This is a genomic window from Streptomyces phaeolivaceus, from assembly GCF_009184865.1.
Taxonomy (GTDB): domain Bacteria; phylum Actinomycetota; class Actinomycetes; order Streptomycetales; family Streptomycetaceae; genus Streptomyces; species Streptomyces phaeolivaceus.
Genome location: NZ_CP045096.1, coordinates 7,051,347 through 7,107,089, shown reverse-complemented (window position 1 = coordinate 7,107,089; position 55,743 = coordinate 7,051,347). Strand labels below are relative to the sequence as shown.

At 71.9% G+C, this 55,743-nt stretch carries 54 protein-coding genes (1 of these 54 cut by a window edge); 21 read left to right on the top strand and 33 right to left on the bottom strand.

Features of this window, described 5'->3' with window-relative positions:
- Positions 1 to 42: 42 nt before the first annotated feature.
- The 7 genes from moeZ to F9278_RS32920 form a co-directional block, all read right to left on the bottom strand.
- On the bottom strand, positions 43 to 1,221 hold the full coding sequence (gene moeZ / locus F9278_RS32950) for an adenylyltransferase/sulfurtransferase MoeZ (RefSeq protein WP_152171553.1): 1,179 nt from the start codon (positions 1,219 to 1,221) through the stop codon (positions 43 to 45).
- Between the two features lie 63 nt (positions 1,222 to 1,284).
- Positions 1,285 to 2,034 carry a spherulation-specific family 4 protein gene (locus F9278_RS32945; RefSeq protein WP_152171552.1) on the bottom strand — a complete coding sequence of 250 codons (750 nt, stop codon included), beginning with the start codon at positions 2,032 to 2,034 and terminating at the stop codon, positions 1,285 to 1,287.
- Positions 2,022 to 2,981: an NAD-dependent epimerase/dehydratase family protein gene (locus F9278_RS32940; protein ID WP_086752258.1), complete on the bottom strand. Its 960-nt coding sequence runs from the start codon at positions 2,979 to 2,981 to the stop codon at positions 2,022 to 2,024. Before F9278_RS32940 ends, F9278_RS32945 begins: the two co-directional genes overlap by 13 nt.
- Before the next feature lie 194 nt (positions 2,982 to 3,175).
- Positions 3,176 to 4,564, bottom strand: a complete 1,389-nt coding sequence (locus tag F9278_RS32935) for a hypothetical protein (RefSeq protein ID WP_226967063.1) — start codon at positions 4,562 to 4,564, stop codon at positions 3,176 to 3,178.
- Entirely contained in the window at positions 4,561 to 6,717 is a 2,157-nt protein-coding gene (locus F9278_RS32930) for a DUF3492 domain-containing protein (protein WP_152171551.1), read from the bottom strand. The genes F9278_RS32935 and F9278_RS32930 overlap by 4 nt, the downstream gene beginning before the upstream one ends.
- 190 nt (positions 6,718 to 6,907) lie before the next feature.
- Positions 6,908 to 8,635 carry a DUF3152 domain-containing protein gene (locus tag F9278_RS46425; RefSeq protein WP_193241739.1) on the bottom strand — a complete coding sequence of 576 codons (1,728 nt, stop codon included), beginning with the start codon at positions 8,633 to 8,635 and terminating at the stop codon, positions 6,908 to 6,910.
- An 8-nt stretch (positions 8,636 to 8,643) separates the two neighbouring features.
- Complete coding sequence (locus tag F9278_RS32920; protein ID WP_152171549.1) at positions 8,644 to 9,900, bottom strand: alpha/beta fold hydrolase; 1,257 nt, start codon at positions 9,898 to 9,900, stop codon at positions 8,644 to 8,646.
- A gap of 318 nt (positions 9,901 to 10,218) precedes the next feature.
- Between F9278_RS32920 and F9278_RS32915 the strand changes: the two genes are divergently transcribed.
- The 5 genes from F9278_RS32915 (at position 10,219) to F9278_RS32895 (ending at position 13,587) form a co-directional block, all read left to right on the top strand.
- A complete protein-coding gene (locus F9278_RS32915) occupies positions 10,219 to 10,437 on the top strand; it encodes a hypothetical protein (protein WP_152171548.1) in 219 nt (72 codons plus the stop codon).
- A 200-nt stretch (positions 10,438 to 10,637) separates the two neighbouring features.
- Positions 10,638 to 11,279: a TetR/AcrR family transcriptional regulator gene (locus tag F9278_RS32910; protein ID WP_152171547.1), complete on the top strand. Its 642-nt coding sequence runs from the start codon at positions 10,638 to 10,640 to the stop codon at positions 11,277 to 11,279.
- 233 nt (positions 11,280 to 11,512) lie between these two features.
- A complete protein-coding gene (locus F9278_RS32905) occupies positions 11,513 to 11,740 on the top strand; it encodes a DUF3107 domain-containing protein (protein ID WP_005480533.1) in 228 nt (75 codons plus the stop codon).
- A 217-nt stretch (positions 11,741 to 11,957) separates the two neighbouring features.
- Positions 11,958 to 12,230, top strand: a complete 273-nt coding sequence (locus F9278_RS32900; RefSeq protein ID WP_152171545.1) for a hypothetical protein — start codon at positions 11,958 to 11,960, stop codon at positions 12,228 to 12,230.
- Between the two features lie 178 nt (positions 12,231 to 12,408).
- Entirely contained in the window at positions 12,409 to 13,587 is a 1,179-nt protein-coding gene (locus F9278_RS32895; protein WP_152166950.1) for an IS701 family transposase, read from the top strand.
- 343 nt (positions 13,588 to 13,930) lie between these two features.
- Here the strand turns inward: F9278_RS32895 and F9278_RS32890 are convergent, their stop codons facing one another.
- The gene (locus tag F9278_RS32890; RefSeq protein WP_152171544.1) at positions 13,931 to 14,704 is read right to left on the bottom strand and encodes a ferritin-like fold-containing protein; all 774 of its coding nucleotides are present in this window, start codon (positions 14,702 to 14,704) and stop codon (positions 13,931 to 13,933) included.
- 535 nt (positions 14,705 to 15,239) lie between these two features.
- Here F9278_RS32890 and F9278_RS32885 point away from each other — a divergent pair.
- Together F9278_RS32885 and F9278_RS32880 are read left to right on the top strand one after the other, a co-directional pair.
- Entirely contained in the window at positions 15,240 to 17,732 is a 2,493-nt protein-coding gene (locus F9278_RS32885) for a DEAD/DEAH box helicase (RefSeq protein ID WP_226967062.1), read from the top strand.
- 400 nt (positions 17,733 to 18,132) lie between these two features.
- Positions 18,133 to 19,011, top strand: coding sequence for an alpha/beta fold hydrolase (locus tag F9278_RS32880; protein ID WP_152171543.1), 879 nt, complete (start codon positions 18,133 to 18,135; stop codon positions 19,009 to 19,011).
- Positions 19,012 to 19,037: 26 nt separating this feature from the next.
- Here F9278_RS32880 and F9278_RS32875 read toward each other — a convergent pair whose 3' ends face one another.
- Positions 19,038 to 19,943 (bottom strand): NYN domain-containing protein, encoded by a 906-nt coding sequence (locus tag F9278_RS32875; protein ID WP_193241737.1) that lies wholly within the window; start codon positions 19,941 to 19,943, stop codon positions 19,038 to 19,040.
- A gap of 237 nt (positions 19,944 to 20,180) precedes the next feature.
- Here F9278_RS32875 and F9278_RS32870 point away from each other — a divergent pair, with 237 nt between their 5' ends.
- Positions 20,181 to 20,333 (top strand): hypothetical protein, encoded by a 153-nt coding sequence (locus F9278_RS32870; protein WP_086755393.1) that lies wholly within the window; start codon positions 20,181 to 20,183, stop codon positions 20,331 to 20,333.
- A gap of 91 nt (positions 20,334 to 20,424) precedes the next feature.
- Here F9278_RS32870 and F9278_RS32865 read toward each other — a convergent pair whose 3' ends face one another.
- The 4 genes from F9278_RS32865 to F9278_RS32850 form a co-directional block, all read right to left on the bottom strand.
- Positions 20,425 to 21,030 carry a MarC family protein gene (locus tag F9278_RS32865; RefSeq protein WP_152171541.1) on the bottom strand — a complete coding sequence of 202 codons (606 nt, stop codon included), beginning with the start codon at positions 21,028 to 21,030 and terminating at the stop codon, positions 20,425 to 20,427.
- A gap of 138 nt (positions 21,031 to 21,168) precedes the next feature.
- Complete coding sequence (locus F9278_RS32860; RefSeq protein ID WP_152171540.1) at positions 21,169 to 22,029, bottom strand: PHP domain-containing protein; 861 nt, start codon at positions 22,027 to 22,029, stop codon at positions 21,169 to 21,171.
- A 258-nt stretch (positions 22,030 to 22,287) separates the two neighbouring features.
- On the bottom strand, positions 22,288 to 22,929 hold the full coding sequence (locus tag F9278_RS32855; RefSeq protein WP_152171539.1) for a DUF6758 family protein: 642 nt from the start codon (positions 22,927 to 22,929) through the stop codon (positions 22,288 to 22,290).
- A 254-nt stretch (positions 22,930 to 23,183) separates the two neighbouring features.
- Positions 23,184 to 23,768, bottom strand: coding sequence for a suppressor of fused domain protein (locus F9278_RS32850; protein ID WP_152171538.1), 585 nt, complete (start codon positions 23,766 to 23,768; stop codon positions 23,184 to 23,186).
- Between the two features lie 561 nt (positions 23,769 to 24,329).
- Between F9278_RS32850 and F9278_RS32845 the strand changes: the two genes are divergently transcribed.
- Positions 24,330 to 25,454: a magnesium and cobalt transport protein CorA gene (locus tag F9278_RS32845; protein ID WP_152171537.1), complete on the top strand. Its 1,125-nt coding sequence runs from the start codon at positions 24,330 to 24,332 to the stop codon at positions 25,452 to 25,454.
- A 41-nt stretch (positions 25,455 to 25,495) separates the two neighbouring features.
- On the top strand, positions 25,496 to 26,041 hold the full coding sequence (locus F9278_RS32840; RefSeq protein WP_152171536.1) for a hypothetical protein: 546 nt from the start codon (positions 25,496 to 25,498) through the stop codon (positions 26,039 to 26,041).
- A 61-nt stretch (positions 26,042 to 26,102) separates the two neighbouring features.
- Here the strand turns inward: F9278_RS32840 and F9278_RS32835 are convergent, their stop codons facing one another.
- Positions 26,103 to 26,861: a hypothetical protein gene (locus tag F9278_RS32835; RefSeq protein WP_152171535.1), complete on the bottom strand. Its 759-nt coding sequence runs from the start codon at positions 26,859 to 26,861 to the stop codon at positions 26,103 to 26,105.
- A 176-nt stretch (positions 26,862 to 27,037) separates the two neighbouring features.
- Here F9278_RS32835 and F9278_RS32830 point away from each other — a divergent pair, with 176 nt between their 5' ends.
- The 3 genes from F9278_RS32830 to F9278_RS32820 are packed head-to-tail and all read left to right on the top strand — an operon-like array spanning position 27,038 to position 30,197.
- Positions 27,038 to 28,339: a magnesium transporter MgtE N-terminal domain-containing protein gene (locus F9278_RS32830; RefSeq protein ID WP_152171534.1), complete on the top strand. Its 1,302-nt coding sequence runs from the start codon at positions 27,038 to 27,040 to the stop codon at positions 28,337 to 28,339.
- Positions 28,329 to 29,021, top strand: coding sequence for a DUF1003 domain-containing protein (locus tag F9278_RS32825; protein ID WP_226967061.1), 693 nt, complete (start codon positions 28,329 to 28,331; stop codon positions 29,019 to 29,021). The genes F9278_RS32830 and F9278_RS32825 overlap by 11 nt, the downstream gene beginning before the upstream one ends.
- Before the next feature lie 42 nt (positions 29,022 to 29,063).
- Positions 29,064 to 30,197: an Mrp/NBP35 family ATP-binding protein gene (locus F9278_RS32820; RefSeq protein ID WP_152171533.1), complete on the top strand. Its 1,134-nt coding sequence runs from the start codon at positions 29,064 to 29,066 to the stop codon at positions 30,195 to 30,197.
- A 147-nt stretch (positions 30,198 to 30,344) separates the two neighbouring features.
- Here F9278_RS32820 and F9278_RS32815 read toward each other — a convergent pair whose 3' ends face one another.
- The 5 genes from F9278_RS32815 to sigE form a co-directional block, all read right to left on the bottom strand.
- Complete coding sequence (locus F9278_RS32815; protein ID WP_193241736.1) at positions 30,345 to 31,016, bottom strand: hypothetical protein; 672 nt, start codon at positions 31,014 to 31,016, stop codon at positions 30,345 to 30,347.
- Between the two features lie 332 nt (positions 31,017 to 31,348).
- Entirely contained in the window at positions 31,349 to 31,831 is a 483-nt protein-coding gene (locus F9278_RS32810) for a sec-independent translocase (protein ID WP_152171531.1), read from the bottom strand.
- Positions 31,832 to 32,077: 246 nt separating this feature from the next.
- Complete coding sequence (locus F9278_RS32805; protein ID WP_226967349.1) at positions 32,078 to 34,027, bottom strand: S1C family serine protease; 1,950 nt, start codon at positions 34,025 to 34,027, stop codon at positions 32,078 to 32,080.
- A 612-nt stretch (positions 34,028 to 34,639) separates the two neighbouring features.
- Complete coding sequence (locus F9278_RS32800; protein ID WP_152171530.1) at positions 34,640 to 35,863, bottom strand: anti-sigma factor family protein; 1,224 nt, start codon at positions 35,861 to 35,863, stop codon at positions 34,640 to 34,642.
- Entirely contained in the window at positions 35,860 to 36,561 is a 702-nt protein-coding gene (sigE, locus tag F9278_RS32795) for an RNA polymerase sigma factor SigE (RefSeq protein WP_086755380.1), read from the bottom strand. Before sigE ends, F9278_RS32800 begins: the two co-directional genes overlap by 4 nt.
- A 282-nt stretch (positions 36,562 to 36,843) precedes the next feature.
- On the opposite strand from sigE, the gene F9278_RS32790 reads away from it, so the two are divergent.
- Entirely contained in the window at positions 36,844 to 37,545 is a 702-nt protein-coding gene (locus tag F9278_RS32790) for an O-methyltransferase (protein ID WP_319023149.1), read from the top strand.
- Between the two features lie 115 nt (positions 37,546 to 37,660).
- Here F9278_RS32790 and F9278_RS32785 read toward each other — a convergent pair whose 3' ends face one another.
- On the bottom strand, positions 37,661 to 37,828 hold the full coding sequence (locus tag F9278_RS32785) for a DUF3117 domain-containing protein (RefSeq protein ID WP_003966491.1): 168 nt from the start codon (positions 37,826 to 37,828) through the stop codon (positions 37,661 to 37,663).
- A gap of 387 nt (positions 37,829 to 38,215) precedes the next feature.
- Between F9278_RS32785 and chcB the strand changes: the two genes are divergently transcribed.
- Positions 38,216 to 39,007: a 2-cyclohexenylcarbonyl CoA isomerase gene (chcB, locus tag F9278_RS32780; RefSeq protein ID WP_152171528.1), complete on the top strand. Its 792-nt coding sequence runs from the start codon at positions 38,216 to 38,218 to the stop codon at positions 39,005 to 39,007.
- 13 nt (positions 39,008 to 39,020) lie between these two features.
- Here the strand turns inward: chcB and F9278_RS32775 are convergent, their stop codons facing one another.
- Positions 39,021 to 39,611: a DNA-3-methyladenine glycosylase I gene (locus tag F9278_RS32775; protein WP_152171527.1), complete on the bottom strand. Its 591-nt coding sequence runs from the start codon at positions 39,609 to 39,611 to the stop codon at positions 39,021 to 39,023.
- Entirely contained in the window at positions 39,608 to 39,958 is a 351-nt protein-coding gene (locus tag F9278_RS32770) for a DivIVA domain-containing protein (protein WP_152171526.1), read from the bottom strand. Before F9278_RS32770 ends, F9278_RS32775 begins: the two co-directional genes overlap by 4 nt.
- 119 nt (positions 39,959 to 40,077) lie before the next feature.
- Between F9278_RS32770 and folP the strand changes: the two genes are divergently transcribed.
- Positions 40,078 to 40,938: a dihydropteroate synthase gene (gene folP / locus F9278_RS32765; RefSeq protein ID WP_152171525.1), complete on the top strand. Its 861-nt coding sequence runs from the start codon at positions 40,078 to 40,080 to the stop codon at positions 40,936 to 40,938.
- 49 nt (positions 40,939 to 40,987) lie between these two features.
- Here the strand turns inward: folP and F9278_RS32760 are convergent, their stop codons facing one another.
- A complete protein-coding gene (locus F9278_RS32760) occupies positions 40,988 to 41,746 on the bottom strand; it encodes an LOG family protein (RefSeq protein ID WP_152171524.1) in 759 nt (252 codons plus the stop codon).
- A 114-nt stretch (positions 41,747 to 41,860) separates the two neighbouring features.
- Positions 41,861 to 42,940 carry a succinyl-diaminopimelate desuccinylase gene (gene dapE, locus F9278_RS32755; protein WP_152171523.1) on the bottom strand — a complete coding sequence of 360 codons (1,080 nt, stop codon included), beginning with the start codon at positions 42,938 to 42,940 and terminating at the stop codon, positions 41,861 to 41,863.
- A gap of 187 nt (positions 42,941 to 43,127) precedes the next feature.
- Between dapE and F9278_RS32750 the strand changes: the two genes are divergently transcribed.
- A complete protein-coding gene (locus F9278_RS32750) occupies positions 43,128 to 44,057 on the top strand; it encodes a heavy metal transporter (RefSeq protein WP_226967060.1) in 930 nt (309 codons plus the stop codon).
- Between the two features lie 338 nt (positions 44,058 to 44,395).
- On the top strand, positions 44,396 to 44,809 hold the full coding sequence (locus tag F9278_RS32745; protein WP_152171521.1) for an ATP-binding protein: 414 nt from the start codon (positions 44,396 to 44,398) through the stop codon (positions 44,807 to 44,809).
- Positions 44,810 to 44,881: 72 nt separating this feature from the next.
- Here F9278_RS32745 and F9278_RS32740 read toward each other — a convergent pair whose 3' ends face one another.
- Entirely contained in the window at positions 44,882 to 45,982 is a 1,101-nt protein-coding gene (locus tag F9278_RS32740; RefSeq protein ID WP_152171520.1) for a bifunctional succinyldiaminopimelate transaminase/glutamate-prephenate aminotransferase, read from the bottom strand.
- Between the two features lie 147 nt (positions 45,983 to 46,129).
- Positions 46,130 to 46,447, bottom strand: a complete 318-nt coding sequence (gene fdxA / locus F9278_RS32735; RefSeq protein WP_086754973.1) for a ferredoxin — start codon at positions 46,445 to 46,447, stop codon at positions 46,130 to 46,132.
- Between the two features lie 140 nt (positions 46,448 to 46,587).
- Here fdxA and F9278_RS32730 point away from each other — a divergent pair, with 140 nt between their 5' ends.
- Both F9278_RS32730 and F9278_RS32725 read left to right on the top strand, forming a co-directional pair.
- Positions 46,588 to 47,628, top strand: a complete 1,041-nt coding sequence (locus F9278_RS32730; RefSeq protein WP_152171519.1) for a GNAT family N-acetyltransferase — start codon at positions 46,588 to 46,590, stop codon at positions 47,626 to 47,628.
- Positions 47,625 to 48,497 carry a transglutaminase-like domain-containing protein gene (locus F9278_RS32725; protein ID WP_152171518.1) on the top strand — a complete coding sequence of 291 codons (873 nt, stop codon included), beginning with the start codon at positions 47,625 to 47,627 and terminating at the stop codon, positions 48,495 to 48,497. The genes F9278_RS32730 and F9278_RS32725 overlap by 4 nt, the downstream gene beginning before the upstream one ends.
- A 146-nt stretch (positions 48,498 to 48,643) precedes the next feature.
- On the opposite strand, the gene F9278_RS32720 is transcribed toward F9278_RS32725, so the two are convergent.
- Genes F9278_RS32720 through F9278_RS32705 form a run of 4 tightly spaced genes read right to left on the bottom strand, consistent with a single transcriptional unit; the run spans position 48,644 to position 52,171 of the window.
- The gene (locus F9278_RS32720) at positions 48,644 to 49,258 is read right to left on the bottom strand and encodes a response regulator transcription factor (protein ID WP_152171517.1); all 615 of its coding nucleotides are present in this window, start codon (positions 49,256 to 49,258) and stop codon (positions 48,644 to 48,646) included.
- On the bottom strand, positions 49,255 to 50,466 hold the full coding sequence (locus F9278_RS32715; RefSeq protein ID WP_152171516.1) for a sensor histidine kinase: 1,212 nt from the start codon (positions 50,464 to 50,466) through the stop codon (positions 49,255 to 49,257). The genes F9278_RS32720 and F9278_RS32715 overlap by 4 nt, the downstream gene beginning before the upstream one ends.
- Positions 50,463 to 51,203 (bottom strand): ABC transporter permease, encoded by a 741-nt coding sequence (locus F9278_RS32710; RefSeq protein WP_152171515.1) that lies wholly within the window; start codon positions 51,201 to 51,203, stop codon positions 50,463 to 50,465. Before F9278_RS32710 ends, F9278_RS32715 begins: the two co-directional genes overlap by 4 nt.
- Entirely contained in the window at positions 51,200 to 52,171 is a 972-nt protein-coding gene (locus F9278_RS32705; RefSeq protein WP_152171514.1) for an ABC transporter ATP-binding protein, read from the bottom strand. The genes F9278_RS32710 and F9278_RS32705 overlap by 4 nt, the downstream gene beginning before the upstream one ends.
- Before the next feature lie 209 nt (positions 52,172 to 52,380).
- Between F9278_RS32705 and F9278_RS32700 the strand changes: the two genes are divergently transcribed.
- Entirely contained in the window at positions 52,381 to 52,710 is a 330-nt protein-coding gene (locus tag F9278_RS32700; protein ID WP_152171513.1) for an SH3 domain-containing protein, read from the top strand.
- A gap of 56 nt (positions 52,711 to 52,766) precedes the next feature.
- On the opposite strand, the gene F9278_RS32695 is transcribed toward F9278_RS32700, so the two are convergent.
- The 3 genes from F9278_RS32695 to mshB form a co-directional block, all read right to left on the bottom strand.
- On the bottom strand, positions 52,767 to 54,908 hold the full coding sequence (locus F9278_RS32695; RefSeq protein WP_193241735.1) for a hypothetical protein: 2,142 nt from the start codon (positions 54,906 to 54,908) through the stop codon (positions 52,767 to 52,769).
- 160 nt (positions 54,909 to 55,068) lie between these two features.
- Positions 55,069 to 55,500, bottom strand: a complete 432-nt coding sequence (locus tag F9278_RS32690; RefSeq protein WP_152171511.1) for a DUF6113 family protein — start codon at positions 55,498 to 55,500, stop codon at positions 55,069 to 55,071.
- A 64-nt stretch (positions 55,501 to 55,564) separates the two neighbouring features.
- Positions 55,565 to 55,743, bottom strand: partial view of an N-acetyl-1-D-myo-inositol-2-amino-2-deoxy-alpha-D-glucopyranoside deacetylase gene (gene mshB, locus F9278_RS32685; protein WP_193241734.1) — the 3' portion only. The gene runs 772 nt beyond the window's last position; only the last 179 of its 951 coding nucleotides appear in the window; its start codon lies beyond the right edge, outside the window — the gene reads right to left on this strand; it ends in the stop codon at positions 55,565 to 55,567.

Genomic DNA, 55,743 nt, shown 5'->3' with positions numbered 1-55,743 from the left:
CCGGCACTCGTAGTGCCGAGCCCCTCTCGGGAAGGCGTGTGTCTAGTAGACCGGCTTGTTCGGCTCGATCTGGTTGACCCAGCCGATCACACCGCCGCCGACGTGGACCGCGTCGGCGAAACCGGCCGACTTCAGGACCGCGAGGACTTCCGCACTGCGGACACCCGTCTTGCAGTGCAGGACGATCTTCTTGTCCTGCGGGAGGGACTCCAGGGCGGTGCCCATGAGGAACTCGTTCTTCGGGATCAGCTTGGCGCCCGGGATGGAGACGATCTCGTACTCGTTGATCTCGCGGACGTCGATGATCTCGATGTTCTCGCCGTCGTCGATCCACTCCTTGAGCTGCTTGGGAGTGATGGTCGAGCCGGCGGCGGCCTGCTGGGCCTCCTCGGAGACGACGCCGCAGAAGGCCTCGTAGTCGATGAGCTCGGTCACGGTGGGGTTCTCGCCGCAGACCGCGCAGTTCGGGTCCTTGCGGACCTTGACCTGGCGGTACTGCATCTCCAGGGCGTCGTAGATCATCAGGCGGCCGACCAGCGGCTCGCCCGTGCCGGTGAGGACCTTGATGGCCTCGGTGACCTGGATGGAGCCGATGGAGGCGCACAGCACACCGAGGACGCCGCCCTCGGCGCAGGAGGGGACCATGCCCGGCGGCGGGGGCTCCGGGTAGAGGCAGCGGTAGCACGGGCCGTGCTCGGACCAGAAGACGGAGGCCTGGCCGTCGAAGCGGTAGATCGAGCCCCAGACGTACGGCTTGTTCAGCAGCACGGCCGCGTCGTTGACCAGGTAGCGGGTCGCGAAGTTGTCCGTGCCGTCGACGATCAGGTCGTACTGGCTGAAGATGTCCATCACGTTCTCGGCCTCGAGCCGCTCTTCGTGGAGGATCACGTTCACGTACGGGTTGATGCCGAGGACGGAGTCACGGGCGGACGCGGCCTTGGAGCGGCCGATGTCGGCCTGGCTGTGAATGATCTGGCGCTGCAGGTTCGACTCGTCGACCTCGTCGAACTCCACGATGCCGAGCGTGCCGACACCCGCCGCGGCCAGGTACATCAGCGCCGGCGAGCCCAGGCCGCCGGCGCCCACACAGAGCACCTTGGCGTTCTTCAGCCGCTTCTGCCCGTCCATGCCCACGTCGGGGATGATCAGGTGGCGGGAGTACCTGCGGACCTCGTCTACGGTGAGCTCGGAAGCGGGCTCGACCAGGGGTGGCAGCGACACGGGGACTCCGTTGGTCGGTCAATCACTACAGTTGTTCTCCCCGTAACACTGCCACGCCCTTTTTCATTCCGAGACACCCGTTCCAACCAGCGAGACGATTTCGTCCCAGTAGCCGGGCATCGTCTCCCAGGGGTCGATCCGTCCGCCGCGGTCCGTGCGGTCGGTGAAGTAGATCGTGGCGGCGCCCTGCCAGCGGGCGATGCGCAGCGCTTCGTCGAGGTGGCCGCGCGGGACACCATGGACGAAATGGCAGAAGCGCTCGGGCGGATGGTCTGCGGTCCACTCGGCCACCTGCGACCAACGGTAGTCGCTCCACGGCCCGGAGAAGGTCACCAGCTGGTCGGCGATCTCCACATATCCGGGGTGGGGGTGCGTGCCGTGGCCGAGGACGAGGTGGCCGCCGCCGAGGAGGGTCCGGAGCGCGGTGACCGTGCGGCCGGTCTCGGGGAGGGCGCCGCGCCCGGTGGGACAGCGGTCCAGGACGAAGCCGTCGACCCGATACCAGTCGAGATAGCGGTGTGCGTCGGCGGCGATCTCGGCGAGGGCGCGCGCCCCATAGGTCGTGTCCAGGTGGCCGAGGACCCGGACGCCCCCGTTCCGGAGCCGTCCGGCGGCTTCCAGGCAGTGCGGGTCGGGGCGGGTGCCGGGGCCGTCGGAGACGTTCAGGACGACCCAGTGCAGCGGCGTGCCGGGGCGGGTGAGTTCGCCCCATTCCAGGGGAGCGACGAGGGGGTGGGCATAGCCGGGGATGCCGAAGCGCAGACGTAAGCCGGTACTGGCGACGCCGGACGGGGAGGGGGTCAGATACGGCATGCCGCCTCCATCCAGATGTCGGCGAGGGACTCCTCCAGATTGATGCGGGGCCGCCAGCCGAGGCGGTCGCGGGCGGTGCGCACATCGGCCTGCTGCCAGCTGCCGCAGCCGTCCGGATAGGGGTAGGAGACGGGGCCCGCGTGGTCCGGTTCGGGGCGGGGGTGGCCGATGGTGGGCCTGAGGGGGCCGGGTGGGGCGTCGAGTTCGTGGAGGGCGCCGCCGTATCCGGCGACGCGGGCGAGGACGGCGGCAGCGTCGCGGAGGCGTACGGCTCGGCCCGAGCCGATGTTGATCACACCCTGGGCGGCGGAGAGCGAGGCGGCGTGGACGGCGCGGGCGACGTCGCGGACGTCGACGAAGTCGCGCTGGACGCCGAGGCCGCCGAGTTTCAGCTCGCCGTCGCCGGACTGCATGGCGCGGCGCATGGCTTCGGCGAGGCGGCCGAGCGGGGAGCCGGCGGGGGTGCCGGGTCCGGCGGGCGAGAAGACACGGAGGACCACGGCGTCCAGGCCGGAGCCGAGGACGAGTTCGGTGGCGGCGAGTTTGCTGACGCCATACGGGCCGCCGGGGCGGGGCACGGCGTCCTCGGCGGTGGAGGAGCCGGGCTGGCTGGGCCCGTACTCGGCGCCGCAGCCGAGCTGCACCAGTCGGGCGCCGCAGCCGCTGCGACGCAGGGCCTCACAGACGGTGGCGACGGCGACGGTGTTGTGCCGGGTGAGTTCGCGGGCGCCGCCGCGGGTGGCTCCGGCGCAGTTGACGACGACTCCGGGGTGGACGGCGTCCAGGAAGCGGGTGAGCGCGCCAGGGCTGCCGGTGGCGAGGTCGAACCGTACGTCGGCGTCGTCGCCGCGGCCGAGCGCGGTGAGCTGTACGGCCGGGTCGGCGAGCAGGCGCTCGGCGACGAAGCGGCCGAGGTATCCGTTGGCTCCGATCAGCAGGACCCTCATCGGGCGGCTCCCGGGGCGGGTTCTCCGGTTCGGGAGGTGATCATCTGGCGTTCTCCTTATGGGGTGGTGCCGGGGTGATGAGGTGGGCCCGCGGTGTCGGCCCCGCGGGAGGTGACGCCCGGGACGGATGTCCCGCGCATCGGTCGGACTCGGGCTCGCAGGGCGGTGTTCGGCCGTGCGGGGCCCGAGGTGGGTCAGGTCGCCCCGGAGGGCAGGGCGTGGGCCGAGGCCCGGGTCAGCGTGCGGGTGGCGTGGACGAGCAGGGCGAGCGCGGCGGCGCCGCACACGAGGGCGGGGACGGCCCCGGGGCCCCAGGCCTCGGCGACGGTCTCGACCGGGACGGACAGGAGGGAGCAGCCGGGCAGTCGGCTCGCGAAGACCGTGCCCAGCGCGAGCGCCACGGCCACGGCGGCGGCGCGGAGGGCGACGGCCGGGGCCTGGGGGAACCCGTGGGCGGTGAGGAGACGGGCGAGCAGCAGGAGCGCGCCCAGGGCACCCGCGCCGGCGTACCCGGCGGTCTCGTCCAGGACGGCGCCGCTCAGCGCGAGCAGAGCGCCCAGAGCGCAGAGGTGGAGTGCGAACACGCCGAGGATCAGGGGCTGCACGGAGTCGGCGAACTCGGCGAGGCCCCGGCTGGCGGCCAGTTTGCGGCGGGCGCGTACCGAGAGGAGGTGGGCGCACCAGACGGCGGGGGCGCAGGACAGGGCGAGCGCGAGTACGGGCGCGAGGGCCATGGGCCAGAGGCCGTGGGGGCCGCCGTCGAGACCGGCGGTGAGCAGGCCGTCGCCGAGGAGGGCGTACGCGACCAGCCAGCAGGTCCAGATCCGGGTGCGGCCCGCCATGTCCGGCGGGACACGCAGTGGGCCCCGGTCGAGGGCCACGCGGAGGGAGAGCGCCACCGCGAGGGCGCCGAGGGCGGCGGCCACGAGACGGGGTTGGCCGTCGGTGAGGCGTACTCCGACGACGGCCGCCGCGCACACCGTGCCCGGCAGAACGGCGAGCACGGCCCAGCCACGGCGTGCGCCGGGCGCGCTCGGCACCGGCTCGCGCTCTGTGGATTCCTCCGCGTCGCGCGACACGCGCGCGTACATCTCCTCGGCGAGCGAGAAGACGTCCCGGTGCCGGAAGCGGGCAGCCGTGCGGTCGGTCACCCCGTGCGCCTCCAGCCCGGCGGCGATCTCCAAGGGGTCCACCGCCCGCTCGCACAGCACCCGGTGCCGGTGCATCAGGGCCTTCACCGGATCGACGCCACCGCGGCGCGGAGAAGCCTTGGCCTCGGCCGCGGCGGAGCTGTCGTCGATGAGCCGGGCAGTGGTCTCGGGCGGGGCGACCCCGTCCGAACGGCCCGGCGCTGCCGAGCGGTCCGACGCTGCCGAGCGGTCCGACGCTGCTGATCGGTCCGACGCTGCTGATCGGTCCGACGCTGCCGAGCGGTCCAGGATGTCCGCGCGGTCCAATGCGTCCGTGCGATCCGCCGCCTCCACGGCCGAGCGGTCCGTCCCGTCCACGGCCGAGCGATCCGCCCCGTGGAGTCCGTCGAACCCGTCCAACTCGTCCAGCCCGTCCAAGCGCAGCTCGCTCATCGCGCCCCCTCCCCCGCGGGCACCGGCTCCCCGGCCCCCGTGCCCGAGGCCCTCTCCGTGGCCAGGACCGGATCCCCGGCCGACGCCGAAGCCGAAGCCGTGACCGGGGCGGACACCGAGGGCGAAGCCGTGACCGGGGCGGACACCGAGGGCGGAGCCGTGTCGGGTGCTGTGTCGGGTGTTGTGCCGGATGCCGCCTCCCGAACCGGCCGGGCCACGGGCCCCCGTGCAAGGCCAGGCACAGCGCCCGGTGCCGATGCCGAGCCAGGTGCCAGCGGCGGGGCCGGGGCCGGCGGCGGCACCGTCGCCCGCACGGGCGCCCCCACGGCCCACGGCGGCCTCCCGGCAGCACCCCCACCGGGCCCGGCGGCCCCCACCACACCGGCGACCCCCGCGATCCCCGCCACACCAGCAACTCCTGCCACACCAGCGACCCCCGCAACCCCAAGCCCTCCCGTCGCCACCTGGGAATCGGTCCAGCGGCCGGGGACACGGGCCTCGGCGGGCGCTCCGAAGGGCCGTGGTTCGCCGGAGTCGTCGAGGACGACCTTGCGTACCGGGGCGTGGGAGACGACTTCGAGGTAGATGCCACGAAATGCCTCGACGTTCTGTTCCACCGTGAAGAGTTCGAGGGCTCGTGCGCGGGCGGCGGCGCCAAGGCGCGCGCGGCGCTCGGGTTCTCGCAGGAGTGCCACGCACGCCTCGGCGAGCGCCCGCGGATTGCGCGGCGGTACGACGAGCCCGGTGCCGCCGATGACCTCCACGACCGCGCCCACATCGGTGGAGACCGTCGGCCGGGCGCAGAACATGGCCTCGACCAGGCTGATCGGGAAGCCCTCGACGACGCTGGACAGCACGACCACCGCGCCCGCCGCATAGGCCTCGGCCAGGTCGGGGACGGCCGGGTCGCCGATCCCCTCGAAGGAGACGGGGTTGTCGCCGACCGCGTGGACGCCGTCCGCCTCGTCGGGGAAGAGCTGTGCGGCCAGGGCCTTGCAGTGCCCCAGATAGGCGACGGCCTCGGACCCCGCCGCCGCTCCGACGATCCTGAGCCGCGCCTTGGGTTCCGCCCGGCGGATCTCGGCGAAGGCGTGCAGCAGCGAGATCAGGTCCTTGGCGGGCTCGATACGGCCGACCCAGACCAGCGTGTGCGGATCCGCGCACTCCGCCGACTCGCCGACCTGCGCGAAGCGGGCGGCGTCCATGCCGGGGTAGACCGTCCGGATCCTGGCGCGGTCGGCGCCACAGCGCTCCTGCCAGCGCCGGGCGTGGGTGTTGCCGGGGGTGAGGCAGGCGGCCTCCCGGTAGACCTCGGCGGTCAGCCGCCGGTGGAAGGCCGCGAGCAGGGCGCGCACCGGCGGCTCCCCCGAGGCCCCGAGGTAGTGCGCCCGCAGCGGCACGCCGTACTCGGTGACCAGCAGCGGCACCCCGTGGAAGTGCCGGGCCAGCAGTCCGGGCAGCGCGGCCGAGCCGCCCGCCGCCGCGTGGCACAGGTCGACCGAGCCGAGCCCGTCGTCCTCGTACCAGTCGAGCGAGAGGGGGCGCAGGGCGCGTTCGAGATGTGAGGCGACCGTCAGCAGATCCGGTACGCGAGCCGCACGCGCCCCCCGCAGTGCGCCCGGCGCACGACAGGCGCGCTCCAGCGTGCGCACGGCGACCTCGGAGCGCAGCGCGCCGACCAGCCCACCCTCGTCACGCGCCAACTCGGCGAGCCCGTACAGCGCGTTGCCGAAACGGTCCGCCTCAACGTCGGCCCCACCTCGGGAGGCATCTCCGGCCACACCGGCCGCACCGGCCCCGCCGTCCATGCCAGCCGCAACCCCGGCTGCGACCCCAGCCGCAACCCCGACCCCGCCTCCTCCGCCCGAGCACACGGCCGCCACCAGTTCGCCGTACGCCTCCGCGAAGCGCCTGCGGGTCCGGCGGCCATGGACGACCCCGTCGCCCTCGGCCGTCCAGAGCGGTGCCGTGCGGACCCGGCTGACCTGCCTCGGCAGCGGGATCCAGCCCTCGTCCTCCTGCCGCTCGCTCCGGCTGAGCGCGTAGATGTCGAACTCGTGTCGCTCCAGCCCGCGTACGAGTCGGTCGCACCAGAGCCTGGCGTCACCGCTCACATACGGATAGCCACCCTCCGTAAGCAGTCCGATGCGCACGCGTGCACCCCCGATCTCCCGTTTGAGGAGCCGCCGTTCACCCGGCGGCTCGCAGCGGGACGAACGTATGCGGACAAGGCGGTGGCGCGACGGACGGTTGTCCATCGCGCCACCAAAAGGGGTGAACGGTCGTAACTTTCCCTAGCGGGACGCCTTTTGTCGCGCTAAGGGATCACGTGATCACGGCCCGTCAACTACCAGGGTAGGGCCAAGGGTTGGCCTTGCAGGTGATCCCGTCGTACGTCAGGAACTTGCTCTGCTGCTGCATGACGGGGGCGAGGTCGCCGTCCTTGTCGCAGGTCACATGGTTGTAGCCGAGGCGGTGACCGATCTCGTGGTTGATCAGCATCTGCCGGTACGGATGGATCCGGTCGCCGTACGTCTCGGAACCCTGGGCCCAGCGGTAGGCGTTGATCATCACGCGCTCGGTGGAGGCCGAGTCGCAGGACACGTTGTCGACGGTCGTGTCGAGCCCCGACTTGGCACACCAGAACGCGGTGGTCCCCGGGCTGGCCAGCGTGATCACGAAGTCCGGTGTCCCCGAGGAGATCCGCTCGAACGTACGGCCGCCGCTGTGGGCCCAACTCCGGTCGTCGTTCAGGGTCTTCTGCACCGCCTCGGCGAACAGCGCGGCGTCCAGGCCGAGTCCCTTCTCGACATCGACCCGGTAGCGGAACTTCTCACCCGTCCCCGGCGCCTTGTCGAAGCCCTTGACCGCCTCGAACTTCCCGCCGCCCTTCAGATCGGCGGCGAGCGCGTACTTCTCGCCCATCTTCTGGTCGTACGACAGCGGGGTCGCGCTCGGGCTGGGCGAGCTGGACGGTGTGGGCCGGTCGTCGCTGCGCGAGGTGTCGCGCACATCGCGTTCGCCGGCGTCGGCGGCCTGCGGCTGTGTGACGGTGCCCTCGTCCCCGCCAGTCATCTGCCCGCCCACGACGACCACCAGCACGGTCGTCACCGCGGCGGCGGCGATCCCGGCGAACGCGCGCCCCTTGCCGCCCTTCGCCGTCTCCCCGGACCCGGCCGCGGACCCGTCGTCCGGAGGATCCTCGGACAGCGGTTCCCGCCGCGAAGGAGCCTCCCGCAGCGGCATCTCCTCAAGGGCCACCTCGACCCGGCCGTCCGCGTCGGCGCCCGGCGCGGCACGGTGTGTCCGACCGGGTGTGTGGATGTCGTCGACCTCGTCGAAGGCATCCAGATAGGCCTGGCGGGGGCCTCCGGGGGGCATGGTCTCCTGCCGCTGCCGGGGAATGGGGGTGCGGCGACCGGAACGCTCGGAAGGCTCGCCGTACGGGGCGCCGGGGGGTGACGCCTCGCCCGGCACACCATACGGGGCCCCCTGGGGAGCCCCTTGCGCCACGCCGTGTCCGGCACCCGTACGGCGCCCACCACCACCCAGATGCCCCCAGCCCCCGCCCTCTTCACGCTGCTCGGGGTGCCCACCACGACTCGGCGGATAGCCGCGCGCCGGAGTGCCGTCGGGCAGCCGGGGAAAACCGTGCGCCGGAGTGCCATCGGCAAAACGCGGCACCCCGTGCGCCGGGGTGCCGTCGGGAAAGCGGGGGAATCCGTGCGCGGGCGTGCCGTCGGGGAAGCGCGGCCCCTGCTGCCCTGGCGCGCCCCCGGCGAACCTCGGCGCCCCCTGGCCGGGGGCGCCGTCGTATCCGCGGAGCCGCGGGGTACCGCCCGGCGACCGGGCCCCCGCCGGAGCCGTCGGAGTCGCCGGCACCGAAGCGCCCCTGGCGCCCGGAATCGCCGGTCCGCCCGCGCCCGGGACACCCCGGACGGCCTGGCCCTCCGGCGCTCGCGGCGCCGCAGGTCCGCGGTCGTCCGGCCCGGCGGACGTCGCCGTCCGGGCTGCCCTTGTGTCGTTCGTGTCGCCTTTCGGCGCCCGCCCCTTGCGGCTGTGCCGTCCCACGCCGCGCCTCAGCTCCCCACGCCGGGAGGGCCCGTTGGAGGCCCTTCGGCAGCCGATCCGACACCGTCGGCACCGGCCGAACCACCGCCGCCCACCGGACCACCCTCATTCGAATCGCCGACCGAAGCCGAACCCGAAGCCACCGCACCAACAGTCTTGCCGGCACCCTTACCGGCCGAACTCACCGAAGCCGAAGGCGAAGGCGAATCCGCACCCGAATCCCAGCCCCTCGACCCCGAACCCCTCGGCCCTGAACCCACCGACGCCGAGCCCATCGGCCCCGCGTCCTCCGCACCCGCCTCGTCGCCCGACTTCCCTGTGTCCACGAGCAGTTCACGGAACGCGGCGGCAACCGCCTCCGGATACTCCATCATCGCCACATGTCCCGCCTCCGGCAACGAGACAAGACGGGAGTCGCGGAAGGAGCGGGCCGCGCGCTGGGCCATGCGATAGCCGACGAGTTGGTCGCGGCGGCCGTAGACGAGGAGCGTCGGGGCGAGGACGCGCTCGGCCTGGCGCCAGAGAGAGTGCTGTCCGCCCAGCGTGTACGCGTCCACGAGCCCCCGGGTGGAACGCGTCATCGCGTCCCACATGTACGGCAGTTGGAGGCGCCGCTCCATCTCCTCGACGGCGTTGCGGAACGCCTCGTCCGAGACGCGGCCGGGGTCGCCGTAGCAGAGCGCCATGACGCCCCGTACCCGCTGCTCGGCGCTCCAGCCCTTGGTGAAGCGGGCGAAGAGCCTCGGCACGCCCGGCAGGGCGAACATCGCCGTCGGTACGGCGGTCCGCTGCACGAGGAACTCCGGCAGGGCGGGCGAGACGAGGGTCAGGGTGCGGACGAGATCGGGGCGGAGGGCGGCGACCCGGGTCGTGATCGCGCCGCCGAGGGAGTTGCCGAAGAGGTGCACGGGACCGCGCCCGGACGCGTCGAGGTGACGGATGACCGCGCGCGCGTGTCCGGTGACGGAGTAGTTGCCGTCGTCCGGCGGCGGCGAGTCGCCGAAGCCGGGCAGATCGAGCGCCTCGCCGTCCACGCACGCGTCGAGCAGCGGCATCAGCGCGGACCAGTTCTGCGAGGACCCGCCCAGACCGTGCACGTACAGGGCGGGCGGCAGTCCTTCGCGCGCCGGCGGTCTCGACCGGACCGAGAGGGTGATCCCCGGCAGCCGGACCGTCCTCAGCCGCTCACCGGGCGCCACACGCACGGCACTCGCCTTCGGCGACGCGGTGGCGGTCAGCAGGGACGGCAGCTCGGTCGAAGACATGCGGGCAATGTTACGAGACGATCACGCAGTGGCTCATGTGTTCGCCGTCACAGACCAGACCACTATTCGGCCACTTGCCACGGGTGTCCGGAGCGAGGACCGGAGCGAGCAGTCGCGGCGGCCGGTCCGCGCGGACCGCACAGCGCCGCGATCGCCGTCTCCCAGGCTCGATAGGCTCGTGGGTAGGCTTGCAGACAGGGAAATCCGGGCTCGCGGACAGGGCATCCGGGCTCGCGAAGAGGGAACCCGTACGCGGCCCCACCTGCCGCCGGGGACATACCGGCGGCACCGGGGCAGCACCAGGAAGGGGAACCCACGATGGCCGTCGACCCGACCGATCCCGACACCTTCGCCGAGGAGGACTCCGTACAGTTCGACGACGTCGAGGCCACCGAGGCCGACGCCGCCGAGCAGCACACCGACGTCGCCCGGAACCGGGACGACCCGCTGACCGACGCCGACCCGGACGCCGCCAACGAGGCGGACCTGGCGGAACAGGCCAGGGTGGTCTCCCTGGACGAGGACGACTACCGGTAACCCGACCCTCACCTGGGACGACGACCGGTGACGAGAAAGGGCTTCCGTCTGCCCGCCATGCACCTGTTTGACGTGGTACGCGGCACTTTCCCCGGCGTCCGGTCCGTGAAATTCTGCGCTCGCACCGCGCACACCCGGGTTACCGAAAAGTACGATGGCGGCGCGGCGCTCACCGCATGTGGACGATTTTGGGAGGCGGCGTGACAGCCATCGAGCAGACAGAGGCGGCGCGCCCGCGAGGCACGCGCCTGCCGCGCCGAGCCCGACGGAACCAGTTGCTGGGCGCCGCCCAGGAAGTCTTCGTGGCCCAGGGTTACCACTCGGCCGCGATGGACGACATCGCCGAACGCGCCGGAGTCAGCAAGCCGGTGCTCTACCAGCACTTCCCCGGCAAGCTCGACCTCTATCTGGCCCTGCTGGACCAGCACTGCGAGTCCCTCATCCAGGCCGTACGCGGCGCGCTGGCGTCGACGACCGACAACAAGCAGCGCGTCCGGGCCACGATGGACGCCTATTTCGCGTACGTCGAGGACGAGGGCGGCGCCTTCCGGCTGGTCTTCGAGTCGGACCTGACGAACGAGCCCGCCGTGCGCGAGCGCGTCGACAAGGTGACCAACGAGTGCGCCGAGGCCATCTGCGACGTCATCGCGGAGGACACCGGTCTCTCGCGCGCGGAGTCGATGCTTCTCGCCTCCGGTCTTGGCGGTCTCTCCCAGGTGGTGGCGCGGTCCTGGCTGCACAGCGACCGCAGCGTCCCGCGCGAACAGGCGGTCCAGCTGCTGGCCTCGCTGGCCTGGCGCGGTATCGCCGGCTTCCCCCTGCACGGCATCGACCAGCACTGACCGATTGCACTGACTGACTGCACTGACTGACCGCACTGATCGGCGGCACTGATCAACGGCGTCGCTCGACGGCGTCGCTCGACAGCTCCGTTCGCGGTCGAACGATTTGTTCCCGGCCTCTGTTCGCTCCTGGCGTTCTCGGGCGGAGCGTGCGCGTCCCCTCACCGGGCTAATGTGTGCTGCGTACGGCGCGGAAGCCCGCGCATTTCACTGACCGTCGGAGGGACATAGCCGTGGAGGTCAAGATCGGCGTGCAGCACGCGCCCCGCGAGATCGTTCTGGAGAGCGGTCAGAGTGCCGAGGAGGTCGAGCGTGCCGTTGCCGAGGCGCTGACCGGCAAGTCGGCGCTGCTGAGCCTCACGGACGAGCACGGCCGCAAGGTGCTGATCCCGGCCGACCGTCTCGCTTACGTCGACATCGGCGAGTCGGCCGTCCGCAAGGTGGGCTTCAGCGCGCTGTAGTCAGCTGTGGGCAAGAGGCACAAGAGGTGCACGGAGGGGCCCGGTGGTGTGAAACCACCGGGCCCCTGCGTATGTCCGCCGCTCGTCGCCCCCACGGGGGAAAGCGCACAGAGCCACCACATCTCCCGCACAGACGATGATTGCGTTCCTTGACTCGCGGGTAGTACCGGCTACGACCGATCTGCCCAGGCCAGGCCGTGCGGGAGGGAACCCGATCATGTTCTTGGAAGCACTCGGATCCGCACTGCTCGGCTTCGTCCTTGCCTGCGCCGCGGCCTACCGTCTGCCGCACCGCCTGCCGTCCCGCACCCTGGTCCTCCCGACCGGCACCGCGGGCGGCCTCTTCGGCGCCTTCCTGACCCACACGACGCTGGGCTCCGTGAACTACCTGCTGATCCTCACCGGCGCGCTGATCGTCGCGGCGGCCTCCCTGTCCCTGCTGCTGCGCCCGACGGAACGATTTCGACGCAGCAGCTCCGCGACAGCCTGAGGAAGACCCTCCCACGGCGGCGAAGCCGTCCGTTCAGGGGCGCGGGGAACTGCGCGACCGGCCACGACGAGCGCCGCACCCGCAGAACGACACCGCACCCCACGGCGACTAGTACTGCAACCGCATCTGGCGTGACGGATGGTCGGCGGTCTCGTTGGTATGACTGTGTGCTGATGCGCTGACGGTTGAGCAGGTCGAGTCGTGGTCCGAGGGGGTGGCCGGGCTCCATGCCCGGTTCGCCCACCGTTTCGGCAGGTCGGAGCCCCGCGAGCGGGCGCTGGACTACCTGAACGGACTCGTCGCGCCGCTGGAGAAGAAGAACGGGTGGACGCTGTCCGAGCAGGTCGGGCAGCTCCGCCCGGACGGCGTCCAGCGCCTGCTCAACCACTCCGACTGGGACGAGAACGCGGTCCGCGACGATGTGCGCGACTTCGTCGTGGAGACCATCGGAGCCAAGAACGCGGTCCTGATCTGCGACGACACCGGTTTCCTGAAGAAGGGCACCAAGTCCGCCGGAGTCCAGCGGCAGTACACAGGTACCGCCGGCCGCACGGAGAACTGCCAGATCGGGACCTTCCTGGCCTACGCCTCCGCCAGGGGGCGGGCATTGATCGACCGTGAGCTCTACATCCCCGTTTCCTGGACGGATGACCGTGAGCGCTGCCGCGCAGCCGGGATCGACGACGAGATCCCCTTCGCGACCAAGAATGAGCACTGCAAGTGGATGCTGCAACGTGCCGTCGACGCAGGCATCCCGTTCGCGTGGGTCACCGCTGACGAGGCATACGGGCAGGTCAAGCACCTGCGGGTATGGCTGGAGGAACGCAGGATCGCGCACGTACTGGCCACCAAGGTCAACGACACCGTGACCACGGCGGACGGCGGCGACGCCAGGGTGGACCAGTTGGTCGCCGCCCTGCCCAGGCAAGCGTGGAAGCGGGTTTCCGGGGGCCAGGGCGCGCACGGCGAACGGATCTACGACTGGGCCCGCGTCGCCATCCGCCCGTACTGGGAGAACGGCTTCGGGCACTGGGTTCTGGCCCGCCGCAGCATCAGCGACCCCACCGAGATCGCCTACTACGTCTGCTACGGATCGGTGGCCTCCCGGCTGAAAGACCTGGTCAAGGTAGCCGCCGCGAGGTGGGCGGTGGAGGAGTGCTTCCAGACCGCCAAGGGCGAGTGCGGCCTGGACCACTACCAGGTGAGGCTCTACCGGGCCTGGTACCGCCACATCACCCTGGCCATGGCCGCCCTCGCCTACCTGACCGCCGTCCGCGCCGCAGAAGCCGCAAAAGGGGCGGAGCGGACGACGAGCAAGACCTCATACCCCTCAGCGTCCCGGAGATCCGCCGACTGATCGGCCACATCATCGTCACGCCCCGCCACCACAGCAACGACCATCATCTGCACTGGTCACGCTTCCGACGACGCAGCCAGGCCCGTGCCCGCCGCTCCCACTACAAACGCCGAGGCCACAACCCGCAGATGCGGTTGCAGTACTAGGGCCTGTCGTTTGGCTCACGCCTGGGCCGCGGGGCGTGGCACGCGCATCTGCCGCGTTGTCGTCAGTCGCCGACGCTCCGCGTCGACGCCCTCCTCCGCCTTGCAGCCGCACGCACCAGGCCCCGCTCACCGGCGGTCACCAGGCACCGTGGCCCGAAGCCGGCGTGATCCAAACGACAGGGCATAGGAGCCCCCGCTCACGCCGCGAGGCCCAGCGCGGCCATCCGCTTGGTGTGCGCCTCGGTGATCCGCGAGAACATCCGCCCCACCTCGGCCAGATCGAAGCCGTCGGCGACACCGCCCACGAGCATCGTGGACAGGGCGTCCCGGTCGGCCACCACCCGCTGCGACTGCGACAGCGCCTCCCCCATCAACCGCCGCGCCCACAGCGCCAGTCGGCCGCCCACGCGCGGGTCCTCGTCGATCGCGGCACGCACCTTCTCCACGGCGAACCCGGCGTGCCCCGTGTCGTCGAGCACGGCGAGCACCAGCCCGCGGGTGTCCGAGTCGAGGTGCGCCGCGACCTCTCGGTAGAAGTCGCTGGCGATCGAGTCGCCGACATACGCCTTGACGAGTCCCTCCAACCAGTCCGACGGCGCGGTCTGCTTGTGGAAGCCGTCGAGCGCGTCGACGAACGGCTCCATGGCCCGCGTCGGCTCCTCGCCGATCTCGGTGAGCCGACCGGCGAGCCTCTCGAAGTGGTGGAACTCGGCCGCCGCCATCTTCGCCAGCTCCGCCTTGTCGACGAGGGTCGGCGCCAGCTTCGCGTCCTCCGCGAGCCGTTCGAACGCCGCCAGCTCCCCGTACGCCAGCGCCCCCAGCAGATCCACCACCGCCGCGCGGTACTGCGGGTCGGCGGAGGCCCGGTCCCAGTCCTGGGCGGCGATCCCGGTGACCTCGGCGGTGTCGTCGGCGGCGGACTCGCCGCCGGTGGCGTTCTCAGGCTTGTCAGACGTGGTCATGAAGCGCACAATAGCCCGCTTCGCGCAACGCGGAAGGGCCTGGTCACGCAGTGCGCCCCCGGCGCACGAATCGGCGCGTGATTCGATGTGACGACGACTACGTGACCAAATCGGCCATCGCATATGCGCGATTCCGGGGTATGGTGGTAATGCGCCTGCTGGTACGTCGACATAGTTCGGACGTAGTTCGATCGCTCGACCGTATCTCGACAGGCCGCACGCATGAGGATGCCCGGTCGGTGGCCCGATCGGCTCCGACCCGACAGCCCTCCTTTTCCGTACGGCACTCCGCGTACGGCGTCCGGAGGGAACCCCTCAGCGGTATGAGCGCTAGAGCGTCGGCAGTGGTCCCGTGCCACACGGCCCGCCCGTGAGGCGGCCGACGTCCCCGGCACGGTCCGACACGACCCCCGCGCTCGCCTCACACCGCGTACACAGAAGAGGCAGCACCCTGACTACGACTTTCCGAGATCTCGGGATCTTTCCCGAGACGGCCGAGGCCCTTGAGGCCGTCGGCATCGTCAACCCCTTCCCCATCCAGGAGATGACCCTCCCGGTCGCCCTCACCGGCACCGACGTCATCGGCCAGGCCAAGACCGGTACCGGCAAGACGCTGGGCTTCGGCCTCCCGCTGCTCGAGCGCGTGGTCGTCCCCGCCGATGTCGAGGCCGGGCGTGCCAAGCCAGAGGACCTGGTCGACTCCCCGCAGGCGCTCGTCGTCGTCCCGACCCGAGAGCTGTGCACCCAGGTCACCAACGACCTGCTGACCGCCGGCAAGGTGCGCAACGTCCGCGTCACCGCCATCTACGGCGGCCGTGCCTACGAGCCCCAGGTCGAGGCCCTCAAGAAGGGCGTGGACGTCGTCATCGGCACCCCCGGGCGGCTCCTCGACCTCGCGGGCCAGAAGAAGCTGAACCTGAAGCACGTCAAGTGCCTGGTCCTCGACGAGGCCGACGAGATGCTCGACCTGGGCTTCCTGCCCGACGTCGAGAAGATCATCAACATGCTTCCGGCCCGCCGCCAGACGATGCTGTTCTCGGCGACCATGCCGGGCGCGGTCATCGGTCTCGCCCGCCGTTACATGTCCCAGCCGACGCACATCCGTGCCACGGCCCCGGACGACGAGGGCGCGACGGTCCGCAACACCTCGCAGCACATCTACCGCGCGCACAACATGGACAAGCCCGAGCTGGTCGCGCGCATACTGCAGGCCGACGGCCGGGGACTGGCCATGGTCTTCTGCCGTACCAAGCGCACCGCCGCCGACCTCGCCGACCAGCTCAAGCAGCGGGGCTTCGCCTCCGGCGCGGTCCACGGCGACCTCGGCCAGGGCGCCCGCGAGCAGGCGCTGCGCGCCTTCCGCAACGGCAAGGTGGACGTCCTCGTCTGCACCGACGTCGCCGCCCGAGGCATCGATGTCGAGGGTGTCACCCACGTCATCAACTACCAGTCCCCCGAGGACGAGAAGACGTACCTGCACCGCATCGGCCGTACGGGCCGCGCGGGTGCCAAGGGCATCGCGATCACCCTCGTCGACTGGGACGACATCCCGCGCTGGCAGCTCATCAACAAGGCGCTGGACCTCGGGTTCAACGACCCGCCGGAGACGTACTCCACCTCCCCGCACCTCTTCGAGGAGCTGAGCATCCCGGCGGGCACCAAGGGTGTCCTGCCGCGCTCCGAGCGCACCCGGGCCGGTCTGGAGGCCGAGGAGCTGGAAGACCTCGGCGAGCCGGGCGGGCGCGGTCCGCGCGGTCGTGGCGGCCGTTCCTCCGGCCCGGCGCCCGCCGCCGAGCGCGAGCGTGAGCGTGAGCGCCCGGCGCGTACGCCGCGTCGTCGCCGCCGTACGCGCGGTGGCGCCACGCTCGACGGCGTCGCCCCGGAAGCCGCGACGGTCACCGAGCCGTCGGCGCCCGCGTCCGCGCCGTCCGTGCAGACGCCGGGTGGCGACTCGGTCGAGTCCGAGCCCCGTACGCCTCGCCGTCGTCGTCGCACCCGGGTCGGGGCGAACCCCGCCGCCGAGGCCGCTGTCGAGACGGCCGAGACTGCCGAGACGGTCGAGAGCACGCCGATCGAGCGGGCCGAGGCCGTGGTCGGGACCGTCGCCGGTACGACTGCGGGTACGCCCGTCGAGTCGGCCGAGGAGGCGCCGAAGCCGCGTCGCCGTCGGACCCGCAAGTCCGTGGACGCCGCGGCGGCCGTGGAAGCCGTCGAGGCTGCCGCCGTCGCCGAGGTGGCGCCGAGCGCGGAAGCCTCGCTCGACACCGCCGAGGCTCCGGCCAAGCCGCGTCGTCGTACGCGGAAGGTCGCGGCGCCCGTCGCGGCCGCGCCCGTCGAGACCGTGGTCGAGGAGGCCGTGGCCGAGGAGGCACCGGCCAAGCCCCGGCGCCGGACCCGGAAGGCCGCGGAGAGCGCCGAGGCCGTCGTCGAGACGACGGACGGTGCGGCCGAGGCCGCCGTCGACGCCGTCGAGGCGCCCAAGACGCGCCGTCGGGCTCGCAAGAGTGTGGCGGAGGCCGCCGAGAGCGTGGTGGAGGCTGTCGCCGAGGAGGCCGCGCCCGCGCCGCGTCGTCGGACCCGCAAGACCGCGGAGGCCGCCGTGGCCGCGGTCGACACGGCCGAGGGGGCGACCGCCGAGGTTGCCGCCGCGCCGCGCCGCCGTACGCGTAAGGTCGCGGCGCCCGTCGAGACCGCGCCCGTCGAGACCGTGGTCGAGGAAGCCGTTGCCGAGGAGGCACCGGCCAAGCCCCGGCGTCGTACACGCAAGGTGGCCGAAGCCGCCGTTGCCGTGGACGAGGCCGGCGTCGAGGTCGAGGCTCCTGCGCCGCGTCGTCGTACGCGGAAGGCCGCGGCGACCGTGACCGCGACGGGTGAGGGGGTGGTTCCTGCTCAGCCTACGGAGGAGCAGGCCACTAAGCCTCGTCGTACGCGGAAGGCCGCGGCTCCGGCTGTCGTCGAGGACGGTGGGGCTGAGGCTCCGGCGCCTCGGCGGCGTGTGCGGAAGGCTGTGGCCGCCGTGGAGGGCACGGAGGGCTGAGGCGGTTCTGCCGTAGCTGCCGAGTAGAAGGTCCGGTTTCCCTTCGGGGGGCCGGGCCTTCGGCGTTTCCAGGGCTTCTCGCTTCCGCCGCCCCTACCCGTCCCATCCCATCCCCAGGGGCTGCGCCCTTCGACCCGCTTTCGCGCTCCGCGCGGGGGGTGCGCTTTCGGGTGCGGGTCCGGTGGGGGCTGGTCGCGCAGTTCCCCGCGCCCCTGAAGAGCCGGGGCTGCGCCCCGTGCTCTTCGGGCCGAAGGGCCGGTCTGCGCCCAAGGGCCGGAGGCCCTTGAGGGGCGCGGGGAACTGCGCGAGAAGCCCCACCGGACCCGCACCCGAAAGCGCGCCCCACCCGGACGCAGGGGTGGGACGGTCGTCCGGGGCCGTGGCCGGTTACCCTCCACCCATGAGTCGTCCCCCTACCTTCACACCGCCGCCCGGCGCCCGTGCACATCGTCTGCGTACCCCCCGCGGGGAGTTCGCCGTGATCGAGGCGGGCACGGCGGTGAAGGGGACCGTCCTGCTCGTGCCGGGGTTCACCGGGAGCAAGGAGGACTTCATCGCGTTGCACGAGCCGTTGGCGGAGGCGGGCTATCGGTCGGTGGCGGTGGACGGGCGGGGGCAGTACGAGAGCCCGGGGGCGGAGGACGACGAAGCGCCTTACGCACAGGCCGAGTTGGCAAAGGATCTGCTCGCCCAGGCGGAGGCCGTGAGCGACGGTGGTCCGCTGCATCTCGTCGGTCACTCCCTCGGCGGCCAGATCTCCCGCGCCGCCCTGCTGCTGGACGCCTCCCCCTTCGCCTCGCTCACCCTCATGGCCTCGGGGCCCGCCCAGATCTCGGCCGGCCAGCAGGAGCGCGTGAAGCTGTTGCGGGACGCCCTCGCCGTGATGGACATGGCGCAGGTGTGGGACGCCATCCAGGCGATGGACGCGCCGGAGCCCGAGGAGACCGAGACGGGCGCCCTCGACGAAGGGCTGGACGACCGCGACGACCTGCGCCGCCGCTGGCTCGCCACCAGCCCCGCCCAACTGATCGCCACGGGCCGCCAGCTCTGCTCGGAACCCGACCGCGTCGCCGAACTCGCCGCCGTGGACCTGCCCCAGCACGTCCTGTCCGGCGAACGCGACGACACCTGGCCGATCCCGCTCCTCGACGACATGGCCGTACGGCTGAACGCCCGTCGCACCGTCGTCCGCGACGCCGAGCACTCCCCCAACACCGATCAGCCGAAGGCGACGGCGGACGCCCTCATCGGATTCTGGGACGGGATCACCACCCGCTGAGCCCAGCAGCCGGGCAGGGCGAGCCCCTAGTACTGCGCCCGCAAGTGCTCCCAGAAGCCGTCCCGCAGTGCCCGTCTGAGGTCCGCCTGCCCGCGCAGCGAGTACTGGAGCAGCCCCTCCGCCTCGACGAGCAGGTCCTGGTCGACCGAGCCGGGCAGGTACGGGTGGCCGTGGAGCAGTTCCTGCAAGGTCTCCCGGCCCCGGGAGGCGAGCCACTTCGCGGCGATCTGGGCGCCTACGAAGCGGACGTCCTCGCGGGTGGGGCGGGCGCCGGTGGGGGCGTCGTAGGTGGCGGCGGTCCGCCGTGACACATACGGCTTGAAGAAGTCCAGGTCGAAGGTCCGCTGGCTGTCGACCTCCCACAGCAGCGGCTCCGCCTGGTTGCGGCCCTCGGGCGCCTCGATGCCCCACAGATGGACCCGCGCCCCGTACCCCTGCGCGGCCTCGACCGCCGAGACCAGGTCCTCGTCGCCGCCGATGAGGGCCGCGTCGCTGATCGCGCGATGCCGGGCCAGCGACTCCAGATCGGTGCGGATGAGGGAGTCGACGCCCTTCTGCTGGTTGTTGGCGTTGAGGTTGCCGAGCCGCACCTTCACGTCCGGCAGCTCGGCGATCGACTGCTGCTCCGCCGTGTGGATGCGGCGGCGGGCCCCGTCGTACCAGTAGACCCTCAGCAGCCGGCTGTCCGCGAAGATCGTGCGCGCCTTGTCGATCAGGGCGTCGATCAGTCCCTCCGCGTCCAGGTCGAAGGACCGCCGGTCCTCCGTTCCGGCGACGAGCCGCCCCGCGGCCGCGTACAGATAGCCCGCATCGACGAAGATCGCGTGTGTCGAGGGTGTCTTCGCCACCTCGGCGAGCATGCGGTGCAGCAGCTCGTTCGTACGGTCGATGCGGGCGCCGAGCGCCGTGAGGTCGTCGTTCATTGCTTCCATTGTCCCGGCGGTCACGCTGCGAACACAACCGGTCCCAATCAGTCTTCTTGCCTGCGGGTAGACATACCCCCCACACCACTTACCAGCTAGTAATTAGCTTCTCGAAAATTTTCCTTAGCGTAAGGAATGTTTGTAACACGCATACCGTTGACTCCGTATGGAACACGGGCACCGATGACCCGTGAACCAGCACCAGTAGTTCTCCTCAGGAGGATGACCAGACGAAGGGAGAAGCCCTTGCGCTTCGAAATCCTGCGACTCGACGATGTCAGCGGCACGCCCGTGGACAGCACCGTCGTGGATGCCGCCTCCGTCAACCGGATCGTGCAGCAGGCCGCCGCCATCGGGCAGCGCCTCTGGATCCGCCCGGCCGACGTGACCGCCTCGTAGTACGCGGATCCGTTCACACTTCAGAGCCCCGTACGGCATCGATGCCGTACGGGGCTCTGTTACGTCCGGGTGAGCCGGATGTCCGGGTGAGCTAGGCGGCTCGGACGACCTGGGTGACACCGTTGATGATCTGCTGGACGGCGATCGCGGAGAGCATCATGCCCGCGAGCCGGGTCACCAGGACCACACCGCCGTCCTTGATGACGCGGATGATCAGCAGCGAGTACCGCATGGTCAGCCACAGCACGACGTGGATGGCCAGGATCGCGGCCCACACGGACACCTGACCGGCCACGCCGTCCGCCTTCTGCACCGCGAGGATCACGGACACGATCGCCCCGGGGCCGGCCAGCAGCGGCATGCCCAGCGGGACGAGGGCGACGTTCACGTCCTTCGTCTGCGTGGGCTCGTCCGACTTGCCGGTCAGCAGATCCAGCGCGATCAGCAGAAGCAGCAGCCCGCCCGCGATCATCAGCGCCGGTACGGACACATGCAGATGGGCCAGGATCTGATGCCCGAGCAGCCCGAAGACGGTGATCACACCACCGGCCACGCATACGGCCTGGAAGGCCATCCGCTTCTGGGTGCGCGCGGGCCGCCCGGCGGTGAGCCCGAGGAAGATCGGCGTGATCCCCGGGGGATCCATGATCACGAAGAGGGTGAGAAAGAGGGAACCGAAGACGGCGAGATCGAACACAGGGGTGCCTTGCGGGAGTGAAGAGCGAAAGAGAGTGGGCAGCCCACGGTCCAGAACCACTGTGGGCAATCGTTCCGCGGGCGGAACGGGTGGGCACAGCCGGCAGCCGCCGGGTGCCGTACGAAACCGGGGGATCGGCTAGCGAACCCCGCCCGCCCCCGGGACGGGAAACGCTCCGGTGGCCCGGCGCGTGATCTCCCCGTACACCTCGGGGTCGGTCGTGTACTCGCCGAGCACGCAGGTCTTGCGGCTGCCGTGGTAGTCGGAGGAGCCCGTGGTGAGCAGCCCCAGTTCCTTCGCGAGGCCGCGCAGCCGTGCCCGGGTCGCCGGGTCGTGCTCCATGTGGTCGACCTCGATGCCGTCGAGCCCGGCGGCGGCCAGCTCGGCGATCGCGGACTCCGGCACGGTCCGGCCGCGCTTGGCGGCGGCGGGGTGGGCGAAGACGGCGACACCGCCGGCGCCCTTGATCAGCCGGATCGCCTCGAAGGGGTCGGTCTCGTGCTTCTCGACGTAGGCTCGGCCGCCGTCCGCGAGCCACTGCTCGGTGAAGGCGTCGCCCACGGTCGGTACGACGCCGAGTTCGACGAGGGCGGTGGCCACGTGCGGGCGACCCACGGAACCGTCGCCGGCGATCCGCGCGACCTGGTCCCAGGTCACCGGTACGCCCAGGTCGTTCAGCTTGGCGATCATGCCCCGGGCCCGCGGCACCCGGTCGTCCCGGACCAGTTCGCGCTCGGCGAGCAGGTCGGGCTCCTCGGGGTCGAACAGGTAGGCGAGCATATGCATGCTGACGCCGTCGAGGCGGCACGACAGCTCGGCGCCGGTGACCAGCGTGAGCCCTTCCGGCAGCGCGGCGATCGCCTCGGCGTGCCCGCGCGTGGTGTCGTGGTCGGTCAGCGCGACGACGTCCAGTCCGGCCGCGCCCGCCTTCCGCACCAGCTCCGCGGGAGTGTCCGTACCGTCGGAGGCCGTGGAGTGGCAGTGCAGATCGATACGCACGACTCGGACTCCAGGCGCGCTAGACGAAGAAACGGAAGCGGACGCTCAAGGGTAGCGCCCTTCCGGGCTACTCCTGTCACACTCGAAACCTCAGAGTGCCCCCTACAGGTACCGGGGAGGGGCGCCGCTCAACCTGGCCGGGCGCAGTCACGCCAGGGGCGCGGGGAACCGCGCGACCAGCCACGGCGAACCCGCAGCCGCCCGAGCACGGAACCCCCGCCCCCTCAGGTCAGGCGCCCGCTCTTCAAGCAACGCGCCCTACGGCTCCAGGATTCTCGGTGAGAGCGCCCCGCACGGCAGCAGCTCCACCTCCGCGCCCGCGTCCCGCAGATCCGTCAGCACGAGTTCGTCGTACATCAGCAGCCCCGTCTGCTCGGGCCAGACGATCGCCCAGAGCCAGAGGCCGAGCGCCTCCCCCGCGAAGACCGCGCGGTCGTCCGGTGTGCCGGTGACATGCCAGAGCGGTGTCGGCCGGCCCGCGGCGAGCACCTTCGCCTGGGGCGGTTTCTCCACGCTCAGATACGGCCCGGGGTCGGGTCCGTCGATGCCCGCGTACCGCGAGCCGAGGCCGACGCCGAGCTCCTCCGCGATGAGGACGAGTTCTCCGACGCCGCCGAGCGGGCCGGGTCCGGAGCAGGCGACGGCGGTGGCGCGTCCGCCGCTGCGGTCGTCCCCGGCGAACGCGGCACCCGTGAACAGCCAGCCCACCGGCAGCGGCCACGGCATCCAGACGGGCACCTTGGCGCGGTGCACCACGACGCTGAGGGCCTCGACGCTGGGCGGGATCACGGGCTGCAGCGGGTGCACCGTCCCGTGCGCGGCGCACTGCCAGGAATCGGCAAAGAGGCCGGGAGCCCTGACCCGGCCACCACACTTCGGGCAACTGGGTTCGCCCCTCATAGGGCCCAACGGTCCTCCCCGTGGTTCCTCGCGTCAAGGACGATCACCCGTCCGGCGTGAGCGCGTCACATTCCGCGCACGAACCGCGCACGAACGCCGGTCTCCGGGCGGCGGACGGTCCGTCGGACCGACCAACGGGATCAACTACCCACACGGCCAAGGGAAGCGGTGGTTTTCGGCCACCTGTCGAGCCGCCCCCGGTCACGTACGGCGTGCCGTCCGTCACATGGGGACGTCGGATCGGAGCGGTCCCGTCAGCCCAGGGAAGCCGACCCGCGCACCGGATCGCGAAGGTCGGTCCCCTGGGTGAGCCAGCGCTCCTGGAGGGCCTGGGCGCCGTGCACCCGCTTCCAGGCGGCCTCGTTGGCGGTCATCGGGAGGAGGGGCAGGAACCGTACGGGATCGGCGGGGGCGTCGAGTTCCAGGTCCTCGACCAGGCCGCCGGACTCGGCGACGAGCACGGAGGTGAAGGGGGCGCCGGGCCAGAGCGGGCCGCCCACGTCGAGGGAGGCGCCGGGGGCCACGATCACGCCCTCGACCTGCGGTGACGCGGCGAGCACGGCGAGCGGGCGGAGCACCTTGTCGGTGTCGGCGAGGCCGTGCCGTACGGACAGGACCAGCTCGGCGCGGGGACCCTTGACGGGGTCGGCGAGGACGGCGGTGGGGTCGGCCATCGGCTGGGCGGACATGCCGAGCGTGGCGTAGCGGACGACGTCGCCGTCGGTGAAACGGAGCACCTCGAAGCGGTCCGTGCCGAGGAAGGTGACCGCGGCGCGCGCGTCCGGTTCGCCCAGCGCGGTGCGCAAACGGGCCTCCACCAACGGAAGAACATCAGCCATGAACCGAGCATAGAACTCGTCAGGAACCGGCAAACGGGCGCCTTGACACTTCAGCCGACTGTTAGTCTGGGGCGCCGGTCGGGACAGCACGCGGGCAGCACACAGAAGCCTCGCACTCAAGGCTTCTCAAGTGTTTCTCAAGCCTTCGCGTCCCGGACCGAGAAGACTGACTCCCCTACGGGGAACCCCGGATGGGGTATGGAACGTCCCTCACGGGGGACCGGCCGGAGGAGGTGGGGCTGCGATGGACCGAAGTCGGCCTGGCAGTACCACCCGCTCTTCCGCGCGCCGAGTTCCGTAGCTCTTGTCGTAGCCGTAGTTCTCGCTCCGCTGGCTGCCACCCTCACTCGCGTCGTGCCGCTCGTCGGTCGTCGCGCATCGGAAGAGCACTTCTTTCCCGTCTTGATCTGAATCAAGCGCATCTGAATCACGCGAAGCTGTCACCGCGACGGTGCGGTGCTCCCCGCTTTGTGGACGTGCCAAACATCCGCAGTCAAAACGTCCCCATTCCGGGTAGTTCCAACCGTCGTCGGCGGCCTTTCGTTGCGAAGGAGCCTGCTCATGTCGATGATCCACAACCTGCGTGCCGCCGTTCGCCCGTCCCGTCCCTCGCGTCTTTCGCTGCGCAAGGACGGTGGCGTGTACGACGCCACGCGTCCGGCGGAGGCGGCGACGGCCGTCGTGGACTGCGCCGTCTACCGCGACGGGGCCCGCGTCGAGTTCGAGCGCAATCTGACCCCGCACGAGGCGATCCGTCAGGTGCGCCGGGACGGTGGCTTCGTCTGGATCGGCCTGCACGAGCCGTCGGAGGCCGAATTCGCCGGTATCGCGGCCGAGTTCGGGCTGCACCCGCTGGCCGTGGAGGACGCGGTGCACGCGCACCAGCGGCCGAAGCTGGAGCGTTACGACGACACCCTGTTCACCGTCTTCAAGACCATCCACTACGTCGAGCACGACGAACTCACCGCCACCAGCGAGGTCGTGGAGTCCGGCGAGGTCATGTGCTTCACCGGACGGGACTTCTTCATCACCGTCCGGCACGGCGGGCAGGGCTCGCTCCGGGCGCTGCGTCACCGGCTGCAGGACGACCCGGAGTTGCTCGCCAAGGGCCCCTCGGCCGTGCTGCACGCCATCGCCGACCATGTCGTCGACGGATACGTGGCGGTCGCGGACGCCGTGCAGGACGACATCGACGAGGTGGAGACGGAGGTGTTCTCCCCCGGGCGCAAGGGCACGCCCCGGGGCACCGACGCCGGCCGGATCTACCAACTCAAGCGCGAGGTCATGGAGTTCAAGCGCGCGGTGCTGCCGCTGGTGCGGCCCATGCAGCTGCTGAGCGAGCGGCCGATGCGGCTGATCGACCCGGACATCCAGAAGTACTTCCGTGATGTGGCCGACCACCTCGCCCGCGTCCAGGAGCAGGTCGTCGGCTTCGACGAACTCCTCAACTCGATCCTCCAGGCGAACCTGGCGCAGTCCTCCGTCGCGCAGAACGAGGACATGCGCAAGATCACGTCATGGGCGGCCATCATCGCCGTACCGACGATGGTGTGCGGCGTCTACGGCATGAACTTCGACTACATGCCGGAGACGCACTGGAAGTACGGCTACCCGGTCGTCCTCGGCGTCACGGTCGCGCTCTGCCTCGGCATCCACCGGACGCTGAAGCGCAACGGGTGGCTGTAGGCCGGCGGGGCGGGGCGTGGGGGCGCGGTTAGGCTGCCCCCATGACCGCCGACCCGCCGGGCGCCGACGCGCCGACCGCCGACGCGCTGTTCGATCAGGCCCTCGTCGAGGAGGCCACCAAGAAGTCCGGGCTCGTCTGGGTGCGGGGGCAGGGTGGCGTGTCACGCGCCCTGTGGCACGTCTGGCACGAGGGTGCGGCGTGTGTGGTCGGGGACGGTCCCGGTGAGCAGCCGCTGCCGGGGCTGGTCGACGGGGGATCGGCGGTGGTGACCGTCCGCAGCAAGGACAAGGGCGGTCGGCTGGCCGGCTGGACCGCCGATGTCGTCGAACTGGCCCCCGACTCCCCCGAGTGGGAGGCCGTCGTGGCCGAACTCAAGGGCAAGCGCCTCAACGCCCCCGACGGCGAGGCGATGCCGGCCCGCTGGGCCCGCGAGTGCCGGGTGCTCCGGCTGAAGCCGACGGGGACGACCCTCCCCCTGCCGGACGACGACCTGGCCGAGGCGCCGGTAGCGACGCCCGCGACCACCCGGCTGCCGATCCCGGCGGCGGTGCCGCGTCTGCTCTTCGGCCGCCGCAGGCGTGGCTGACCGCGGCTGCGGGCGTGGCTGACCGTCGCCGCGGTGGAGCGGGCCGAGAGACGCGGACCGGCTACGACGTGGGCAGCTGCTTGCCGTAGTCCACGACCGACTTGTCGTCCGGCTCCTCCAGGGTGAAGTCCTTGCCCCAGTCGGTGAGGAGGATGGTTCCGGCGTCGCCGGCCCGGACCAGGCGCAGGGGGTAGGGGGTGCCTTCGAGGGAGACGTCGAGAGTGCCGCCGGAGCCCTTGTCACCGGTGATGCGGATGGTGCGGGTGCCGGACTGCTCGTGGTGGCCGTCGGTGGACAGCGTGCCGTGCAGGGTGAGCAGGCTGTTGAGGAGGACGTCCTTGTCTGTGAAGCCGCTGAAGCGCTTGTAGGCCGGGTCGCCGGTCGGCACCTTCACATACATGCCGTCCAGCTTGTCCGCGGCGGCTGCCTCGGAGTCCTCGTCCCCCGCCGAGCCCTTGCCCGTGTCCTGATGGTCCCAGAAGTCCTTGTCGGCCTTGAGGAAGAGGTGCTCGCCGACCTTCAGCAGCCGGAAGGTGGACCCCTCGGACGTCACCGAACCGGTGCCGCCGTCCTCCTTCAGGCGCATGTCCAGCTTGTAGGTCCTGCCGTTGCTCACCACGGCCCCGGACAGCCGGACCGTGTCAGCCGCGGTGGCCGCCGCCCTGGTCGTGCTCTGGATCTTCGCCGGTTCCAGCTTGCCGACCCCGTTGGTGCCCTCGTTGGGGTCCTCGCCGCATCCGGTGAGCCCCAGCCCGCTCGCCACGAGGGTGCAGACGGCGCTCACCAGTGCGGCCCTTCGGGTACGGGGAATCACAGTCACAGGCGATGCACCTCTTCGTGGGGAGTCCAGGCGTACCGCAGAGTACCGGGGCCTCCGGCACACCTCGGAGCCAGTCCGTCCGGACCGCTCACCAGGGCATATCCGATCGGGACGGGCTAGCCTGAAGCCCTCCTCGGCGGACAATCCCCTCGCGACGGGAAGGAAAGGGGCGGCTCATGGCGGCGGTGGCGCCCCGGATCTTCGTCTCCCATCTCTCCGGCGTCGCCGTGTTCGACCCGAACGGCGACCAGGTGGGCCGCGTCCGCGATCTGGTGGCCATCCTGCGGGTGGGGCGCAAACCGCCGCGGCTGCTGGGTCTGGTCGTCGAACTCTCCACCCGCCGCCGGATCTTCCTGCCCATGACCCGGGTCACCGGCATCGAGTCCGGCCAGGTCATCACCACCGGTGTCCTCAATGTGCGCCGGTTCGAACAGCGGCCCACCGAGCGCCTCGTGATCGGTGAACTGCTGGACCGGCGCGTGACCCTGGTCGAGACGGGCGAGGAGGTGTCCGTCCGCGACATCTCGGTCCAGCAGCTGCCGGCCCGCCGGGACTGGGAGATCGACCGGGTGTTCGTACGGAAGGGGAAGGCCGGGGCCTTCCGGCGGCACAAGGGCGAGACGCTGACCGTGGAGTGGTCGGCGGTCACCGGGTTCTCCCTGGAGGAGCACGGGCAGGGCGCCGAGAACCTCCTCGCGACCTTCGAGCAGCTCCGCCCGGCCGACCTCGCCAACGTGCTGCACCACCTCTCCCCCAAGCGCCGGGCCGAGGTCGCCGCCGCCCTCGACGACGACCGGCTCGCCGACGTCCTGGAGGAGCTGCCCGAGGACGACCAGATCGAGATCCTCGGCAAGCTCAAGGAGGAGCGGGCCGCCGACGTCCTGGAGGCCATGGACCCGGACGACGCCGCCGACCTCCTCGCCGAGCTGCCGGAGGAGGAGCAGGAGCGCCTGCTGACGCTGATGCAGCCGGACGACGCGGCGGACGTACGCCGGCTCATGGCGTACGAGGAGAAGACCGCCGGCGGTCTGATGACCACCGAGCCGATCGTGCTGCGCCCGGACGCGACCGTCGCCGACGCGCTCGCCCGGGTCCGCAACGCCGACCTGTCCCCCGCGCTCGCCGCCCAGGTGTACGTGTGCCGGCCGCCGGACGAGACCCCGACCGGCAAGTACCTGGGCACGGTCCACTTCCAGCGGCTGCTGCGGGACCCGCCGTACACCCTGGTCGGCTCGATCCTCGACGACGATCTCCAGCCGCTGGACCCGGAGGCCGCGCTGCGCGCCGTCGCCGGGTTCTTCGCGACGTACGACATGGTCGCGGCGCCCGTGGTCGACGAGAGCGGCTCGCTGCTGGGCGCGGTGACCGTGGACGACGTACTGGACCACATGCTGCCCGAGGACTGGCGGGAGACGGAGTTCCATCTGCACGAGGACGACGGTCTCGTCGAGGACGAGGGGGCCCTCGATGGTTCCTGAGCGGGACAGGCGCGAGGGGCGGGACGGGCGGGACGGGAGGAACGCGGGGCGTGAGCGGGCGCACTCCAGCGCGGGCGTGCGCGAGCGCGCGTCGTCGTCCGGAGCGCCGCTGCGGGAACGCACGCCCACCGGCGCAACCGCCCGCCCGCGTACACGGCTCGACCAGCCGCTGCCGCGCCGGACCAGGTTCCTGCCCGAGTGGGACCCGGAGGCCTTCGGACGGCTCTCGGAGCGGATCGCGCGCTTCCTGGGCACCGGCACGTTCCTCGTGTGGATGACCGTCGTCATCATCCTCTGGGTGGTCTGGAACGTCTCCGCCCCGCGCGACCTGCGCTTCGACACCTACCCCTTCATCTTCCTGACCCTGATGCTCTCCCTCCAGGCCTCGTACGCCGCCCCGCTGATCCTGCTCGCGCAGAACCGCCAGGACGACCGCGACCGGGTCAACCTCGAACAGGACCGCAAGCAGAACGAGCGGTCGATCGCCGACACCGAGTATCTGACCAGGGAGATCGCCGCGCTGCGGATCGGGCTCGGCGAGGTCGCCACCCGCGACTGGCTGCGCTCGGAGCTTCATGACCTGGTCAGGGAGTTGCACGAGCACGACGGGGAGGGGCCGCGCGGGACCCGGACCGTATTCCCGCCGGAGCAGCCGCGCGGACGTGACATGGGCGACCGCTGACGGGCCTCCCAGGGGCCCCGCGCGGCGCCGTACCATCGTCCTATGGCTACGGAAGACGCGGTGCGTGAAGCACTGTCGACGGTGAACGACCCCGAGATCAACCGTCCCATCACCGAACTCGGGATGGTCAAGTCGGTGGAGATCGGTGCGGACGGAGCGGTCGCGGTCGCCGTGTACCTGACGGTCTCCGGCTGCCCCATGCGGGACACGATCACCCAGCGCGTGACCGATGCGGTCGCGCGCGTCGAGGGCGTCACCCGCGTCGACGTCGAACTGGACGTCATGAGCGACGAGCAGCGCAAGGAGCTGGCGGGCGCCCTGCGCGGCGGCCAGGCCGAGCGCGAGGTCCCGTTCGCCAAGCCGGGCTCCCTCACGCGCGTGTACGCCGTCGCCTCCGGCAAGGGCGGCGTCGGCAAGTCCTCGGTGACGGTGAACCTGGCGGCGGCGATGGCCGCCGACGGCCTGAAGGTGGGCGTCGTCGACGCCGACATCTACGGCCACTCCGTGCCCCGCATGCTGGGCGCCGACGGCCTTCCCACCCAGGTCGAGAACATGATCATGCCGCCGTCCGCGAACGGCGTGAAGGTCATCTCGATCGGTATGTTCACCCCGGGCAACACCCCGGTGGTCTGGCGCGGCCCGATGCTGCACCGGGCGTTGCAGCAGTTCCTCTCGGACGTCTACTGGGGCGACCTGGACGTGCTGCTCCTCGACCTCCCGCCGGGCACCGGCGACATCGCGATCTCGGTGGCGCAGCTGGTCCCGAACGCCGAGATCCTCGTCGTGACGACCCCTCAGCAGGCGGCGGCCGAGGTCGCCGAGCGCGCCGGTTCCATCGCCGTGCAGACCCACCAGAAGATCGTCGGCGTGGTCGAGAACATGGCGGGCCTGCCCTGCCCGCACTGCGACGAGATGGTGGACGTCTTCGGCACCGGCGGCGGCCAGTCCGTCGCCGACGGCCTCACCCGCACCACCGGCGCCACCGTCCCGGTCCTCGGCTCCATCCCCATCGACGTCCGCCTCCGCGAGGGCGGCGACGACGGCCGCCCGGTCGTCCTCTCCGACCCCGACTCCCCCGCCGGCGCCGCCCTGCGCGCCATCGCGGGCAAGCTGGGCGGCCGTCAGAGGGGCCTGTCGGGCATGAGCCTGGGAATCACCCCGAGGAACAAGTTCTAGGGCCACCTGCCGAAGCCTGGGGCCGCACACAAAGGGGCGCGGGGAACCGCGCGAGCAACCACGACGCACCCGCAGCCCCCAAAACCCACCGAAGCCCTACGGCGCTGAAGGGCACCCCCGCACAACCCGACGGTGCCCTTCAAAGCCCTACGCGTACCCCTCGATGTCCTTGATCACGGCGAAGCCGAGACCGTACGCGCTCATCCCTCTCCCGTACGCCCCCACATGCACCCCCTCCGAGGTCGACCCGGCCAGCACCCAGCCGAACTCGGACTCGCGGTAGTGGAACGGCGTGGGAACCCCGTCCACGGGCAGGGACAGCGTCGACCAGTCCTCCCCGGCGAGATCGTCGGCCAACACCCACGCGGCCTCGGTCTGCTGATCCAGCCAGTCGTCCCGCAGGGAGTGGTCCAACTGACCGGGCCAGGTGAAGGACAGCAGCCCCACGCCGGCGAGCCACGCCGCCGAGGAGACCGACGTGGCTTCCAGCAGCCCCGTACCGTCGGCGCTCCTGCGGGACGGATTCTCCGCGACGGTCACCACGACCGCGAACCGCTCCTTGACCTCGTCGTCCGACCCGGCGGTGTACTCGTTGCGCACCGAGGGCTCGTCGCCGTGTCCGATCGAACCGTGCTCGACGGCCCCTTCCGCCGACGTACCGACCTGCATCAGCCAGCGCGGCCCCGTGAAGGCCTCGTCGAGGCCGTACCAAGGGAAGGACGCCAGCAGATAGCCGTCGACCGTGCGACGGGCGGAGGGGAGCTGTTGTCCACCCTCCGCGGCCGACGCCTGCGCGCCTACCCGACTCGTCGTCTCCATGTGCCCGGACGCCTCCTCGCTCTCGACGGACCGGAGCGGCCGCCCGCCCCCCTCGGGCGTCGTCGCTCGCTCTCCTGCGGTCCGCACAACAACTGGGCAGCATAGCCACAGCTCTCCGAGCAGCAGGGAAAGCGCCCGGCGCGTGGGACGGCGTACGGGCGGCTTCGGGCCGTACGAGGGTGCGTGGCGGTATGAATCGCATCACGTACGGGGGCGCGGCGGCACACGGGCGTACGGCGCGGAAGGGCAGGCCGGAGGCCGTTACGGGCGGTGGACGGACATCCGGCGGCCCGGTGCGCGGCGGGCGGGCGCACGGCGGCCGGGGGTACGCCTCAGGTGGCGTCCATGTCGTACGGCGGACGCTCGACCTGCTCGGGCTTCTTGGTCATGTCGATGGTTCCGCCGGACGAGCCGGACGGGCCGGACGCGGCGGCCTCGGAGCCGGAGCCGATGGCGGCGGCCGAGGAGGAGGACGAGGACGACGACTCGGACTCGCGGCCGTGGACCGCGTCCGTCAGCTCGGCCATCTCCTTCTTCAGGTCGAAGCCGTTGCGGATCTCCTTCAGCCCCAGTTCGTCGTTGTCCAGCTGCTTGCGGATGAACGTCTTGGGGTTGAGGTCCTCGAACTCGAAGTCCTTGAACTCCGGGCCCAGTTCGCTGCGGATGTCCGCCTTGGCGCTGTCCGAGAACTCGCGGATCTTGCGGATGGTCCGCGTGACGTCCTGGATCACCTTCGGGAGCTTGTCCGGACCGAAGACGAGCACGGCGAGGACGACGAGCGTCACCACCTCGAGCGCACCTATGTCATTGAACACCTGAAGCTCCTTGCGATGTCCTCGGTCCCGATCCGCGGGCCTCGGCAGGTCTTCCGTGGTCCGGGCCGGATCCACGGTACCCGGCGATCCCGCGGAACCGGTACCGTCAGGCGCCTTCCGACCATGCCCGAACGACGGGTTTTCCCAGCTGTTTGCCTGACAGGAGGGGGTGCGGGACCCCCTCCTGTGAAGTTGCTGTCAGTACGGCTCCTCCGTCGTCCCGCCGTCGCGGCCGATGCCCGGCGGTCAGGCGCCGCCGGACGAGCCGAGGGTGAGGGTGACCGTCCGCTCCCTGCCGTCGCGCAGGAGGGTGAGTTCCAGGCGGTCGCCGGGGCGGTGGGCGCGGACCTTGACGATCAGTTCGTCGCCGGAGTGCACACGCTGGCCGTCGACCTCGGTGATGACGTCGCCCGAGCGGATGCCCGCCCGGTCGGCGGGGCCGCCCGAGGCCACCCCGGTGCCGTCGCCGTCACCCTCGTCGCCGATACGGGCGCCGTCGCCCGCGTAGTCCATGTCGAGGGTGACACCGATCACCGGGTGGGTCGCCTTGCCGGTGTTGATCAGCTCCTCGGCGACGCGCTTGCCCTGGTTGATGGGTATCGCGAAGCCCAGCCCGATCGAACCGGCCTGCCCGCCGTCCGACTCGGAGCCGCTGCCGGCCGAGCGGATGGCGCTGTTGATGCCGATCACCCGGGCCTTGCCGTCGAGCAGCGGGCCGCCGGAGTTGCCGGGGTTTATCGGCGCGTCGGTCTGCAGCGCGTCCACGTACGACACATCGCTGACGTCGCCGCTCTCACCGCCGGCCGTGATGGGCCGTTCCTTGGCGCTGATGATGCCGGAGGTGACCGTGTTCGCCAGGTCGAAGGGGGCGCCGATGGCGACGACCGGGTCGCCGACCTGGACCTCCTCCGAGTTGCCCAGGGGCAGCGGCTTGAGTCCGCCGACGCCGGACACCTTGACGACGGCCAGGTCGTAGCCCGTGTCCCGGCCGACGATGGTGGCCTCGGCGGTCTCTCCGCCGCTGAACGTCACAGATATGTCGCCGTTCGTGCCGGCGGGGTCGACGACATGGTTGTTGGTGAGGATGTGGCCGCGCTCGTCGAGCACGAACCCGGTGCCGGTGCCCTGTGCGCTGTCCCCGCTGACATGGAGGGTCACGACGCTGGGCAGGGCGCTGGCGGCGATCCCGGCGACGCTGTCGGGCGCCCGGTCCGTCACCCCGTCGCTGGTCTGCGGCAGTTCGATCGCCCCGACACCGCCGTTCCGCTCCAGATACGCGCCCACGGCTCCGCCGATGCCTCCGGCGACGACGGCGATCAGCAAGGCCCCCACCAGCAGGACCCGGCCGCTCCGTCGACGTGGCCGCGCCCCGTTCTGCTGCAACGACCCCGACCCGGCCCAAGGGTCGTAGTTCTGCCAGGGCCCTTGCGCCACCCCCGGCACACCGCGCGCGGGCTGCCCCCCGCCCGCGTAGGGAGGCGGCACGGGGTGGGCCGAGTCCCCGAAAGGAGGCGGTACAGGATGCGTCCCGCCCGCGTAGGGAGGGGCCACAGCCTGCGCCGAGTCCCCGAAGGGCGGCGGGCCCGGCTGCGACGGGTAGGCGTAGGAGGCCCCGGGAGGCTGGGGCGCGTGGGGATACGGCGCCGCCGGCCGGGCCGTCTCGGAGTACGCGGCCACGCCGGGCCCAGGCACCTCCGGGTGCTGGGCCACCGCCGCCGGCTGCGGGGTCGTCGGCGGTACGGCGGTGCCCTGGGCCGGGGTCCCTGCGTGCGCGGCGGCAGCCGCCGAAGGCGCTCCGGCGGACGTCGGGGCAACAGCCGAGGCAGCAGCCGAAGGCGCTCCGCCGCCCGCCGAGCCCGCCGCCACCGAGCCCCCCGCTGCCGTGGGCCCCAGCGCGTGCGCCCCCTCGTCCGTGGGCGCCCCCACCGTCACGGGCACGCCGTGCGCCGGTGTACCCGCCTGGGCGTCCGCGCCGTGTGCGGGAGTCGCCGCCCGGACATGCGTGCCGTGTGCGGGAGTCGCCGCCCGGACATGCGTGCCGTGTGCGGGAGTCGTCGCCGGGTGCTGGACCGGCGGAGCGGGCGCCCAGGGGCCGGGCTCGCCGTACGGCGGGGTGCCGTAGGGATCGGGGTCGTGCAGCGGCTTGGGGCGCTCAGAGGGCGCTCCAGGGGCGCTCAACGCACCTTGCGCGCCCACCGGCCGGGCATCGACGACAGCAGTGTCGGCGGACGAGCCGTTGGGCCCGGCCGGTCGCTCCAGTTCGAAGTCGCCGTCCAAGCCGACGGCGGCGTCCGCGTCGGCGGCTGCGGACGGCGTGGGGCCGGACCGGAGCGGAGCCTCGGCAACGGGACGGGCCAGTTCGAAATCGGAGTCCGAGTCGGAGTCCGAGTCCGATTCGGAGCCCGCGTCGGAGCCCGCGCCCGCGTCGGTGTAGATCTCGGTCCGGGTGGCGGCCTCGCCGGTGGCCGGCGTCGGGCGTTCCAACTCGAAGTCGCCGTCGGGATTTTCGCCACGAACCGCACTCGGGGGCAACCCGGCGGCTCCGGGAGGTCCCGTCGGTCCGTCGGCTTCCGCCGCCCCGAGGTGTTCCCCCGCCGTACCGTCCCCCGCGCCGTGCGCTCGGGGGCGGCTCCACCATTTCGCCTTCGTGGGCTTCCCCTCGTTCATGTTCTCCCCACACCTAGGGCCCGCCCAAGGACCGGCCCGCCGCCCACCGTTCGCCGAGTGCCGCGGGCCGGAAGCGGCCCGAGCGGACACGGCCCACTCTGGATTCAACCAGGTTCGCGGGCCGGTGCGCAGAACTCGGGGTCAGCGGAGGACGGGCGAGGTGGGTGTGGGAGACGAGGTGGCGTCGGGAGCCGTCAGCAGGCCCGGTCCGATCAGCTCGGGTGCCGGGGACCAGTCGGTCAGCTGCAGCGGAGGCGCGACGGTGAGCGGACGTATGAGCGGGGACATCACTGCGGCACCGGCCAGCACGGGCGCGGTGAGCGGATGGACCGCCCGGCGGTTCTGACCGGTCGGCGCGGGGATCCCGGGCAGCAGGGGCGCGGAGATCTCCGTCGGGGCGACGGGCACCTCGCCGAGGGACTGCTGACCCTGTCCGAGCAGCGGCCCGACGGATCCCCGGCGGCGCTGCGCCTCGGGGGGCGGAACCGTGCCCGAGGCCTGGGTGCGCAGCGGGGTGACATTGCTGCCGGCGCCGGCACCGCCCCGGGCGTCCGCCGTCTCGACGGGCATCCCGTTGGTCACGCCGCCGAGGGCGATCGCGGCCAGCGAGACCGCGCCCGCCGCGACGAAGGCGAACCGCATGCCGCGTGAGGCGGAGCGCTCGGCCTCCTGGCGGCTCACGTCATGGATCCGAAAGCCACGGTCGCCCGTGACCCCGCGGTCGGCTCTGTCGTCGGCCGCTCTCTCCTCTCGGTCGGCGCGGTCGTCCGTGTCCCCGGAGCCGGAGAGGTCGCGTCCGCCACCGCCCAGGAAGCCACGGTCGCCCAGCATTCCGCGGTCGCCCAGGAAGCCCCGCCCGCCCAGGAAGCCCCGGTCACCGAGGAACCCACGGCCGCCGGACGCTCCTCGGCCGCCGCCGAGCAGTCCGCGGCCCTCCGACGGCGTCAGCGCGCCGCCGTGTGGTCCCGACGGGAGGTATCCGAAGGAGTCGCCACCGGGTCCGAAGACGCCGAAGTCGGCGAGGTCCCGGGAGTCGGAGGGGTCCACGGGCAGACCCGGCCCGCCGGCCGTGCCCCCGAGTCTTCCTCCGAAGCCACCGGGCAGCGGTGAGCCGCCGTCGCCGTCGCCGCCCGCCGGGAGCATCTGGAGCCTGGCCAGGAAGCTCTCGGAGGGAGGTGGCGGGGCGACCTCCGCGAACACGTTCTTCAGGCGGCGCTGCTCGTCCGCCTCGGTCTTGCACTTCGCGCAGGTGGCGAGATGTGCCAGGACGCGGTCACGCGCCTCATGACCGAGCTCTCCGTCGACCAGGGCGGAGAGACGGTCTCCCAGGTGCTGCTCGGCAGGCGTAGGACGGGATCCACTCACGCGGTCGCGCCCCCTCCTCCCAGCACGGGCACCCGCGGCACCGTGAACCCGCGGCGCTGCTCGGCCCGAGCCTCCGGGGAGCGGTGCGCGAGGGCCTTGCGGAGCTGCGAGCGGCCACGGTGGATCCGGGACCGGACCGTGCCGAGCTTGACGCCCAGGGTCGCGGCGATCTCCTCGTACGACAGGCCCTCGATGTCACAGAGGACGACGGCGGCGCGAAACTCGGGCGCCAGGGTGTCGAGGGCCTGCTGGACGTCGGCGTCGAAGTGGGCGTCGTTGAAGATCTGCTGCGGGGTGGGTTCGCGGCTGGGCAGGCGCTCGGCCGCGTCGTCGCCGAGGGCGTCGAAGCGGATGCGCTGCTTGCGCCGGACCATGTCCAGGAAGAGATTGGTGGTGATGCGGTGCAGCCAGCCCTCGAAGGTGCCGGGCGTGTAGGTCGACAGAGAGCGGAAGACGCGGACGAAGACCTCCTGGGTGAGGTCCTCGGCGTCGTGCTGGTTGCCGGTCAGACGGTAGGCGAGCCGGTACACACGGCCGCTGTGGGTGCTGACGATCTCCTCCCAGGTGGGCGGAGTCCACGCCTGTGCGTGCGCGTCCGTGGTGAAGGTCGCGGTCTGTGCGACGGCGGCGTGGCTGTGGTCAGCGGTGTCGTTCACGGATTTCGGCCTGCCCGCCGATCCGAGAAAGCGCCGCAGCACTCCTCCCCGATCCACAGGCGCAGCCGCACCTCCCCTGTCGGCTCTGGTGGTGTCCAGCGGAGCCCCTACCATAGCCACCTCGCCCGTTAGCTCCGGATAAGCGGTTTTATAAGAAATTGATGTACGCCGATCCGGCCCATATGGCCGATCCGGCTCATAAGGCTTGGTCAGCACCTGCGTGGACACCTGCGTCGATGCCCGCACCTGCTCGCCGGTCCGATCCATCCCCTGCCCCCCGTCGCGGCCCCCGTCACTCACTCATCCCTTTAAACGACCGGTCCCATCAGCAGGTTCCCGACGGCAACGGATACAGTCACGCCCAGGCAACCACGGGGACATAAGGAGAGGGTCATTACCGGCAACCGGCTGACGAGCTGGGCGTTCGCCGACGCCTTTGTCGCCGAGGACGACGCGCTGCGCTGGGCCCGCGAACGGGCCCGGGAAGCAGGGCTGCGCTCGGTGTCGCCCGGCACGGGCGCCGCGCTGCGGGTGCTCGCCGCCACCGTGGACGCGAAGGCGGTGGCGGAGATCGGGACCGGGACCGGTGTCTCCGGGATCCATCTGCTGCACGGTATGCGGCCGGACGGGGTGCTGACCACCGTGGACCCGGAGCCGGATCACCAGCAGTTCGCCCGGCAGGCGTTCCGCGCGGCCGGCTTCGCCAGCAATCGCGCGCGCTTCATCCCGGGCCACGCGCTGGACGTGCTGCCCCGGCTCGCGGACGCCGGCTACGACCTGGTGTTCTGCGACGGCGACCGGCTGGAGTCCCTCGACTACCTCGCTGAATCGTTGCGTCTGCTCAGACCCGGTGGCCTGGTCGCCTTCGAGGGTGTCTTCGCCAGTGGCCGCACGGTCGACTCGAACCCGCAGCCGACCGAGGTCATACGGCTGCGGGAGCTGCTGCGCACGGTCCGGGAGAGCCCCGAGCTGGTGCCCTCACTGCTCCCGGTGGGCGACGGCCTGCTGTGCGCGGTCAAGCGCTGAGGCACCCTTCTTGGGCCCGTCCGGGCCCCCTGTCCCACCCCCGGTACAACAGCGCCCCGGCACCGCCGAGTGCGGCGGTGCCGGGGCAACTGAAAGGGTATGGTCGCTACGCGCGTCAGCCGACGACCTTCTTGAGGGCGTCGCCGAGGGCGTCGGCCTCGTCCGGGGTCAGCTCGACGACGAGCCGCCCGCCGCCTTCGAGCGGAACGCGCATGACGATGCCCCGCCCCTCCTTGGTCACCTCGAGCGGGCCATCGCCCGTCCGCGGCTTCATGGCCGCCATGCTCGTACCCCTTCCTGAAACCAGCTCATCGCCAAGCCGACGGCCCGGGAGGGCAGGCGCGTGCCCACCTGGGGACACGCGACACCGGCATCGAACACATTGCTTCCAGGCCATTATCCCGCATCTCATGACCCGATGACCAACATCGGTCGGCATCGCTTGGGCAACGCGCGCGAGCAAAACCACCCAATTCGGCGATGTGACTGCGATACTGCGCCGCCGCACGGTCCCGGGTCGGCGCTCGGCCATTGGTGATTCTTTGACGCAGGTCACACGTCCGCCACCGGTCAGGACCCGGGAACTCCGCCATGCTGTGCTGTGACAGAGGCGTACTGACCAGTACGTCACCAGCTGCGTCACCAGCCGCGACACCGGAGGGGAACCGCCATGGCCGACACCGTGCTCTACGAGGTGCACGACGGACTCGCGACGATCACGCTCAACCGCCCCGAGGCGATGAACGCGCTGAACATCGCGACGAAGGTGGCCCTGCGGGAGGCCGTGGAGTCCGCCGCCGGGGACGACGCGGTGCGGGCGGTGCTGCTGACCGCCGCCGGGGACCGGGCGTTCTGTGTGGGGCAGGACCTGAAGGAGCACATCGGGCTGCTGGTCGAGGGCTCGGGCGAGGTCATGAGCACGGTCAAGGAGCACTACAACCCCGTGGTGAAGGCGCTCACCGAGATGCCGAAGCCCGTGGTGGCCGGGGTGAACGGGGTCGCGGCCGGCGCCGGCCTGGGGTTCGCGCTCGCGGCCGACTACCGGGTGGTCGCGGAGACGGCCTCCTTCAACACCTCCTTCGCCGGGGTCGCGCTCACCGCCGACTCGGGGGTGTCCTGGACGCTGCCGCGGGTGATCGGCCCCGGTCGGGCCGCCGATCTGCTGCTGTTCCCGCGCAGCATCAAGGCCCAGGAGGCGTACGAGCTGGGCATCGCGAACCGGCTCGTGCCGTCCGCCTCGCTGCACGATGCCGCCGAGCAGGTGGCGCGGATGCTGGCCTCGGGGCCGACGGTGGCGTACGCGGCGATCAAGGAGGCGGTGGCGTACGGGTTCTCCCACACGCTGGCGGAGACGCTGGAGAAGGAGGACGAGCTGCAGACCCGGGCGGGGGCCTCGGAGGACCACCGGATCGCCGTACGGGCCTTCGTGAACAAGGAGGAGCCGAAGTATTTGGGGCGGTGACGGCCGGAGCCTCCTAAACGGGCGCGCTTCTCGCCACGCATGTCTCCAAGTGGTCGTTCACCAGGCCGCACGCCTGCATCAGGGCGTACGCCGTGGTCGGGCCGACGAAGCGGATGCCTCGCTTCTTGAGGGACTTGGACAGGGCGGTGGACTCGGGGGTGACCGCCGGGACGTCCGTGAGCGTGGTGGGGGCCGGGCGGGTCGTCGGGTCCGGGGCGTGGGACCAGATCAGTTCGTCCAGTTCGCCCGGGGCCCAGGTGGTCAGCTCGCGGGCGTTGGCGATCGTCGCCTCGATCTTGGCGCGGTTGCGGATGATCCCGGGGTCGCCGAGCAGGCGCTCCTGGTCGGCCTCCGTGAAGACCGCGACCGAGGCGATCTTGAAGTCGGCGAAGGCGGAGCGGAAGCCCTCGCGGCGGCGCAGGATGGTGATCCAGGAGAGACCGGACTGGAAGGCCTCCAGGCAGAGCCGCTCGTACAGGGCGTCGTCGCCGTGCACCGGGCGGCCCCACTCCTCGTCGTGGTACGCCACGTAGTCCTCGGTGGACAGCGCCCATGGGCAGCGCAGGCCTCCGTCGGCGCCGGCCAGGGCGGTGCCGTCGCTCATCGGTGGTCGCCCTCCTCCGGCTTGTCCAGCGAGATCGCGTGCGGCACCCGGGCGCCCGCGAGCGCGGACTCCAGGTCGGCGATCCGGGCGTCCCGCTCGGCGATCTCGGCGCTGAGGCGGCCGAGGGCGTCGTCCACGTCCACCATGCGGTAGCCGCGGACGGCGAGCGGGAAGCGGAGCGCCTCGACGTCCGCGCGGTTGACCGGGCGGTCCGCCGGCAGCGGATCCTGGAGCCGCTCGCCCTCGGCCTCCGGCAGCACCGCGTTGTCGCCGCCGCCGACGACGGCCAGCGTCACCGCGGCGACCACGACGGCGAGCGCGACGACCAGGAACAAGAACATGAACATCGCTGGGTCCCCTCGACTGTGTTCGGCTCCGATCGTGCCATGCGAGTCTGACAGTTAAGGTCGCAGGCGGTCGGGCAAGGCCGCCGATCCATGGAACGTACTGGGAGAGGTCACAGCGGATGCTCAGGCTGGGCAAGCGGGAATTCGGCCCGCACGAGCCGGTGATCATGGCGATCGTGAACCGGACGCCGGACTCCTTCTACGACCAGGGGGCCACCTTCCGGGACGAGCCGGCGCTCGCGCGCGTGGAGCGGGCGGTCGCGGACGGCGCGGCCATCATCGACATCGGCGGGGTGAAGGCCGGGCCCGGTGAGGAGGTCACCGCGGCGGAGGAGGTGCGGCGGACCGTGGGGTTCGTCGCGGAGGTGCGGCGGCGGTTCCCCGAGGTGGTGATCAGCGTCGACACCTGGCGGCACGAGGTCGGGGAGGCCGTGTGCGAGGCCGGGGCGGATGTGCTCAACGACGCGTGGGGCGGGGTCGATCCGCGGCTCGCGGAGGTGGCGGCGCGGTATCGGGTGGGGCTGGTGTGTACGCACGCGGGTGGGGCGGAGCCGCGGACCCGGCCGCATCGGGTCGAGTACGACGATGTGATGGCCGACATTCTCCGGGTGACCGTGGGGCTGGCCGAGCGGGCGGTCTCGCTGGGGGTGCCCCGGGAGTCGGTGATGATCGATCCGGGGCACGACTTCGGGAAGAACACGCGGCACAGTCTGGAGGCGACTCGGCGGTTGGGGGAGATGGTCGCCACCGGGTGGCCGGTGTTGGTGTCGTTGTCCAACAAGGACTTCGTGGGGGAGACGTTGGATCGGCCTGTGAAGGAGCGGGTGGTGGGGACGTTGGCCACGACCGCGGTCTCCGTGTGGTTGGGGGCTCAGGTGTATCGGGTGCATGAGGTGGCGGAGACTCGGCAGGTGGTGGAGATGGTGGGGGCGATCGCGGGGTGGCGGGGGCCCGCCGTCGCGCGGCGGGGGCTCGCCTAGGTCTTTCTCGCCCCCGCGCCCCTGACGGGGCGCGGGGAGAAGCCGAGGACTACCTGCCCGCCTCCTTCGACACCAGGGCCACCGCCTCGTCCACGTCGTCCGTGACGTGGAACAGGGAGAGGTCCTTCTCCGAGGCCTTGCCCTGGGCGATGAGGGTGTGGGTGAGCCAGTCGACCAGGCCGCTCCAGTAGGACTCGCCGAAGAGGACGATGGGGAAGCGGGTGACCTTCTGGGTCTGGACGAGGGTGAGGGCTTCGAAGAGTTCGTCGAGGGTGCCTAGGCCGCCGGGCAGGACCACGAACCCTTGTGCGTACTTGACGAACATCATCTTCCGGACGAAGAAGTAGCGGAAGTTGAGGCCGATGTCGACGTACGGGTTGAGGCCCTGTTCGAAGGGCAGCTCGATGCCGAGGCCGACGGAGGTGCCGCCCGCCTCCAGGGCGCCCTTGTTGGCCGCCTCCATCGCCCCGGGGCCGCCGCCGGTGATGACGGCGAAGCCGGCCTCCACCAGGCCGCGGCCGAGCCGGACGCCCGCCTCGTACTCGGGTGAGTCGGCCGGGGTGCGCGCGGAGCCGAAGACGCTGATCGCGGGCGGCAGTTCGGCGAGCGTGCCGAAGCCCTCGATGAACTCCGACTGGATGCGCAGCACCCGCCAGGGATCGGTGTGGACCCAGTCCGAGGGGCCGCCCGCGTCCAGCAGCCGCTGGTCCGTGGTGCTCGCCTGGACCTGGCCGCGTCTGCGCAGCACCGGTCCGAGCCGCTGCTCCTCCGGTGGCTGCTTCTTGCCCTCGGGGTTGCCGGTCGCCATGTCCGCTCCCTCCGCCGTGCTGGTGGTTCACCTCAGCGTAGATCCATACGGGTTACGGACGGGGGACCTGAGCGTGTCCGCCGCGATCCGTCGCGATCCGCCGCCCGGGACGGCTCATGACATCAGCCAGGACCTCAGGCGTTCCTCGCCCGTCAGGATCTTCGCCGTCTCCACCCGTTCGTCGCGCCGGTGCGCCAAATGGGGGTTGCCGGGGCCGTAGTTGACGGCCGGGACGCCGAGGGCGCTGAAGCGGGAGACGTCCGTCCAGCCGTACTTGGGCCGGGCGGTGCCGCCGACGGCCTCGGTGAAGGCCAGGGCCGCCGGGTGGGAGAGGCCGGGCAGCGCGCCGGGGCTGTGGTCGTCGATGGTGAACTCCTCGACCCCGCAGTCGGCGAAGACCTCCAGGACGTGCGCGATGGCCTCGTCCTCCGTGCGGTCGGGCGCGTAGCGGAAGTTGACCGACACCACGCACGCGTCCGGGATGACGTTGCCGGCGACGCCGCCCGAGATGCCGACCGCGTTCAGGCCCTCGCGGTACTCCAGGCCGTCGATCACCGGGTGGCGGGGCTCGTAGGCCGCCAGCCTCGCCAGGATCGGGGCGGCCGTGTGGATGGCGTTGGAGCCCATCCAGCCGCGGGCGGAGTGGGCGCGCTCGCCCTTCGTCCTCAGCAGCATCCGCAGGGTGCCCTGGCAGCCGCCCTCGACCTCGCCGTCCGTGGGCTCCAGGAGGACCGCGAAGTCGCCCTCCAGCCACTCGGGATGGGCCTCGGAGACATGCTTGAGGCCGTTGAGGTCGGCGGCGACCTCCTCGTTGTCGTAGAAGACGAACGTCAGATCGCGGTTGGGGGCCGGGACGGTGGCCGCGATGCGCAGCTGGACCGCGACGCCGGACTTCATGTCGCAGGTGCCGCAGCCCCACAGGACGCCGTCCTCGTCGAGGCGGGAGGGGACGTTGTCCGCGATGGGGACGGTGTCGATGTGGCCGGCCAGGATCACGCGCTCGGCACGGCCGAGGTCGGTGCGGGCGACGATGTTGTTGCCGTACCGGTCGACCGTGAGGTGCGGCAGGGCGCGCAGGGCGGTCTCGATCGCGTCCGCGAGGGGCTTCTCGGTGCCGCTCTCGGAGGGGAAGTCGACGAGCTGCGCGGTCAGCCGTGCGGCGTCCAGCGTGAGGTCAATGGGGGTCTCGGCCATGTCCCCGACCCTAACGCGCCGCCGGGGCGAGGCCGCCCGGCGAGTGGATCGGATGTCTCCCGCCTCTGTGTTCACAAGTCCTGCACGTGGGCCATTACTCTCCAGTACCTTGGACCGCGTGCCAGAGCCGTACCCCTTCCCCCCAGGTCCCCGCCCTCGCCGTCGCGGCCGTCGTGTGCTGCAGTTCATGGCGGCCTTCGTCGTGCTCGCCGCGATCGGGGCGTATCTCACCGTGCAGTATCTGACCGGGGGGAACGGCACACCGCGGTGCGTGGTCGTGTCCGGGACGGACGACGGGACGACGTACGAGTTCACGCCCGAGCAGGCGGCGAACGCGGCGACGATCTCGGCGGTCGGCACCTCGCGCGAACTGCCCGAGCGGGCCGTGACGATCGCGCTGGCGACCGCGCTCCAGGAGTCGGGCCTGCGCAACATCGCGCACGGCGACCGGGATTCCCTCGGCCTCTTCCAGCAGCGGCCCTCGCAGGGCTGGGGCACCGAGCAGCAGATCCAGGACCCGGTGTACTCGGCGGGCGAGTTCTACGAGCATCTCGTGAAGGTCGCCGACTACGAGCAGCTGCCGCTGACGGTGGCCGCCCAGCGGGTGCAGCGCAGCGGCTACCCGGAGGCGTACGCCAAGCACGAGCCCGACGCCACGCTGCTCGCCGCCGCGCTGACCGGCCGGTCGGCGGCCACGCTGACATGCGAGGGGCGCCGGGACACGACCGGCACCGGCACCGCCTACACGGGCGGCCCGGACGCCGTGCGCGGCGCGCTCGCGCGGGACTTCGGGGACGACGCGTTCGAGGCGGCCGGGGCGGTGGTGAGCGCCGAGGACGGCGCCTCCGCGCAGGCGAGCCCGACGCCGACTCCGAGCGTCTCCCCCGTCGCCGGCACGGTCACCGTTCCCCTCAAGGACGCCGGGGACGCGAGCCAGGTCCGGCAGCGCGGCTGGGAGCTGGCGCACTGGGCCGTGGCCAACTCCTCCCGGCTGGGCGTCGAGCGCGTCACGTACGCGGGCCGGGAGTGGGTCGCCGAGGGCCGGGCCGGGGCATGGCGGAAGGCCGAGGGAGTGCCGGCCTCCACGGCCGAGGTCCGAATCGTCACTGGACAGTAGGCCGCGCGGCTCACCCGTGCGGGGTATGCGCGGCGCGTCGAGTGGACGGGGTGCGCGGGTTCTCACCCGCTCACCCCCGTCTGCCGGAATCCCTTGGGAGCACAGGGCCGTAAGGATTCCGCAGACTGTCGGACCGGGCGGCGTTTGTCCGACTGAATCCCCATTTGATGATGCGACGCATTGCCAACTCTTTACGTCGGGCCGCCGCAACCTTCGCGGACTTCGAGCGGTAGTCACTGCGTCCGAGCCCGGAACGATCTACTCCGACGAGCGGTTCAACTCCCGGGCACGGGCGGACACTTCACCGTCCTCTTCGTCTAGTCCGTCTAAGGAGCACCATGTCCCTCCCCCTGACCCGCCGGATCGCCCGTGCCGCGCTGCTGACCGCAGCGGGAGCGGCCTCCGTGGTCGGTGCGGCCGGCTCCGCGAGCGCGGCGCCCGAACTCCCGGCCGCCCCGAACCTGAGCGGCCTGTCCGCCGTGGACGGGGCGAACGCCGGAAACACCGTGGACGGCGCGACGCAGAACGTCACCGGGGTCGCGAGCGACACCGGAAGCAAGGCCGCCAAGCAGACCCTGCCGGCCGTGAGCAAGACCGGTGGGAAGGCCGTCAAGACGACGACGCCCGTCGCGCAGAAGGCCGCCGGGGAGACCGCCGGTTCCGCCGGCACGGTTCTGGGTGACACGACCAAGACGGCGACCAAGGGCGGACTGCCCACCGGTCAGCTGCCGGCCCAGAGCCCGCTCGGCTGAGCCTGATCCAGCCGCGCACGCATGCCGAAGGGGCCCGGGGAGAACCCGGGCCCCTTCGGCATGCGTGCGCGGCTACGCCCCGGCCAGGCGGTCCACCGCCGCCGCCACCCGCTCGTCCGTCGCCGTGAAGGCGACGCGGACGTGGTGGTCGCCCGCCGTGCCGTAGAAGTCGCCGGGGGCCACGAGGATGCCCAGGTTGGCGAGGTGGGCGACGGTCGTCCAGCAGGACTCGCCCCGGGTGGCCCACAGGTAGAGGCTCGCCTCGCTGTGCTCGATGCGGAAGCCGTGCGCCTCCAGCGCCTCGCGCAGGGCCCGGCGGCGGGCCGCGTAACGGGCGCGCTGCTCCTGGACGTGGGCGTCGTCCCCGAGGGCAGCGACCACCGCCGCCTGGGTGGGCCCCGAGGTCATCATGCCGCCGTGCTTGCGGATCTGCAGGAGCGGGCCGAGGACGGCCGGGTCGCCCGCGAGGAAGGCCGCGCGGTAGCCCGCCAGGTTGGAGCGCTTGGAGAGGGAGTGGACGGCCACGATGCCCTCGTACGAGCCGCCGTTCACGTCAGGGTGGAGGACCGAGACCGGGTCGGCGTCCCAGCCCAGCTCCAGATAGCACTCGTCGGAGAAGAGCAGCACGCCGTGCTCACGGGCCCAGGCGACGATCCGGGTCAGCTCGGACTTGGCGAGGACCTTGCCCGTGGGGTTGGACGGCGAGTTCAGCCAGAGGAGCTTGAGGCCGGCCGGGTCCAGGGCCGTCGGGTCGTCGTAGACCTCGTACTCGGCGCGGGCGAGCCGGGCGCCGACCTCGTAGGTCGGGTAGGCCAGGCGCGGGTACGCGACCCGGTCGCCGGGGCCGAGGCCCAGCTGCGTCGGGAGCCAGGCGACGAGTTCCTTGGAGCCGACGATCGGCAGCACGTGGTGGTGGGTGACGTCGCGGGCGCCGAGGCGGCGCTCCAGCCAGCCCGTGATCGCGTCGCGCTGCTCGACGGTGCCCCAGACGGTCGGATAGCCCGGCGAGTCCGCCGCGGCCACCAGCGCTTTCTGGATCAGGTCGGGCACCGGGTCGACCGGGGTGCCGACGGAGAGGTCGACGATGCCACCGGGGTGCGCGGCGGCCGTCGCCTTGTACGGCTCCAGCTTGTCCCAGGGGAAGGTGGGAAGGCGGTCGCTGACTGCGGACACGGGATCTGGCTCACTTTCTCGTACGTACCGCTCGTACGGCGAACGCCCCGGTCCCGTACGGCGATCATGGTGATCGGGCCGTACGGGACCGAGGCGGCGCGGATGCGGGCCGCGAAGGGGCCGTGCCCCGGGCCCGCGGCGTCGCTCTCAGGCCTGCGGCGGCAGTCCGGCGACGAAGGGGTGGTCACGCTCGATCAGACCGAGCTTGCTGGCACCACCGGGCGAGCCGAGCTCGTCGAAGAACTCGACGTTCGCCTTGTAGTAGTCCTTCCACTCCTCCGGGGTGTCGTCCTCGTAGAAGATCGCCTCGACCGGGCACACCGGCTCGCAGGCACCGCAGTCGACGCATTCATCCGGGTGGATGTAGAGGGACCGCTGACCCTCGTAGATGCAGTCGACCGGGCACTCCTCGATGCACGCCTTGTCCTTGACGTCGACACAAGGCTGCGCGATGACGTAGGTCACGCTGTCGTTCCTCCTCGATAGGGCGCCGGCGGGCCTCCTCAGGCTCCGCCGCCTGGCGCGCGGGAGCGCGGCGTCGTCGATGCCCGCACCTAGTATCTCCGTTCCTGGGCATGATCCGAACAGGAGGGGTGGACGGACCTGTGGAAATCTCTGCCGGTGGACGTCTCGAGATCCGTGTCTCCGCCGCTGACGTGGGCAAACGCGTCTCCGTGCGGCGCGTCGTCGACGACGCCGGCGGGGGTGGGAAATTCACCGACACGGTTGGTGTTCTCACATCATGGGACGACGGTGTCCTGCTGATCACCCGTCGGAACGGGGAGCGGGTACGGATCGAGGAGTCGTCGCTGGTGGCGGGGAAGACCGTGCCCGCCGCCCCCGCCCGGCGCCGCGGTCCCGCCGCCTCGTACGCGGAACTCGCGCATGTCGCCGCGCGGGCCTGGCGGCCGGTCGAGCGGGAGCGGCTCGGCGAGTGGGAGCTGCGGGCCGCCGCCGGATTCACCCGGCGCGCCAACTCGGTGCTGCCCCTCGGGGACCCCGGCCTGCCGCTGGACGAGGCGCTGACGGCCGTACGCGGCTGGTACGCGGCCCGGGGGCTGCCCGCGTTCCTCCAGCTCGCCACGGGCGCCGAGGGCACGCAGGAGCTGCTGTGCGCCGAGGTCGCGGACCGCGGCTGGGTCCGTGAGGTCACGGCCGAGCTGTGGATCGGGGCGCTCGCGCCGCTCGCGGACCGGGAGGCGGCCGGGGTGGAGCTGACCCGGACGGCGGACGAGGCATGGCTCGGCCGCTATCAGCGCAAGGGGCTCGGCGAGGTCGCCCTGAAGGTGCTCGGGAGCGGGCCCTCGGTGTGGTTCGCGACCGTGCCGGGCGCGGCGGGCGAAGGGCCCGCCGCCATCGGGCGGTGTGTCGTGGACGGGCGGTGGGCCGGCTTCTCGGCCGTGGAGGTCGACCCGGCCCGGCGGCGGCAGGGGCTCGCCTCGACCGTGATGACGGCGCTGGCCCGGCGGGCCCTGGACGAGGGGGCCTCGGCCGGCTGGCTGCAGGTGGAGGAGGACAACGTGGGGGCGCGGGCCCTGTACGGGGGGATGGGGTTCGCGGCGCATCACTCGTACCACCACTATCGGGAGCCCGGGAGCGTGGTCGAGGGTTCCGGTGGCGGCTCCCGGTCGGCCGGATCGTCGTGAGCGGGCAGCACGCGGCCGGGCCGGGGCCGCGTCCGCCCGGGGCGGAGCGGGCCGACGAGGTGCGGCGGCGGTTCGCGGAGGAGGCACGGGCCGAGCGGCCCGATCTGGCCGAGCTGTGTCTGCTGGTGGGAGCGGCGGGCGACGGCGCGCTGGACGACGCGGGCCTCGACGCCGCCGGGATCGAACTCGACCGGCTCGCCGGGCTGATGCCGTACCGGCCCGGCGCCCCGCGCGCGTGGGCCGTCGCGGCGGCCGAACTGCTCGGGGAGCGGTGCGGGTTCCGGGGTTCCGCCGGGGACTACCAGCGGCTGGAGTCCTCGCTGCTGCACCAGGTGCTCGCACGGCGGCGGGGGTTGCCGATCCTGCTGTCGGTGGTGTGGATGGAGGTGGCCCGGCGGGCGGGGGCGCCCGTGTACGGGGTCGCGCTGCCGGGGCACTTCGTGGTGGGGTTCGGGCCGCCCGAGGAGCAGGTGCTCGCCGATCCGTTCGACGGGGGGCGGGTGCTGACCGGGAGCGACGCGGAGTTGCTGGTCGCGGGGGCGACGGGGGCTCCGCTGGAGCCCGGGATGCTGAACCCCGCCGATCCGCTGGACGTGGTGGTGCGCGTCCTCAACAACGTGCGGGCGTGGGCGGCGGCGCGGCCGGAGCGGACGGATGTCGCGTTGTGGGCGCTGGAGTTGTCGTTGGCGATGCCGTCGCATCCTGCGCGGTTGCGGTACGAGTGGGCGCGGTTGCTGGTGCAGCGGGGGGAGTATGTGCGGGGGGCCGTCGCGTTGGAGGAGTACGCGGAGGTGGTGGGTGGGGTGGACGCGGGGGCGGCGGAGAAGGTGCGGCGGCAGGCGGGGGCGGCTCGGGCTCTGTTGAACTGAGGGCGCCTGTTCGCCTTGGGAGTGTGGTGCGTTGGCGGGTGCGGGTTCGTCGTGGCTGGTCGCGCGGTTCCCCGCGCCCCTGACTCTGCTGCACCTGGACTCGGTCACCAGTACAGCCGTCCGCCCTCACGCACCACCGTCCGCCCCTACAACCAGCCCTTCTCCCTTGCCGTGCTGACCGCCTCCGTTCTGTTGCGGACCGCCAGTTTCTGGATCGCCGTCGACAGGTAGTTGCGGACCGTGCCCTGGGAGAGGTGGAGGGACTTGGCGAGTTCGGCGTTGGTGGAGCCGTCGGCCGCCGCGCGGAGGACCTCGCGTTCGCGGTCGGTCAGGGGGTTCGCTCCCTCGGCCAGGGCCGCCGCCGCGAGCGTGGGGTCGATGACCCGCTCGCCCGCCAGCACCCGCCGTACGGCGTCCGCGAGTTGCGCGGCGGGGGCGTCCTTGACCAGGAAGGCGTCGGCGCCGGCCTCCATGGCGCCGCGGAGGTAGCCGGGGCGGCCGAAGGTGGTGAGGACGACCAGTTTCACCGCCGGGAGCGCCTTGTGGAGCTGGGCCGCCGCCTCGATGCCGGTCGCGCCCGGCATCTCGATGTCGAGGAGGGCGACGTCGATGTCGTGGGCGCGGGCGGCGGCGAGGACCTCGTCGCCGCGGGCCGCCTGGGCCACGACCTCGATGTCGGGCTCCAGGCCGAGCAGCGCGGCCAGGGCCTCGCGGACCATCGACTGGTCCTCGGCGAGCAGGACCTTGATCGTGCGGGTCATGCGCCGGATCCTACGTCCGGGTCCCGGGGCGTGGCGGGGGCCCTGGCGACGAGACGGAAGCCGTGGTGGGCGGCGCCCTGGGGGCCCGTCTCCAGAGGACCGGCCTCCAGGGCGCCGCCCACCTTCGCCAGCCGCTCGGTGAGGCCCGCGAGACCGCTGCCGGGGCTGTCGCCGCCGGCGGCCGGACCGCCGGGAACTCCCCTTCCGTCGTCGTCCACGGTCAGTTCGAGCATCGGGCCGTCGAGGGTCTGGCGGCGGACGAGGTCCACCGTGCAGCGGCGGGCGCCGCTGTGCCGTACGACGTTGGTGACGGACTCGCGCAGCGCCCAGGCGAGGGCGGACTCGCTGTCCTCGGGGGCGTCGGCGAGGGCGGGGCCGGGGTCGGTGGGGAGTTCGGCGGTGATGCCGGCCGCCGTCAACGCGTCGCGGGCGCCCGCGAGTTCCGCGCCGAGGCGGGGGCGGCGGTAGCCGGTGACGGCCTCACGGACGTCGACCAGGGCCTGGCGGCTGACCTGTTCGATGTCGGCGACCTGCTGGGCGGCCTTCTCGGGGTGGCCGGGGAGCATCCGGCCCGCCAGCTCGCTCTTGAGGGTGATCAGGGAGAGGGAGTGGCCGAGGATGTCGTGCAGATCACGGGCGAGGCGGAGGCGCTCCTCGTTGGCGGCGAGCTGGGCGACCGTGGCCCTGGCCTCGCGCAGTTCCCGTGTGGTGCGGATGAGTTCGCGGACGCCGGTCATGGAGAAGCCGCCGAGGAGGGCCGGGAGGAGCAGGGAGGCGAGATAGGCCCCGCCGCCCGGGACGGCGAGGGCGATGGCGGTGAGCAGGGCCGAGACCGCCGGGATCGTGAGGCGGGCGAGCCGTAGCGGGAGGGCCGCGCCGGACGCGACCGACACGTAGACGAAGAGGACGAGCCACTCGCGGCCGAGGCTGAGGGCGAGGATCGAGGACTGGGCGGCGAGGACGGCGAGCGCGCCGAGCACCAGGCGGGTGGTGTCGCGGCGGCCGGTGCGGAAGATCAGCGCGAAGTACCAGGCGACGAAGGCCACCAGGCCGATCCAGCCGAGGACGACGACACCGTCGCTGTGGCCCCCGTGCAGCAGATCGCTGACGGGGGCGCTCAGATAGGCGAGCCAGATCCCGGTCCAGAGGAACTTGATCGCCCTCTGCCTGCGGTTCTGCGGGCGCTGCCCGATGCCGACGCCGCTCACGCCTTCAGCGTGTCCTTCCGGTAGAGCCAGGCCGCGCCGCCCGCGAACAGGACGAAGGAGACGGCGAGGATGACGAGGTCCTCGGTGTGCGGGGCCTGGCTCTGTTCGATGGCCTGGCCCAGGGCCGCGTACGCGTGCGTGGGCACCCATTTCGCGATGTCCTGCAGCCACTCGGGGAACGTCGTCGTCGGCATCCACAGACCGCCGAGCATCGACAGGCCGAAGTAGACGATCATCGTGATCGGGCGGACCGCGTCGCCGGTGGCGAGGTAGCCGATGGCGACACCGAGCGCGGCGAAGACCAGGCTGCCGGCCCAGATCGCGCCGGTGAGGGCGAGCCACTGCCAGGCGTCCAGGCGTACGTCCTTCACCACGGCCGCCACCACGAAGACGATCACGATGGACGGCAGGCTGACCACGGCGGCGCTCGCGGTCTTGGCGAGGACGTAGCCGCGTCCGGGCAGTGTCGTCAGCCGCAGCTGCCGTACCCAGCCGCCCTCGCGTTCCTTGGCGATGCGTTCGCTGTTGCCCATCAGGACGGCCGTGAGGGCGCCGAAGGAGGCCATGGAGACCATCATGTAGGTCGGAAGGGTCAGGCCGGTGTCGCCGAGTTTCTCCGTGTCGCTCGCGCTGCCCGCGATCAGCAGGAACAGCAGCGACGGGTAGAGCACCGAGAAGAACATGGACTTGCGGTTGCGCAGGGCGCGGGTGAGTTCCAGCTTGATGAGGCTGTTCATGACTGCTGCTTCGCCTCCTCGGCGGCGGTGATCGCGACGAAGGCCTGCTCCAGGCCGAGGCCGGTGACTTCGAGGTTGCGGGGGTAGACGCCGAGGCCGTACAGGGCGTGGACGGTCGCGTCGGCGTCGGTGGACTGGATGCGGACGGTACGGCCGGACCCCGCGGCGGAGCCGCTGTGGGACAGCGTGAGGGTGGCCAGGAAGGGCAGGCCGCGCAGCCGGGCCTCGTCGACCGGGCCGTCGGGCAGGTCGAAGGAGATCCTGCGGGCGCCCGCCCTGGCCTTGATCTCGGCCGCGGTGCCGTCGGCCAGCAGCCGGCCCCGGTGCAGCACGAGGACGCGGTCGGCGATGGCGTCGGCCTCTTCGAGGTAGTGGGTGGCGAACAGGACGGTACGACCCTGGTCGGCCTGTTCGCGCATGGTGGCCCAGAAGGCCTGGCGGGCGGTGACGTCCATGCCGGTGGTGGGCTCGTCCAGCACGATCAGATCGCTGTCGCCGGCCGTGGCGAGGGCGAAGCGGACCCGCTGGGCCTGGCCGCCGGAGAGCTTGTGGACCTTGTGGTCGGCGATCCGGGTGACGCCCGCGCGGGCGAGGACGTCGGAGACCGGGTACGGCCTCGGGTGCAGGTCGCAGGCGAGCCGCACCAGCTCGGCGACCGTGACCTCGTCCATCAGGCCGCCGCTCTGCAGCATGGCGCCCACGCGTCCGGCGACGATCGCCTCGCGCGGGCCGGTGCCGAACAGGTCGATGGTGCCGCTGTCGGCGTTCTTGAGGCCGAGCAGCAGGTCCAGGGTGGTGGACTTGCCGGCCCCGTTCGGGCCCAGCAGGGCCACCGTCTCCCCCGGGTACAGGGCGAGCGTGAGACCGTCCACGGCCCGCACGTCCCCGTACGCCTTCGTCACGTTGTCGAACCCCACCACCGCGGGCCCGGTGGCCGTCGTCGTGGTGGTCGTCGTGGTCGTCGTCATGGGGACCATCGTCGGCGGGAGGGGGGTGCGGGCGGCAGTGTCGGACGTCCAAATTGCCGCATGACAGAAGTCATGTCGCGCCCGGATCACCCCACTGCGGTATCTGGCCACACGGAAGAAGTGCATGGCAGGGGCACGCCAAAATAGATACCTTGATCACTGCCCGGTCCGACCGCCGGGCTCAACCGTCTCAAGGGGGTGTAACCATCATGCGCAAACTCCTCGCCAGCGCCGCTACCGCCGCAGTCGTCATGGCAGGCCTGACCTTCGCCGCCCCAGCTCAGGCAGCATCGTCAGGCACAGTCTCGGTCCAGGCAATCAACTGCCACGCCAAGGAAAGTGTGCGAATCCGGCAGTCGAAGTCGACCAGCGCGACCTCTCTCGGGCTCTTCCCCAAGGACGCGGGCGCTGAATGCGGCGCCTCCACAGAAGGAGGGACGTACACCGCTTGCGGCCACACCAACGGATACTTCTGGATCGCTATCGACTACCAGGGAATCAGGGGCTACGTCGCCCTGTACTGCGTCACGCGTCCGTGACCGGTTGAAATCGACGAAGGCCCGTCCCTTGGGACGGGCCTTTTGCGTCGCAGAGGTCAGCTCGGGTTGGTGTCGACGACCCCGATGCGATCAGCCGCGGTCTTGCCTCGCAGCGCCTTGCGCAGTGCGGCAACAACGTCTTGCGGCACAACATCGCGTTTGCCAGTCGCGGTGGTGATCTGCACACCGTCGAAGGTGGTGCCGTATGCCTCTTGGAGCGCCTTGAGGTCGTACGTCTCCACAAGCTTGCCGTCGACAGCTTCGAAGCCGAGGATCTTCGGCAGTGACAGGGGGCCGAACGGGATGGAGTGCGCGGCGTCCGTCTGAATGGTGACCTGTTCGGACATCGCGGGCTCCGCGAGCTCCTTCATCACCCGGTCGACCTCGGCGTTCGTGATCGTTGGCTGCCGGGTGATGGTGGGCAGCTCTATCGGAGTGGATGTGCCTGTCTCCACCTGCTTCCGATAGGCGTCGACCACCGCATCGGTCGACCGGTCGACGTCGATGCCCTTGCCTGCCTTGCCATACACGGCAACAGCCTTGCCTGACTGGAAGTTGATCGTGCCGTCGCTCGCCGAGCCCGAGCTGCCGGCCGCGCGCCGCAGGGCGGCCTCCAGCTTCTCCTCGTCGACGGGCATGACGGGGGCGACGACCCGCTGTTGGCCGAAGAGGGAGCCGATCACCGAGACGGGGTTGTAGTCGCTGACGGCGGCGGCGCTGACCGTGGCCTGCTTGTCGAACTGGAGTCCGGCCTGGTCGGGGCGGAGGGAGACGGTCTCGCCGTCGACGGTGAGCTTCAGCGCCTCGGTGGTGCTCTTGCCGAAGGCCGCGTCGAGCTTGTTGACGGCCTCGTCACGGGTGCCGCCACCGATGTCGACGCCGAGGACGGTGGTGCCCTTGGGGACGTCGGAGTGGTTCATCAGCAGCCCGGCGCCGTAGACACCGCCGCCGAGGACGATCACTCCGCCGACGAGCAGGCCGAGCTTGCTGCGGCCCTTCTTCTTGGCCGGCTTGGCGGACTTGGTGTTCTTCGCCGGGGCCGACTTCTGCTGCGGCGGCCCGGGGTCGGGCAGCTTCGGCGGGGTGTGGCGCACCGCGCCGTCGGGGCCGCCCGCGCCGAACGGTGTGCCCTGGGTGCCCGGGGGCACGACCGGGATACCGCTGGTCAGGGTGTGCCCGGAGGGGTTGTCGACGAGGGGGCCGGAGCCGCCGTAGCCCGGGGTGCCCGGTTCGGGGGCCTGCCGCTGCGGGGTGAGGACGGCGGTGTCGTCGCTGAGGCCGCCGCCGGGGCGGGCGTAGCCGCCGGAGGCACCGGACGCGGAGAAGTCCTCGGGGCCACCGAAGGGGTTGCCCTGGTAGCCGGGGCCACCGGGACCGCCCTGGCCGGGCGGCGGGCCGAGCGGGCTGTCGCCGGTGACGGGGCCGCCGGTGGGGCCCGCCGGGCCGGAGCGGCCGTTCGGGTCGCCGAGGCGGCTTCCGTTGTCGGAGAAGTACGGCAGGTCGTCGCGCTCGGGCTTGGTGCCCGCGAGCGCGGCGGAGACGTCGAAGGAGCCGGTGCCGCCGCCGTGGCCGGGGGCGACGGGCTGGCCGCCGGTGGCTCCGGGGAGCCCGGCGCCGTTCGTACCGCCGGGCCGGGAGCCGGCGCCCACGCCGGGGCGCGGGCCACCGGGCTGTGCGCCGGGGCCGCCGGCCAGCGGGCCGGTACCGCCCGTGCCGGGGCCGGGGATCGAGCCGGTGGAGAACCCGGCGCCGTTGCTCGGGCCGCCGCCCGCGCCCTTGGGGGGCGGGGTGGAGCCCTTGCGGGGCGCGAACCAGTCGCTGGTGGGCTTGTCGTCGGCCGGCGCGGCGGGCTCCGGCGCGGGCGCCGGGGTGTCCGTGAACACGGGCATGGCGGTGGTGCCGGTGGTCTCCGACACGGAGCCGGGTCCGGTGTCGTCCGCGGCGCCCTCGCCGTCGCCGACCGGCTTGCGGACGACGACCGGCGGGATCGGACGCGAGCCGGGGATGTTGATCCGGACCCGCGTGGTCAGCGTGGTCTCGGTCCTGGGTCCGTCCGGTCGCTCGCCCGCGCCCGACCGGGCCGCGTCGGCGCCGGCCTCGGTGGCCATGGGCGTGCCGTACGGCGGTGTCCCCGACGGGTACGCGGTGCTGCCGCGCCCATTGGCCCCGGAGGACGAAGTGTCAGTTTCACGACTCAAGGCAGGTTCTCCCGGTTTGCTCCGCCGCCCGTCACGACCTCAACTCAGCGGGCAGCTCGGCGGCGCGCACCACCATACTGGCCACTTCCGGCGCGTATCCCACGACCGCACGGGAAACCCACACCGGACCCGCACCCGCGTACCGCGGCGAAGTGGTACGTCACTTGCCAAGTCGGGCATCGGGCCCGGTCGGTTGCCGCCCCCACCCGAGGGTGGCGCACATCACAGCAACAGCCATGCCCCCGAGCAGGAAGAGATAGGAGCCGGCTCCCGCGCCGAACAGGAAGTCTCCCTCCGGCCGGGTGGACGTCAGCAGGACGACGGAGATCATCCAGCCGACGGCCGGCGCAACGGCCCCCGCCCGGCCGCCCGTCGCCCGCGCGCCGCCCAGGAAGAGCCCGGCCGCCGCCAGCAGCGCGAGCAGCAACCCGCCCGGGAACCAGGCCGCTTGGAGCAGTCCGCCGGCCACGCCGACCACCGCCCCCAGCACGAAGAGCCCCAGCTGGGCGACGGCCCGCCCCAGCGGGGGGAACGACAACGGCTGGGCGAGCGCGCCGCCTTGTCCGCCCGTCGGCCGGTCCCTCGTGTTCATCGCCGGCCCGCCTCTCGGCGGCCGTGCGCGCGCACCACTCGTTCGTCATACCCATGCGTACGCATCACAGGGCCGTTCCGTTCTGCCGTTCACCGAAAGTCTGCCGATCCTCGCAAGAATCACCGGGAATCCCCTCGAACAAGTCGCTCTCCCGGATCCCCCCTTCACGTCTGCCACGGACCAACTCGTAGTACTCGGTGGCCAGGAAGGGCTGTGCGAGTTTGTTGGAGAGAGCGAAGTAGG

What these genes read in the sequence shown, in the direction of transcription:
- F9278_RS32945 (WP_152171552.1), bottom strand. Translation starts at nt 2,034, where the DNA reads ATGCCGTATCTGACCCCCTCCCCGTCCGGCGTCGCCAGTACCGGCTTA.
- F9278_RS32940 (WP_086752258.1), bottom strand. Translation starts at nt 2,981, where the DNA reads ATGAGGGTCCTGCTGATCGGAGCCAACGGATACCTCGGCCGCTTCGTC.
- F9278_RS32935 (WP_226967063.1), bottom strand. Translation starts at nt 4,564, where the DNA reads ATGAGCGAGCTGCGCTTGGACGGGCTGGACGAGTTGGACGGGTTCGAC.
- F9278_RS32920 (WP_152171549.1), bottom strand. Translation starts at nt 9,900, where the DNA reads ATGTCTTCGACCGAGCTGCCGTCCCTGCTGACCGCCACCGCGTCGCCG.
- F9278_RS32915 (WP_152171548.1), top strand. Translation starts at nt 10,219, where the DNA reads ATGGCCGTCGACCCGACCGATCCCGACACCTTCGCCGAGGAGGACTCC.
- F9278_RS32900 (WP_152171545.1), top strand. Translation starts at nt 11,958, where the DNA reads ATGTTCTTGGAAGCACTCGGATCCGCACTGCTCGGCTTCGTCCTTGCC.
- F9278_RS32885 (WP_226967062.1), top strand. Translation starts at nt 15,240, where the DNA reads ATGACCCTCCCGGTCGCCCTCACCGGCACCGACGTCATCGGCCAGGCC.
- F9278_RS32880 (WP_152171543.1), top strand. Translation starts at nt 18,133, where the DNA reads ATGAGTCGTCCCCCTACCTTCACACCGCCGCCCGGCGCCCGTGCACAT.
- F9278_RS32875 (WP_193241737.1), bottom strand. Translation starts at nt 19,943, where the DNA reads ATGGAAGCAATGAACGACGACCTCACGGCGCTCGGCGCCCGCATCGAC.
- F9278_RS32855 (WP_152171539.1), bottom strand. Translation starts at nt 22,929, where the DNA reads ATGAGGGGCGAACCCAGTTGCCCGAAGTGTGGTGGCCGGGTCAGGGCT.
- F9278_RS32850 (WP_152171538.1), bottom strand. Translation starts at nt 23,768, where the DNA reads ATGGCTGATGTTCTTCCGTTGGTGGAGGCCCGTTTGCGCACCGCGCTG.
- F9278_RS32845 (WP_152171537.1), top strand. Translation starts at nt 24,330, where the DNA reads ATGTCGATGATCCACAACCTGCGTGCCGCCGTTCGCCCGTCCCGTCCC.
- F9278_RS32840 (WP_152171536.1), top strand. Translation starts at nt 25,496, where the DNA reads ATGACCGCCGACCCGCCGGGCGCCGACGCGCCGACCGCCGACGCGCTG.
- F9278_RS32830 (WP_152171534.1), top strand. Translation starts at nt 27,038, where the DNA reads ATGGCGGCGGTGGCGCCCCGGATCTTCGTCTCCCATCTCTCCGGCGTC.
- F9278_RS32825 (WP_226967061.1), top strand. Translation starts at nt 28,329, where the DNA reads ATGGTTCCTGAGCGGGACAGGCGCGAGGGGCGGGACGGGCGGGACGGG.
- F9278_RS32820 (WP_152171533.1), top strand. Translation starts at nt 29,064, where the DNA reads ATGGCTACGGAAGACGCGGTGCGTGAAGCACTGTCGACGGTGAACGAC.
- F9278_RS32815 (WP_193241736.1), bottom strand. Translation starts at nt 31,016, where the DNA reads ATGGAGACGACGAGTCGGGTAGGCGCGCAGGCGTCGGCCGCGGAGGGT.
- F9278_RS32785 (WP_003966491.1), bottom strand. Translation starts at nt 37,828, where the DNA reads ATGGCGGCCATGAAGCCGCGGACGGGCGATGGCCCGCTCGAGGTGACC.
- chcB (WP_152171528.1), top strand. Translation starts at nt 38,216, where the DNA reads ATGGCCGACACCGTGCTCTACGAGGTGCACGACGGACTCGCGACGATC.
- F9278_RS32775 (WP_152171527.1), bottom strand. Translation starts at nt 39,611, where the DNA reads ATGAGCGACGGCACCGCCCTGGCCGGCGCCGACGGAGGCCTGCGCTGC.
- F9278_RS32770 (WP_152171526.1), bottom strand. Translation starts at nt 39,958, where the DNA reads ATGTTCATGTTCTTGTTCCTGGTCGTCGCGCTCGCCGTCGTGGTCGCC.
- folP (WP_152171525.1), top strand. Translation starts at nt 40,078, where the DNA reads ATGCTCAGGCTGGGCAAGCGGGAATTCGGCCCGCACGAGCCGGTGATC.
- F9278_RS32760 (WP_152171524.1), bottom strand. Translation starts at nt 41,746, where the DNA reads ATGGCGACCGGCAACCCCGAGGGCAAGAAGCAGCCACCGGAGGAGCAG.
- dapE (WP_152171523.1), bottom strand. Translation starts at nt 42,940, where the DNA reads ATGGCCGAGACCCCCATTGACCTCACGCTGGACGCCGCACGGCTGACC.
- F9278_RS32750 (WP_226967060.1), top strand. Translation starts at nt 43,128, where the DNA reads ATGGCGGCCTTCGTCGTGCTCGCCGCGATCGGGGCGTATCTCACCGTG.
- F9278_RS32745 (WP_152171521.1), top strand. Translation starts at nt 44,396, where the DNA reads ATGTCCCTCCCCCTGACCCGCCGGATCGCCCGTGCCGCGCTGCTGACC.
- F9278_RS32720 (WP_152171517.1), bottom strand. Translation starts at nt 49,258, where the DNA reads ATGACCCGCACGATCAAGGTCCTGCTCGCCGAGGACCAGTCGATGGTC.
- F9278_RS32710 (WP_152171515.1), bottom strand. Translation starts at nt 51,203, where the DNA reads ATGAACAGCCTCATCAAGCTGGAACTCACCCGCGCCCTGCGCAACCGC.
- F9278_RS32705 (WP_152171514.1), bottom strand. Translation starts at nt 52,171, where the DNA reads ATGACGACGACCACGACGACCACCACGACGACGGCCACCGGGCCCGCG.
- F9278_RS32700 (WP_152171513.1), top strand. Translation starts at nt 52,381, where the DNA reads ATGCGCAAACTCCTCGCCAGCGCCGCTACCGCCGCAGTCGTCATGGCA.
- F9278_RS32690 (WP_152171511.1), bottom strand. Translation starts at nt 55,500, where the DNA reads ATGAACACGAGGGACCGGCCGACGGGCGGACAAGGCGGCGCGCTCGCC.